Here is a 52,886-nt window from a genome sequence, read left to right as displayed (position 1 = left end):
CTGTCAGCGACGCAAAAAAAGAAGGCCCCGCGATGCGGGGCCCTCTCTTCAAWCTGGCGGGCAGTGCCCGACGAAGATGAGCACTATGAAGTCGTCATAAGCATCTGATTACAGATATGAAAGTTTAGTCTGTGCGGCGATCGGCAGCTATAGGTGCCGATCGCGCGCCTTTGGGTAGCCATGGAGGGGTTTCGGCTATCCTTTGATGTTGCGAGGATCATTTCCATGCGAGTCTGACTGTCCGATCCGGCCATCCCGGTTATGGATTTTCAGTTCCGTCTCGGCATTTCTGCTGATCTGACGACCACGATCCACTGCATCCTGTTTGATGTTGAAATGGCCGCTCGATCGGTCGCTGCCTCCGCGACGGACGTCCCATCCGCCTTTCGGGTTCGGGACCACGTGATGGGTGCCCCCACTGCTCTTACCTTTGGACATTGGCGAATTCCTTTCGTTTTGCCGTGATCCACGCCCGGTTTTGCAACAAGCCTCACTTCATGTGCAACGGATGGCTAGTGTTACGCATCGAGCAAGAAGGCAGATACAACAATTTTGATTGACATGCAACATTTGTCGCATTATATGCACCATACGACATTAAGCATGCATCAAATCACGGATTTAGCGCACATGGAGCACTTCTCAATCATACAGGCCCTTTGCCGGGCAGCCATGGCGGAGCCGTCGCCAGCATTGCGCAAGCAGGTCGAGCGATTGCGTGATGCCTTGAGTAAGGATGGAGAGGATAAGCAGGCGGCGTCGCTTGGCGGCATACTGGCTGCGGCGGAGCGCCTGAAAGAGATGGCTCCCAGCCGTATCGAGCGCTCTCGCGCAACGCTTCCCGGTGAAGTGCTGGGCCGTAATACGCCAGTGCCCGTGGACCGTGAAACTGCGGCACCGCTGGCGGAGATTATCTTTCCCGCAGAGATCAATGCAGATTCGCCATTGTTCAATCCGACCGTTGCTCAAGCGGTCAGCACGATCATTGATGAGTGGACAAACTTTGAAGCACTGTCAGCCGTCGACATTTCGCCGGCGAAAACCTGCTTGGTTTATGGAGCACCAGGCACCGGGAAGACGCGCTTGGCTCTCTGGATCGCGCGCAAGCTGGATTTGCCAGTGATACTTGTTAAGTTGGATGGGCTGGTCTCTTCGTTTCTTGGGACGACAGCCAGGAACATCGGGAATCTGTTTACGTTTGCCAACCGCTATCGCTGTGTTCTTCTGCTCGATGAATTCGACGCAATTGCGAAGGTGCGGGATGATCCGCAAGAGGTCGGCGAAATAAAGCGTGTTGTAAATGCACTTCTTCAAAACTTGGATGTGCGTCAGAATATTGGTCTCACCATTGGTATCACCAATCATCCTAAGCTTCTTGATCCTGCGGTCTGGCGCCGCTTTGAGATCCAGCTAGAGATTCCGAAGCCCGATTTTGCTGTGAGAAAGGCGATAGCGCAGCACTTCATGCCGCCGGTCCAGGCACCGGACAGTCATCTCCGATTAATTGCGTGGTTTACCGAAGGGTCAACTGGCGCGGAAATCGAAGCGCTTGTTCGTACTTACAAGAAAGCCACGACGGTTCGAGAGGAGGATCGTCGCGGCTTGCTAGATACGCTCCGGCAATTCGCAACGCTCAATGCAGCGCGCATTCAAAGCGAGCGGCGAGCACTTTTGTTTGACGATCCGGCCAACCTCTTTCGAGCGATGCATGAGGATCCCGCACTTGCGTTTTCCATGGGCGATATTGGGGATATCGCCGGGAAGGATAAATCCACAATCAGCAGATGGCTTGGTCGTCAGGGCGGAAAATCGGGTGATGGCGAGGTGACGCATGGCTAGTCCTATTCAGATCGTCCTCAACCCGGAGAATTTCGAGGAGGCGCGCGAGGCCGGCGGCGGCGGCGGGCGCAAGGATTTCTTCGCCAACCGGGATCGCGATTTTGGCGCACACAAGGCTGCGCTTATGAGCCAGCTCGACACGATAGCCGATGTCCTTTCTGCGCAATCGCAAGGTCCCATTGGTTATGTGAAGGTAATCCTGAAACGGGAGGCTTGGGCCAAAAGTCATCGTCCCGTCGGGGCGCTGTTCCGAAATGACCGCGCACCAGTCGTTGGAGGTGGCGACCTTGGCGTCATGATTGTCGAGGGGCATCCATCCGCGCTTGCGAAGGTCAAGGCTGAGATCGGGAAAGCCGAAACGCTGACGCGCATGAAGTTCGATGAAAACAAGGGGAAGGACGTTCCCAACCCTTCCGCTCAGAAGAGCGAAACCGGGGCCATCGAGCGGATTGAACTCTATGGGGCATCCGATAAGCGCAGGTTTTCCGTCGAGGAGGCCGTTGCCTGGCTTTCAAACCCCATGACCGGCAGTGGGTATGAGGTTGAGTTGTTTGACGTGGTGCCTCCGCGATCTGAGTGGGATCGTCTTGATGACTCCCATCGTCGTCTCGTCGAATCCTTCGTAAACGGGTTTAACCGTCTTGGTTACAGCATGTCGGTCGAGCGCTTGCCCATTGGGCGAAACAAGTTGCCGATGCTGGCAGTACGCCTTGATCAAGCTGGTGATGGCGCAATTCTGCGCCTCACTGGAACGCCGACCAAAGAGCGACGTGATCTGGCTCCCTTCGATCCAGATATTCAGCGTCACGGTAGACTGCTGGATTTTCTCGACAAGCACCCGCTGGTGAAGCGCATTGAACTGCCTGGTATCGTCGTGCGTTCGGCCCGGCCTCCGGCACCTGCGCGTGTCCGTCCGGATAATGTCACCATGCCCGTTCGCGACAGTCGGCGTTCCCATCCGAAGCTGGGAATCATTGACGGAGGTCTCAGCCCGACATTGGCAGATTGGGTTATCGATCGATGGGATGTTCTTGCTGATGAAGACATGGACCTGTCTCACGGCACGTTTATTGGCGGCCTTGCGGTGGCGGGTTCCAGCCTCAACGGTGCAGCCACATGCCCGGAGGCAGATGGGACGGAGCTTGTCGATCTCGCGATTTTTCCCAACGAAAGGAAAGCGGGCGCTTTCGCATCCTATTATTCGGGCGGACTTCCACATTTCTTCGATGAAATGGATGCTGCTGTGGCGGATGCCCGTGCGCGACATGGTGTGCGCGTATTTAATATGAGTCTGAACATTCTTCAGCCTGCTGCGCCTGACAGATATAGTCCGCACGCCGTCCGTCTGGATCGTCTCGCGGAGGAAAATAACGCTGTGGTGTTCGTGTCGGCAGGCAACATCCAGCCGCAGGATCTCCGAGCGGAGTGGCCGTCTGACGCTGCGGCAGCTTTGGCTAACCTGGCGCTTGCTCGTAACGATGGTCTTCTCACTCCGGCAGAAAGCGCCCGGAACGTCGCTGTGGCGGCTGTTAACCCGCCTGACCATGCGGGTTGCCTGCCATTCGCACCCACCCGCTTCAGCCGCAGGGGGCCGGGGCTTCGTTCTGGCGTCAAGCCTGATCTCGCTCATGTCGGTGGCTCTGGCACGCTGCATCCGACATTGGGACATGGCCTATTCTCCATTTTGCCAGATGGCACGGTCACTGATGGTTGTGGGACCAGTTACGCCTCGCCGTTGGTCGCAAAAACAGCGGCGGCCCTTGATCATGCAATCGAAGGGGAAGTATCGCGAGAAACGTTGATTGGTTTGCTGGTCCACCATGCGGAGATACCTGAGCCGTTACGCGCCAAGGAGTTGGGGGCTGTAGCTCGCCATTTGGTCGGCTTTGGAATGCCACCTTCTGCAGAGCGAATTTTGGAGACTGGCGATCACTCCATCACTCTGGTGTTCGCATCTCGTATTCAGCACGGCCAGCAGATTAGTTTCCGATTTCCGTGGCCGGCGTCACTTGTTGGTCCAGGAGGAAAGTGCCGGGGGCGTGCGAAGCTCACTCTTGTAACTACACCTCCGCTGGACGCGAGATTCGGCTCGGAGTTCGTTAGGATCAACATCGATGCCGCCCTTCAACAGGAGCAAGCCAAAGGTTGGAAGGGGCGATTGGACCCATTGTACCTCCCTTCTTCTCGTGGTGCCCATGCGGTAGAAGCTGAACGTATCGAGCATGATCTCAAGTGGAGCCCGGTCAAGGTCTTTGGAAAGACATTCCCACAGGGGGGACTGTCAGGATTTCCGTGTGCGGCCGGGCGGTTGATCATCAGGCCGCCATGGCTCTGATGAAACGTTCGCCGAAGATCACGGCAAATTGCGCCTTCGCCATGGTCCACTCACGTGGTGGCATCTTCCACTCTTTCTCCGACCGATTCAAGATCAGGTAGAGCAGCTTGGTGGCGGCCTCGTCGCTGGGGAAGTGTCCCCTGGCCCTGACAGCCCGCCTGAGCTTCGAGTTCAAAGCTTCGATGGCGTTCGTAGTGTAGATGATCCGGCGGACCTCGTCGGGGAACGCAAAAAACGGGATCACCTCGCCCCAGGCGCGCCGCCAGCTCTGGCCGATGGCGGGATAGCGCTGCCCCCAAGGGCCAGCCTCAAATGCTGTCAGCGCCTTTTCGGCGGCATCTGCGTCGGTGGCACGGTAAATCTCCTTGAGCGCGCTGGCGAGGTTCTTTCGGTCCTTCCAGGAGACGAAGTCCATCGAGTTGCGCAGCAGGTGAACGATGCAGGTCTGGACGATCGCATCGGGGAACACTGCGGTGATCGCATCGGGAAAGCCCTTCAGGCCGTCAACGACGGCCAGCAGGATGTCTTCAACGCCACGGTTGCGAAGCTCGTTCATCACCCGAAGCCAGAACTTGGCACCCTCATTCTGCTCGAGCCACAAGCCGAGCACCTCCTTTGCGCCGTCGGCGCGGACGCCCAGCGCAATGTGGATCGCCTTGTTGCGCACCATGCCCTCGTCGCGGATCTTGACCCGGATCGCGTCGAAGAAGACCAGCGGGTAAACCGGATCGAGCGGCCGCTGCTGCCAAGTGGCGACCTCATCGAGCACGGCGTCGGTCACCGTGCTAATCAAATCGGGTGAGACGTCGATGCCGTATAGATCGTGCAGGTGCCTGGTGATCTCGCGGGTGCTCATGCCGCGCGCGTACATCGACACGATCTTGTCGTCGAAGCCGGGAAAGCGGCGTTGATACTTGGCGATCAACTGCGGGTCGAAGCTCGACTGGCGATCGCGCGGCACGTCGATCGCCAACTTGCCGGTGTCGGTCATTACCGTCTTCCGACCGTAGCCGTTGCGCATGTTGCCGGCGCCGTCTTCGCCAGCGAGGTGGTGATCCATCTCCGCATTCAGGGCACGCTCTGTCAGCGCCTTCTTCAGCGAATCGAGCAGACCGCCCTGCTCGAAGGCGGCACTGGCAGCGCCGCCCGCCAAAAGCTGATCGAGAAGCTCATTCGGTATGGCAGGTTCTTTGCGTCGTGACATAGTGGGACTCCTTGTTGCCCATTATGCCCGGCCACACACGGAAATCCTGACAGTCCCCCACAGGGCGTTGGACCATCATCGAACTGGCGTCTGTTCATTGAATACCTGACACGAACCGGCGAAGTTATGCCTGATGAAGGCGTTCCTTTCACAGCGATCCTGACGATCAGCGACCCTGATGCGGAAAAGCCGGTCTTTAATGATATGCGCCAAAGCCTTCAGGCTATTGGTACGCAGATCGCGGACATTCGCACCGCAGCCCGTATCACGCCGCGCATCTAGCCGTCTCATATAGGAGAAATTACTTGGCTCGTTCGAAAGAGAAGCGAATTGGTTATCTCAGAGGAAAGGGGCCTGATGGAACTGAGGTCGTGGTCAGCGTTTCCAAGATTGGTCGCGACTACAGGATAGGATGTGGATTCAAAGATCACCTCTGCCACCCATCTGTTCGAGATATTGAAGGCGTAAGGCGTGAGGCATTGCTCGTCTTCGACGTGCGCGATGCGACTTACCAGTCAATTTAGATGGGCCGCAAAGCGCAAAAATATGATCCGCGAGTTGGCGGAATGACGAAGGAGAGGAAAAGACATGGCTAGATGCACTGCACCATCGAGGGGGCACCGTTCAGCAGCCGCCGCAGCCGACTGTCCTGCATGCGGGAGCCGGTACGGTCGTTACAGCGGTTACGGTGGCTACGGCAGCGGATATGGCAGCTCTGGATCATACTCAGCACCTTCATATTCGCCCTCAAGGAGCACTGGCGGGTCGGGGCGGCGCACCTCAAAGCCGCGTTGGTCAGGAACTGGCTCGGCTGTGTGGTACACGCCCGAACAAGTGCAGGCGCTTACGCCCGTTCGAGAGAACGTTGAGAATCTGGCAGCCTCGCAGCCTGACCTTCGAGACGTATTTCTTTGCCACGCATGGGATGACAGGCAGGGCTCCGCCAAAGAGCTGCATGATCTGCTCGAAGCGCGCGGTGTCCGCGTGTGGTTCAGTGAGAAGGATCTTGGCCTCGGGGTGCCGATGATGCGGGCGATCGACAAGGGCTTAGTGAATTCGCGCGTCGGTATCGTTTTAGTGACCCCGGCTATGTTGCGACGCCTTCCGGCGGAAGGCATCGCCGACAAGGAACTTTCGGCGCTCCTTCGGCGTGAGCGGCTGGTCCCGGTCGTTCACGGAACGACCTATGACGAGCTTGAGCAGGTCAGTCTTCTGCTAGCCTCCCGAGCCGGGCTGAGCACTGCCGAAGAGTCGATGGCAGATGTCGCGACTAAGATAGCCGAGCTGGTCGCCATTTAGTCGCGCCGGGGTTAAACCGGGGGCCGCGCGGTGTCTTCGCCGAATACGGCAAGTTTGACGTTTCATCGTCCAAGCCCTCCGACTACGCGCGGACGCATGAAGTCTCGACGATCCGCCCGCCAGGAATCGAATGAGCGGGAGTTCGGTGCCTCAAACATCATGATACCGCTTGGCCCCGCGACTACCGGCCTTACCACTTTGAGCCGGCCCTCACCGTCAAGTTCGACATAAGGGTAGAGGCCCAGAAATTCTCGTCCACGATAGTAGCGCTCGTGTTCCTCCAGCACTGGAAGAACGCCGACTGTGCCCTTTGCCGCATCGAACCATCCTAGCTCCCAGCACATCCAGAGTGATTGGACCGCGCCTTCGGTATCGAGAAACAAGAGGGAATCGCTCACGCCCATCGTCGCTCGCACAAACGCAGCGTTTGCTGGTGTGACCTGGCTGCGATCGGCTGCCGGAGCTTCAATCCAGTCGCAAAAGACCTTATAACCCGCGGAGGTGAGGAGGTCATAAACTCCAAGCACGATCTCGGCGTCGCGTATCGTTTGGGATAAGAAGATGTCGTAATGCCCAGACCGCTGCCGAGCCGCACGACCGAGTGCCTCTTCAACCGTCGCCCCCTGCGCTGCGGCGCGACGCTGGGCACGTGCGCGCATCTCGCGTTCCCTTAGAAAAGCCATTGCTCGCGTTTACTCCTTGGCACGAGGTCTCCAGAAACGTTCATCCTCGGCGGCTGGCTGCTCGGCGGGACTTCTGAAACGCTCCTCCTTAACCGATACGCCAAGATGGCGATGAAGGAGTGCCACATAGTCTAGTTCATTGGTGAGATCGGCGGGCAACGCGCCGATTCGTTGCGCCACCTCCAAGGTCGCCCCTCCCGTTGATATGATTGGAATCACGGAGGCTTGCGGCTGCAAGCGACGGAACAGTTCATACTCTTGAATGATTCCACCCATGCCGCCGATAAACACGGCAGCCTTGAACACATGTTCTGAGAACATGCGCTCTCGCATAGCCAACAGGCTTTTCTCACGGTCGCCCTCAATGTCGTCCGTGTAGGTGACGTTCCGGAAGCGTTCGTTGTCTTCAGGGAACTCGTCCTTGAAGTGTCTCGACTGATAGAGTTGAACCCAGCTCCCATAATCGACACCAATGTCATGGGCGACCACCCAAATCATTGGCGTGATGGCTGGCTGACCGCCCCAGACCAGAAGGCGACGTCCTAGCGTAATATGGACCAGAGCAGACACGGCGGCCCCGATCGCCACACTATCGGCTGTGGCAGCATATTCCGGCCCCCGCTTCGGGTCGGGAACGCCGGCAGAAAGGAAGATAGCATCGGCCATGCTCAGTCCTCCCATGCCGCGAGCGCCCAGCCTGCTTCAGACACCTTTATCGCGCGGACGGATAAGATCTGTTCATCCAACCATCGTAGGTGAGCGCTCCAAGCGTCGCGAATGCCGAGATGATCGTACACGAGAACCGGCACTTCGCCTTGCTCGGCGCGTCGCGCCTTCTCCGCAACATCGTTCAATATCTCGGCGGTCGGCACGCCAACAATCGGATAGGCCCAAACCTTGCGATCCCCGATCAACCGCACAGCGATTGCACGATGTGCGCCCACACCTTCGACCGAAGCGCCAATCTTCTCGACATCAGCGCGAAGCTTGCCGGTGATCGACATATAGCGGGCCGCGATGCTCCGGCTCCGCAACCGCTCCACCCGAAGCACTATCGATTCGGCCGTATCATTGATTATCGGACCGTCAGATGCTGTAAGCTCAGCAGGGTCGAGATAAACTGTCTCGGCCATATCGGTCAGCTTGCTTGGCACATGTTCAGGCCAGATCACACGAAGAACTTGGATGTCCTTCGCTCGCGCCCGACCGATCTCTTGTCGGGTCCAGCGGCTATCAAAATAGCCAGGGGTATCGAGCATGACCATCACGTCAGAGTCGACTAGACGGTGCCATAGCACGTCCTGAAAGGGATCGCCCGGACGTATATCATGTGTGTCGAGAAAGACGTCAAAGCCGCGAGCGTTGAGCAAGTCATGAAGCTGAAGCGCCGCGGCGCGAGATTCAACCCGCCGATAACTGACGAATACGCGGCGCTGCCTGCGTAGCAAACCAACGCACTCAAGCATCGCCGCCGCGAGTTCGGTCATTGCTGGATCGTCGGCACGACGTTTCAGACCGTTAGCTGACTGTAGAAACTCTGGCACATGCAGGGCGAAGTCGCCATTGGCAGCGATAGTTGGGATGATCGGCGCGCTCGCAAGCACCAGTTCGTGCGCGGCCTCTATGTCGGTGGGTGCCGCCGCACCGAAAAACACGGCGGCAAAGGCGGCGCGCTTGTCGCGACCCGACACCGTCCCTCCGTCATAAACGAGCACGTCGGTGCCTAACACGAGACCAAAATCCTCGACCATTCCGTGCAAGGTCGCGGTTAGGGCATCACGCTCCTCGGTGGCTGGGCTTCCTAGGATTGCAAGCTCGTAAAGGCTCATGCCTCGCCTCAGCGCCCCGCTGCCACGGCCGCAGCCTCAATCCAGGTCGACATATTATTATAACCATCATCATTGACCCAGTCATAGGTCCTGTAGAGACTGCTGAACGGAACCTTTTTGCCATTCTGCTCGACATGCCAGTAATCGAGAGGGTTCTTTCCTTGAACGTCAGCTCCGAGTTGCGGATCTTTGATACGGTGGATGTCGATGGCGAGGATGCCTTTCTTGAGTTCGTAGCTCCGCTTGATTTCGTGTCGCACCCATTCGCGGTCGTAGGTTTCGGCACCGAACAGCACCACCGTGACCGACGTACCCTTGAGCTGTTCCTCAATCCACTTCTCTATGCCACCGGCGCGCTTCTTGGCCTCCTCAAACTCGGCGGCATCATAGAAGGGCTGCGCCTCACCTTTTGCGCGAACGACCCAGGAATTGCGCACCTGAACGATGCGGCGAACGTCACGCGCATAGTGAAAACTGAAAAAAACTTTCCGGGCCATGCATTACCTCCTTATTTTCTTAGACTATGTTGGTGCGCTTGGGCCGCGCCAGCTGTCGGAATGTGCGTTCCTCATCTGAAAACTGCCATCCCGAAAAAAGAGACAGAATCGCCGTAGTCTATCCTAGCAGAAAATGCGGCGATCAGGATGCACGACTTCCAGCTTCCGAGGCTTTGCCATCCTGATCCGGTTCTCGTGCCCGGCGCCCGCTGGCGCTCATGCCGGGCGGGTGGCTTGTGGGCTCCGCCCCCCGGCGCGGCGCAAGGGATCGCTGACGCTCGGCCGGGACGGTTTCCCCGGCCTTCCGCGCGAATGCGTGTTTCACACTCTCAGTTATGACTTCGATCCGCTTGTGCAGGCCGGGTGATCCCCCTCCGTCCCGGCCGCCCTTGCCCCTTGCACCCCCCGGTCTCGGCGACGGCCAGGGTTTCAGCGCGGCGCTTCGCTGCGCGAAACCCAAGCCAAAGGATCAAGACCATGACCAATACTGTCGAAACGACCGCCACGGTTTCCGAAGCCCCCGCCAATGAGAACGGCGCGGTGCTGTTCGTGCCGCTGAACAAGTTGAAGAAGTCGCCCCGCAACGCCCGCAAGACCCCGCACAGCGAAGCCCATATCGAAGCACTGGCGGCCAGCATCGCCGCCAAGGGGATGCTGCAAAATCTGGTGGTGGAGCCGGAGACGAACGCGGAAGGCGAAGCGACCGGCTTCTATCTCGTCACCATCGGCGAAGGCCGCAGGCTGGCGCAATTGCTGCGCGTCAAGCGCAAGCAGATCAAGAAGTCGGAAGCCATCCGTTGCGTTCTGGATACCGAGAACGACGCAGCGGAAATCTCCCTCGACGAGAATATCACCCGCGAGGCGATGCACCCCGCCGATCAGTATGAGCGCTTCCGTGAACTTGCGGACAATCGTGGTTGGGGCGCGGAGGAAATTGCCGCCCGGTTCGGCGTGACCCCGCATGTCGTCAGGCAGCGGATGCGTCTCGGCGCGGTCAGCCCGAAGTTGATGCAGGTCTATCGCGATGGCGGCTTGTCGCTGGACCAGTTGATGGCCTTCGCCATCACCGAGGATCACGACCGGCAGGAACAGGTGTTCGACAACCTGTCCTATAACCGTGAGCCGTGGATTATCCGCCGCGACCTGACCAAGATGAACGTGGAAGCCAGTGACCGGCGCGCGCGTTTCGTCGGCGCGGACGCATACGCCGAGGCGGGCGGCACGATCATCCGCGACCTCTTCACCGAGGATCGGGGCGGCTATTTCGAGGATGCCGCGTTGCTGGACCGGCTTGTCATCGACAAGCTGGAAAGCATTGCTGCCGAGGTTCAGGCGTCGGAGGGGTGGAAGTGGACTTCGGTTCACATCGATTTCCCCCATGCGCACGGGATGCGCCGCACCTATCCGCATCCGGTGGAATTGTCGGCGGACGATGCCGCCGCCTACACCGCCGCGCAGGAGGAATACGACCGCCTGTCGTCGGAATACGAAGGCTACGACGAACTCCCGGACGAAGCGGATCAGCGGTTCGGGGAGTTGGAAGCGGAGATCAAGCGGATCGACGGCAAGCGTCATGCCTATGATGCCGACGAGATCGCGCGTGGCGGTGTGTTCGTCATCCTGAACCATGACGGCACGGCCCGCATCGAACGCGGCTTCATCCGCGCCGAGGACGAGGCTCCCGAACCGGAAGCGGGCGAAGACGGCGAAACCGTCATCGACGGTGTGCGCGTTAACGGTGATGGCGAAATCATCGAAGATGAGGACGGCGGCGAGGATGAGGAACCCGAACCTCACCCGGAGGACGAGGATGCCGGGGATGCGGGAAAGCCGCTGTCGGACGCGCTCGTCCGCGACCTGACCGCGCATCGCACCCTTGGCCTGCGTCTCGCCCTTGGCGAGCAGCCGGACATGGCGCTTGTCGCCGTGGTTCATGCACTGGCGGCGCAGACCTTCTATCGCGGCGGGGAAGCGTCCTGCCTCGAAATCCGCCTGACCAGCGCGTATCTGGCTTCTCACGCGGACGGGATCGAGGACACGCCCGCCGCGCAGGCGCTGGCGGATCGTCATGCCGGATGGGCATCGGATATGCCCCGCGAGGTGGCGGACCTCTGGGCCTTCGTCGCCGGTCTGGATCAGGCGAGCCTTATGGCCTTGCTCGCCCATTGCGTATCGCTGACCGTCAATGCGGTCAGGACACCGTGGGAGCAGAAGCCGAACGCCCGCGCGACGGCGGAGAAGCTGGCGAGCGCGGTGGCGCTGGACATGACGGCGCACTGGACGCCGACGACGCCGACCTATCTCGACCGCGTCACCAAGGCGCATATCCTCGCCGCCGTTCGTGAAGGTGTCAGCGATGAAGCCGCCGAGCGGATCGCGGGCTTGAAGAAGCCGGAGATGGCGCAGGCCGCCGAACAGCTTCTCGCTGGAACGGGCTGGCTACCGACCGTGCTGCGCACCACGCGACCCGCATGGTTGGAGGCCGAGCCGGAAGCCGACGCCTACCTCCAAGCCGCCGAGTGAGGACCGGGCCGGGATCGCGCAAGCGGTCCCGGCCTTCCTGTTTCCTACCCTTCCCAAAAATCGCGGTCGCGCGGGGATCGACCCCGCGCGACCGATCCGATGCCCGTCAGGGTCATCGGCACAGGAGGATTCTGCAAATGATCGTGCTCATGTTGATGGCCGTCGCGCTGGTCGCCGGTCTCTCTGTCCTGGCCTATACGCTGGCCGTTTATGCACTGCCCTTCATGATCGGCGTGGAGGCGGCGCGTTTGGCCTATGCCTCCGGTTCCGGCCTGATCGGCGCAGGACTGGTCGGGTTGGCGGCGGGCGCCGCCGCCTATGGTCTGCTGGTGGTTCTGTTCATGATGGTGAGGACACCAATCCTGCGCCTCGCCGTGGTGCTTGTTTTCGCCGCGCCTGCCGCCGTTGCGGGCTATGCACTGGTTCACGGCATCACGCGCGAGGTCGTGCCGTCCGAGGTCTGGCGCACAATCTTCTGCCTGATCGGCGGCGGCGTGACAGGCGCGTCGGCGCTCGTGCGGCTGGTAGCGAATATCAGCCCGCCCGCCAAATAGCGGAACCACATCCATTCGGCTGCCGCATCTTGATAAATGATAGCAAAGATTCTATAGTGATGGCGTCGCCATCAATTAGCCGGAGACGCCATCAGATGCCCGCCGTCACCATTCGCAACCTGTCAGACGAGGCGCACCGCGCCCTCAAGGTGCGCGCGGCCCATCATGGTCGCAGCACCGAGGCCGAAATCCGCGATATTCTGGAAGAGGCGGTGCGTCCCGCCAACCGCCTGCGCATCGGTTCCGCCATGGCGGCGTTGAGCCGGGAGGCAGGCTTGACCAATGCCGATTTCGAGGCGCTGGAACAGAGCCGCGACCGGACGCCCGCCGTGCCTATGAGCTTTGAATGATCGTTCTGGACACCAATGTCGTTTCCGAGGCGATGAAGCCGGAACCGGCGCCCGCCGTGCGCGACTGGCTGGATGAGCAGGCCGCCGAAACCCTCTATCTCTCCAGCGTCACCGTCGCGGAACTCCTGTTCGGCATCGGCGCGCTGCCGGACGGGCAGCGCAAGCGGAAGCTCGCCGCAACCCTCGACGGGCTTCTCGGCCTGTTCGACGGCAGAATCCTTCCCTTCGATACGGATGCCGCTCGCCGCTATGCCGACCTCGCCGTTGCGGCGCGCAACGCGGGCAAGGGTTTTCCGACGCCGGACGGTTACATCGCGGCCATCGCGACTGCCCATGGCTTTGCAGTCGCCACGCGCGATGCCAGCGCCTTCAAGGCGGCGGGTGTCCCGATCATCGACCCTTGGACGGCCGGGCACTGAACACGAGGGCATCGCCCGATTGCGAAAGGAAGCGTCACCTTATGCTCAAGGTCATCGCCGAGGATTTCATCAAGCCGGAAGCCGTTGAGACCGTCCTGCCGCTCTACCGCGAGCTGGTCGATAAAACCCGACAGGAAGACCTCTGCATTTCCTATGACCTCTTCATCGACCAGAAAGACCCCGGCCATTTCATCTTCATAGAGGAATGGCCGGATCGGGCGGCACTGGACGCCCATTGCAGGACCGAGCATTTCACGCGGCTGGTCCCGCTCATCAATGCGCACCAGCGACAGAAGGCGACGTTCATCCTCATGGATGCGTTTCCGGCCTGACTCGATCAGGAAGATGTTTCCCACTGAACGGGTTTGGGCGTTGCCCTTCGGGCCGCGCTCTCGGCTGCGCCGGAACCACGTCCAGGAGCGCGTTTCCGCCATTCGGCTTCGATCACTAACGCAAGAAGCAGCGGCGGATCGCGTGAAGCCCCGCAACAACGGGGAACGGTGTCTTGCCGCGGTGTCCAGGGCGGCGGACTCAGGATTTGCGGGCGTTGCCCGGTTCCATCACCCGCAATAGCGGATCACGCTTGGAGCGACGGTCCATCTCGCATTGCCGTGCGATAGTGAAGCCGGACGGGAACGCCCAATTCAGCAGTTCCAAACTTGGCGGCCTCCGCAATCCTTGAGGCATGGCCGCAACCTTCGCCTGCGCCGGTAGCACACAAACAGCCTTGTTCAGGAACAGCGCAGGCCATACCGGGGATGCCATCGCTAGGTTCACCGCGTGACAGGGGCCTAGGTCGGATCGACATTCAGGATTGAACGAACCCGCTGACGCGGGAGGGGTGAGCGTATTGGCTGGAATGGCCTCCTGATGGGAAGGTTTGGTTGCTGAAGACCAACCCCTGATCAGGAGACCATCCCATGGCTGATACCACCACGACAGCGGTGAGCCCGCTGCGCCGCCGTATGATCGACGACATGATGCTGCGCAACCTGTCGCCGGCGACGCAACGATCGTACTTGCACGCCGTCACGAAGTTCAGCCGCTATTTCAGACGTTCGCCGGATCGGCTCGGGCTCGAGGATGTCCGGGCATTTCAGGTCTATCTCGTGTCACAGGGGATATCCTGGCCGGCGCTCAACCAGACCGTGTGCGCTCTGCGTTTTTTCTACGGCGTGACGCTGAACCGGGGCGAGATACCCGAGCGGATTGCCTATGCGAGGATGCCCCGCAAGCTGCCGGCGATCTTGAGCGCTGACGAAGTGGTGCGCTTTCTCGAAGCGGTGCCGTCGTTGAAGGCGCGGGCGGCGTTGACCACAGCCTATGCCGCCGGACTTCGCGTATCGGAGGTCGTGAGCCTCAAGGTCGGCGATATCGACAGCGACCGGATGCTTCTCCAGGTGCGGCATGGCAAGGGCGCCAAGGATCGCACGGTGATGCTGTCGGCCCAACTGCTCGATATCCTGCGCACCTATTGGCGCCTGACGCGGCCAACGGACTGGCTTTTCCCGGGACGGGAAGACGGGCCGATCAACGTTACCGTTCTGCATTCGGCGTGCCGATCCGCCGCCAAGGCGGCAGGCTTGACCAAGAAGGTCAGCGTGCACACGTTGCGGCACAGCTTTGCCACCCATCTTCTTGAGAGCGGCGTCGATATTCGCATCATCCAGGTTTTGCTGGGGCATAACAGCCTGTCGACGACAGCGCGCTACACGCAGGTTGCCACGACCACGATCGCTGCGGCGCAGAGCCCGCTTGATCGCTTGACCCTCGAGGTGGTGCCGCCCGCCTGACGCGCCGCCGTGCGCTCGACATTGGAGGTGGCGGATATCTTCCGCCGCCACGGCACTGCCTATGCTCAGGCTCACGACGGCCACCTCGGTCGGGTGGAACGCCGCGTCATGTCCGCGATCCAGTTGTGCCGGACGGCGGCGCTCGGTGGGCACGTCGAGACCTGCGATGACTGCGCACATAGCCGGGTCGCCTACAACTCCTGCCGCAACCGGCATTGTCCCAAGTGCCAAGGCGCCGCCCGCGACCAGTGGCTTGCCGATCGCGAAGCCGACCTTCTGCCCGTTCCCTATTTCCATGTCGTATTCACCGTGCCCGGCGAGGTCGCTGCGATCGCCTACCAGAACAAGCGGCTGCTCTATGGCATCCTGTTTGAAGCCGTCGCCGCGACGCTCAAGACCATCGCCGCCGATCCTCGGCATCGTCTGGGCGGCGAGCTTGGCTTTATCGGTATCCTGCACACTTGGGGGCAGACGCTGACCCATCACCCCCATATTCATTGCCTTGTCCCCGGCGGCGTGCTTGCCGACGGTAGCTCTCGCTGGAGATCGTGCCGGCGCAGCTTCTTCCTGCCCGTCCATGTTCTCTCCAAGCTGTTCCGCAGGGTGTTCATCGAACGGCTGCTGACCGCCCATGCTGCCGGGCAGTTGCAGTTCTTCGGCAACCTGGCGTCACTCCACGATGCCGGATGCTTTGCCGAGACGATCCGCGCGCTGCGCAGGAAGCGCTGGATCACCTATGCCAAGCCGCCATTCGGCTCGCCCGCGCACGTGCTGGCCTATCTTGGCCGCTACACCCACCGCGTCGCCATCGCCAACAGCCGACTGGTGCGCGCCGACGACACCAGCGTGACCTTCCGCTGGAAGGATTATCGCCACGGCAACGCATCGCGCGACATGACCCTTGAGGCCCACGAGTTCATTCGCCGCTTCCTGCTCCACTGCTTGCCCGACGGATTTCACCGCATCCGGCATTACGGTTTCCTCGCCAACGGCATCCGCCGTGCCAGGCTCGCGCAGATCCGGCATCTACTCGCCGACACGCCAGGCGAACCCGCGGTACCTGCCAAGCCTCGAACGCAGCGGCATCCCTTCGATCCCAGCGTCTGCCCATGCTGTGGTGGCAGCTTGCAAATCACCGCGACCTTCGCCCGAGCGCGGCGATGGCCCAACACATCATGAGCATGCTTCGCGGCTCTGATCGACCACTCCGGCATCGCGGCGACATTGCTGATCGATGCGACGATGACGCGCGCCCACGCCAATCTTGGGCGCGGCGTCGGCCCCCACCAAGCGCGCCGCAACCACGCAAATCGACGCTTCCGGGCCGATACACAGGCCGGATTATTCCCCGCGGTGAACATGTCGGCGAACACGTGCAGAGCCTCGAGGTCATGCCCGGACCCACCCGCGAACAACAATATCCATAGCACAGCGCGCGCGTCAGCGGGTTCGTTCAATCCGGCTTCAATGAGGTCGCGCACACAGCGCCAGGACGCCCGCGTTGCGCCCCGCGACCTCACAGAACCCTCCAGATTCCCGCGGCGCGGATTGCGTGATTCATGGGTGGTCGGCTTTCTGGAGGGCCGGCCATGGACGAGCGCTGGAAGTCTGATCTCGAGGGCTGGCTTACGCCCTTTCTCGATGCTCTGCGGCACAAGGTGCGAGCGCGGATGTGTCCGGCCTATGTGGCGGGGCTGATTGGTGCCGGTGATCGCAAGAGCGTCCAGCCGATGGCGGCGCGCGATGGTGGCGTCGGCTACGACCAGCTTCATCACTTCATCGCCGGCGGTGTTTGGGACGCGGCACCGTTGGAGAAGGCTCTTCTCACCGAGGCGGATCGGATGGTCGGCGGCAGCGAGGCCTGGCTGATCGTCGATGACACGGCTTTGCCGAACAAGGGCGAGCGCTCGGTCGGCGTCGCGCCGCAATACGCCTCGGCCCTGGGCAAGAACGCCAACTGCCAGACCTTGGTGTCGCTGACGCTGGCTTCCGGCGAAGTTCCGGTCATGGTGGGCTTGCGGCTGTTTCTGCCCGAGAGCTGGACGAGCGATCCCGCGCGACTGGCCCGAGCCGGCGTGCCGAACGATCACGCAGGCTATCGGACCAAGCCCGAGATCGCGCTCGCCGAGATCGATCGGGCGCGCACGGCCGGCCTGCGCTTCGGCTGCGTGCTGGCTGATGCCGGTTATGGCCTCTCCGCGCCATTCCGGCAGGGTTTGAGCGAGCGTGGCCTCACCTGGGCCGTCGGCATAGGAGCACGCCAGAAAGTCTATCCGGTCGACGTGGCTCTCGTCTTCCCCGTTTCCGGGCGTGGCCGCCCGCGGAAGAACCATGTGCCCGATGCGAAGTCGATATCGGCGGAGAAGATGCTGGCGACGGCGCCCTGGCGCACGCTGAGCTGGCGGCGTGGCACCAAGGGACCGCTGAAGGCTCGCTTCGCCGCCATGCGGATCAGGGTGGCAGACGGGCCGCCCCAGAGGATCGGTGACATGGGACAGCAGCATCTGCCGGGAGAAGAGGCCTGGCTGATCGGCGAACACCGCTCGAATGGAGAGCACAAATATTACCTCTCGAACCTGCCCGCCGACACGTCGCTCAAGCGCTTGGCCGGCGCCATCAAGGCACGCTGGATCTGCGAGCAGGCGCATCAGCAACTGAAGGAGGAACTCGGCCTCGATCACTTCGAGGGACGATCATGGACGGGGCTGCACCGGCACGCACTCATGACCATGATCGCCTATGCCTTCCTTCAATCCCGGCGCCTCAAGCAGGCGAAGCGGGAAAAAAAGAATCCAGGGCCCGCCGCCTCAGCCGACCTTGCCAGCGGTCCGCGCGACCATCATCACGGCCTTCGAAGAGCAACCATCAACACGATGTCCGCACTGCCGCCGCTGGTTCAGCTCTAAAATTCTGCCAAAGTAGTGCTAGATCGTATCATCGTTTCTCTGCCGTCCTGAAGGGGCGCACCTACGGCGTCCTCGAAAGGCATGGGTCTGACCGAAGACCGGCTCCGCCTCGACCATCCTCCCGCAACGTCCGTCACCGGCTTTTTTCCGCCGCGTGCGAGCACGCTTTGCATCGCGAAGCAAAAAAGCCGTCGTCGACTGCCCTCCATTTCATTCCGGCCCTGTGGGTGCGGGCTGATCGCCTCCGGTCTCACGACCGCCATCGAGGACGCGATAGGCGCGGCCCGAGCAACGGAGACACGACAATGGCGACCATCGGCACCTTCACCAAGACAGCGAACGGCGACATCACCGGCACGGTCAAGACCCTGACCCTCAACGTCAAGGCCAAGTTCGCCCCGGCGGCAGGCGAAAGCGAGCGCGGTCCCGACTATCGCATCTTCGCTGGCACCACCGAGTTCGGCGCGGCCTGGAAGAAGACCGCCCGCGAAACCGGCCGCGACTATCTCTCGGTCAAGCTGGACGATTCGAGCTTTCCAGCCCCGATCTACGCCAGCCTGGTCGAGGACGAAGGCGGCGAGGTTCACAACCTCATCTGGTCCCGCCGCAGCGCAGACTGAGCCCGGACACCTCCGAAGCCCCGCCTGAGTAGCGGGGCTTCGTCATACTTGTCTGCGCCTTCAAGAGAATACGGCAATCAGGATATGCGGATTTTAGATTCGGCGGCTTTGCACATCCTGATCCGATCTTCATGCCCGGCGCCCGCTGGCGCTCATGCCGGACGGGTGGCTTGGGGGCGCTGCCCCCTGGCGCGGCGCAAGGGATCGCTGACGCTCGGCCGGGACGGTATCCCCAGCCTTCCTCCACGTCGTTCCTCGTTCCGTGCAGGCCGGGTGATCCCCCTCCGACCCGGCCGCCCTTGCGCCTTACACCCCCCGGTCTCGCCGACGGGCAAGGGTTCAGGAGCCGCGCTTCGCTGCTCTGAACCCCAAGCCCAAGAGGATCAAGACCATGAGCTATCATACCCTTGCCACCCGGTTCGGCCGCAATTCGCATCAGATCAGCGGGCGTGAAGCCCTCGACAATGAAGCCCTGTTTCGCCACGTCCCATCCGTGTTCGCCCGCGAAGCCCATGACAGCCGGTCGGAGCGGTACGTCTATGTCCCTACCATCGAGATTCTGGAGGGGTTGCGCCGGGAAGGATGGTTCCCGTTCTTCGCCGTGCAGGCGGTTCCGCGTGATGGGAACCGTGTCGGCCATGCCAAGCACATGCTGCGCCTGCGCCGCGATGACGGCATCGGCAAGCCGGAGGCGGCGGAAGTCATCATCGTCAATTCGCATGACGGAACGTCCAGCTACCAGATGTTTGCTGGAATGCTCCGCTTCGTTTGCACAAACAGCATGATCGCGGGCGAGCGGTTCGAGGAAGTTCGCGTGCCCCACACGGGCCGCATTCAGGATCAGATTATCGAAGGCGTCTACACGGTCGCGGAGGACTTCCCGCGCCTGATCGACGCCACCGAAGGCATGAAGGAAACCCGTCTCACGCAGGCCGAACAGACCGTGTTGGCCGAGGCGAGCCTTGTCGTCCGCTACGGCGAGGACGAAAGCCCGATTCGCCCGGATCAGATCATCGCCCCACGCCGCCGCGAGGATGTTGGGCAAAGCCTCTGGCAGACCTTCAATGTCATTCAGGAAAACCTCATCCGGGGCGGGATCAGCGGACGCCGCCAGACCGCCGATGGCCGCATCCGCCGCAGCCAGACCCGCGCCATCAACGGCATCGACCAGAATGTCGGCCTCAATCGCGCGCTGTGGACGCTGGCGGAAGGAATGCAGCGCCTCAAGACCGCCTGAAACCCGCAAAGCCGTAGAGCCGCCAATCCGGTTCTACGGCTTTACATCTTTCTGCAATGTCGGATTTCAGATTTTGCGCCGATCCGCTTGTGCGGATCGGCGGAACGGCCGCGCCCAAAAATGCGGCCGCCGCTCGCCGGGCACGCCCGGCTCGCGTAGACTTGAAGAAATACTTCGGATCAGGTATAAATCATTAACCAATATTGATCGACTTGCACGATCATCGTATTATATTGCGAATACTTCAAAGCATACCCCAAGTTGTGGACACTCTATCTTTCCAGCGGCGATCATCGCCGGGGAAGAAAGGGTGACGCCATGCCGAGTTCTGATTGGCGCTCACCGGCAGCCTATGGACATGCCGAACGCATTGCCGCTGCCGGTTTTGCTTGGGAATATCTTCGCCGCCACGACGCGTATCGTCGCGATTTTCGCCGGATGAAAGCCCAGCCGCGTGGCGAGACGCCGACACGGACGGCTTTCGCCGAGCGCTGGGGGTTGCGATTTCCCGGCTGACCCGGACTTGCCTTCCACCGAGGCGCCGGTGTTCTGGTTGCCTGCCTTATCACCGCACGCTTTCGAGCTACGGACTTCACCGGCGTCCGGTGACGATCCCGCCGAAATGCTGGTGGACCTGTCGGGGTTGTCCGGCCTCGACGTTTGCATGGCGTCAGACGGCGCATCGCATGGCCTATGGCGATCTGACGACGCCGCGCACCAATTCTGGCTGGCGGAGCCGTTGCCGATCGATGCCGGCACCTTCATCGTCATCCTGCCGTTCGATCGACTGCTGGAATTGCGCGTCGCCGCCATGCTGCACTTCTGGCGCGCGTTACAGGGCCGTCCGCCCGGAGACTGGCGTTCCGAGTTGCCACAGCAGACGCGGGACCGCCATATCCTGACCTTGCGGGCGCTCGACGGTCGGTTATCCGGCGCGAGCTATCGCCAGATCGCCGAAGTCCTGCTCGGCTTTCGTGGCGCCAAGGCCGATTGGGAAACCGATCCCCGCAAGAACCGGGCGCGCCGCCTGGTTGCCGACGGCGAACGCCTCATGCGAGGCGGCTATCGCGAACTGCTGCACTATCCCGTTCACCTGCCGCGTCGGCGCTGACTACATCGCAAATCGTCTATCGAGATGTTCGTGGCGCCGGAGCTTATCGTGACGCCACGACCGCTACGCCCGCGCCGACCATGACACCGCCAGCCGTCCTGTTGACGCGACGCACAATGGTCGGCGTCCGCAGCAGCCTGCGCGCACGGCCGGCGAGCATCACATGCCCCCCGACCACGACCACCTCGACGGCCAGAATGACGGCCGCCAGAGCCGCGATGTGGCCGGGCGTGAGCGACGATCCGACCACGTTTGGCAGCAGCGCAATGTAGAATAGCGGCATCTTCGGATTGCCGAGGTTGAGGGCTACGCCCGTCGCAAAGACCGCCAGCAGGCCGCGCCGCTCGGATACAGGTCGCAGGTCAGGCACGACGGGCTCGGCCGTCCAGAGCTTGATACCCATCCAGATCAGATAGGCAGCGCCAGCGTAGCGCAGGATCGTCATCACGATCCCCATTTCGGCGGCGATGATCGACAGGCCGAACGCCGCGAGCGTCAGAAAGATGAGGATTCCGGCGACCGTTCCCGCACCATAGGCGATGCCCGAGGCTGCACCGTGCGAGATCGTGCGCGCCACGATGGTCATGTTGTCCGGGCCAGGGCTGGCGGCGAACACGAAAAAGGCCGCCGCGAAGGCGAGTAAGGTCGAAATATCCATGCCGTTCTCCCGATTGTTGTGACCTACCGAATTACAAGGTGAAGCAGCGAGCCGAGCGCATAAAGGCCGAAACCGATCAGGATCAGCCCGGACAGTCTGGACACCCAAACCGCAAAGCCTTCCGGCAAGCGCCGCCGTGCCATCGCCACCCCGCCGCTCAGGACAAACCACCAGAGCAGCGAACCAAGGAATACGCCAGCAACGACGATAACAGCATTGATCGCTCCGGGCGCATCGGCCAACCCGAGGCCAGCGAACATCGCGGCGAAGGCAAGAATGGTCATCGGGTTGGTGATCGTCAGAAGGAACGTCGCCGCGACCGTGCCGAGAAGGTCTCGCGTGCCGACCTGCGCCGCCGGGCGCGGAGGCTTCGGCCTCGTGCTCTTCCAGCCGAGCCACAGCATGAACAGACCGCCGACGAGCTTCAACGGCGCGTCGATCATTGCCAGTGTCGCCGCAAACGCCGAAAAGCCGATCGCCGCAAGGCTCGCGTAGATCGCATCCGCCAGCGCCGTTCCCAGACCTCCGGCCACACCCGCCCAAAAGCCGCGTTCGAGCGTGCGGTTGATGCACAAGGCGCCGATCGGCCCGAGCGGGGCGGCGACCGCCAGGCCGAGAAGCAGGCTTTTGCCGAACAACAGAATGTCCATCAGGCCATCCCCTCTTTCAGAATGAAAGGACCGTCCACGACCGAAGACAGGGCGATGATCGTTTCGGAGCGGGCGAGGAACCCGTGCCCCTTCATATCGGCCAAAAACGCCTCGATCCCGGCGAGTGAGCCAGTGTGGATTTTCATCAGATAGGACCATGGGCCGGTGACGTGATGGCACTCGGCGATGGACGGTTGCGCCGCCGCATAGTTGCGGAACGCGGCCTCGTCGGTGCCCGGCGCGAGCGCGATCCAGACAAAAGCGAGGATCGGCAGGTCCAATGTCTGCGGATCGGCGTCGACGGTCGTGCGGCGGATCGCGCCGCTTGCCGTCAGGCGGCGGATACGTTCGTTGACGGCCGACGCAGACATTTCGACTGCGCTGCCGATATCAGACAGCGAGCGACGGGCGTCCTGGGCCAGAAGGCCGATGATTTTGCGGTCAATGTTGTCCATGGCCGCAATTTATGCCGAATAAAGCCCATAATCAACAAATATTATTGAGCGAGTTGCCCTTCGCCAGTGATTTTGCGGCTACATCGCGGCTTTGCCGCAATCTCTATGGGGGTGCCGAAATCGCACCCCCCTGATTCCGGCACGCTGCAAGCCGCCGTTTCTTCGCCAGGGTTCGCCATAGCCCGCTGCCGCCCTCGGTAGTCCGCTCGAACCCGACCGGAGATCCAATCATGCTTGATCCCAAAACGGGGCTACCGCCCCGATACCTGCGCACGCCCGATGCGGCGCGCTTCCTCGGCATTTCCATCCGCACGCTGGAAAAGCACCGCACCTACGGCACCGGCCCGACCTATCGCAAGATCGGCGGACGCATCGTCTATTCGGTTGATGACCTTCAGGCGTGGACTGACGACGGCATCCGCAAATCCGCCTCGGAGCAGACTGCCACCCGTGTCTTTCCCGCCCGGCCGCTGACCGCAGCCGAAAAGGCGTCCCGCTGAATGCCGGGCGCCGATCATCATGCCCGCAGACGCCTTGGAGAGGGCAGCGAACGCGAACGGCTCGATCCCTTCGTGGTCGCCACCGGCGACGCCAGCCCCCGCGATCAGCGCGATCTCATGGAGCGGCCGTTCTTCTCGCTTGCCAAGGCCAGGCGCATCGCGCCGATCCTCTACGAGGCCGGCGGGCAGCGCGTCGAAGTCTTCGGGATGCCCGAACACGGCATGGCGACGATCTGGGACGCCGACGTGCTGATCTGGGCCGCCAGCCAGATCGTCGAGGCCGAGAACCACGGCCTGCGCACCTCGCGCTTCCTGCGCTTCACACCCTACCAGCTCTTGCAGGCGGTCGGCCGCGCCACCGGCGCGCGCGAATACCGCCTGCTGAAGGGCGCGCTCGCCCGTCTGCAATCGACTGTGATCCGCACCACCATCCGTCACGGCGAGCATTGGCGGCGGCATCAGTTCTCCTGGATCAACGAATGGGAGGAATTGACCACCCGCGACGGCCACGTCGAGGGCATGGAGTTCGTCCTGCCCGACTGGTTCTATCGCGGCGTCATCGACCGTTCGCTGGTCCTGACCATCGACCCAGCCTATTTCCGGCTGACCGGCGGCATCGAACGCTGGCTCTACCGCGTCGCCCGCAAGCACGCCGGCCACCAGCAACATGGCTGGCTGTTCGAGGTCGCCCACCTGCACGAGAAATCGGGCAGTCTCGCGCGCCTCTCCGACTTCGCGCTCGATCTGCGCCGCATTGCCGCCCGCCAGCCGCTGCCCGGCTATCGCCTCGACATCTGGCGCGAAGGGCGGCGCGAGATGATGCAAATCCGCCCCTCCGGTTTATCCACAGTGCCTGTGTATAACCGTGTGGAAACGCTCGTGACTTCGGGCGCAAACGGTATCGGGACTTCGGGCGCAGCACTATCGGGATTTCGGGCGCACGAACCGCAGTTAAGTCTCTGGCCTGAAACGCGGAATCCGGCTGCTAACTTAGAGTCTAACAAAGAATCTAACTCTTCTTTGTTGGCGCGCGCCTGCGCGACCCGTGGTGCCGGTGCCGCCGGCAGGCGGTCGTCATGATCGTCGCGCTCCTCAACCAGAAGGGCGGCGTCGGCAAGACGACGCTGGCGCTGAACCTCGCCGGAGAATGGGCGCGACGGGGCAAGCGCGTCACCCTGATCGACGCCGACCCGCAGGGTTCGGCGCTGGACTGGTCGCAGCAGCGCGCCCGAGAGGGGCTGGGCCGCACGTTCGGCGTCATCGGCCTGGCCCGCGATACATTGCACCGGGAAGCGCCTGAGTTGGCGCGAGACGCCGATGTGATCGTCATCGACGGCCCGCCGCGTGTCGCCGCCCTGATGCGCTCGGCTCTGCTGGCGGCCGACCTGGTGCTGATCCCGGTGCAGCCATCGCCGCTTGACGGCTGGGCCTCGGCGGAAATGCTGGCGCTCATCACCGAGGCGCGCATCTACCGGCCCGAACTGGTCGCGCGCTTCGTGCTCAACCGATGCGGTGCGCGTACCGTGCTCGCCCGTGAGACGGCCGAGACGCTGGCCGATCACGATCCGCCGGTGCTTGCCGCCACCATCGGGCAACGCATCGCCTTCGCCGTCGCTGCACAGTCGGGACGGCTGGTGTCCGAACTGGACGACGACACGCCCGCCGCACGCGAGATCGCGGCGCAGGCAGATGAGATCGACCATCTGCGCATCGGGAGGGTAGCGCCATGAGCGAGCGCCCGACCCGCCGGGGCTTCGCCGCCCGTCCGGCCGATCCCGAACACTGGATCAAGGCGGCGAACGCTTCGCCGCGCGACGGCGATGCCGGCGGCTTCACCGCGCGGCTGACCATCGACGTGACGCCCGAGCTGCGCGGCCGGATCAAGATCGCCGCGTTCCGGCGCGGCGTCACCGTCGCCGACATGCTGCGCGATCTGCTCGCGCGCGAATTTCCACCAACCACCGAAGGAGACCCATCATGACCACCGCCGCGGTTCCCCGCGCGCGGGGCGGCCCCGTGCCGTCCGCGCTACCGGCCGACAGCCTCACCCATGTCGAGCTGACGCATATCGAGAAGCGGATCGAGAACTGGATCAGGTTCGGCCGAGAGGTTCACGAACAGGTGCAGGACCGCCGCCGCCGTCTCTTCTCCTATCGCGCTGGCAGCATCTTCGCCTTCGTCCGCTGGGCGGCCAACGACTTCGGCACCATCATCTCGCGCATCGACATCGTGCGGGCGGTGGAGGCCGGCGAACCCTATCAGACTCTGCCTTTCGTGCGTCCTGGCGGCGACATCCTTCTGAAGATCGAAGGCTGGCCCAAGGTCGAACAGGTGCTCCGCCATATCGACGCGGTGGAAGCGGCCGACATCGACGCTTGCGAGGTCGCGCCGGACCACTGGCGACACGTCGGCAACCGCATCGGCGCGGGCCACCAACCGCGCCCCTACACGGCGGATCGCCATCAGGCGTGGCTCAAGCGGCGGGAGATCGAACAATGACCCGCTTCGGCTATGTCATGGTGACGTACTTTTCCGTGATGGGTATCGCCATCGCGTCCTTCATCCCGACGCCGCTGCGTCTGGTCTGGAACGCTTCCGCCAGCGTGCCGATCGGCCTCTACGATCTCGATCCGCCGCGCAATCTTCGTGTCGGCGATCTGGTCGCCGTCATGCCCTACAAGCCGCTCGCCGATTTCATGGTGGAGCGCGGCTATATCGGTCGCGACGTACCGCTGATGAAGCATGTGGCGGCGCTTTCCGGGCAAGAGGTCTGCCGCACCGGTCGCACGATCACGGTCGATGGCGTGCCATTCGGCGATGCACTCGACCGCGACCGGCGCGACCGCGAACTGCCCGTCTGGCAAGGCTGCCGCCGCATCGCGGACGGCGACATCTTCCTGATGAATCCGTCCGTGCCGGACAGTCTCGACGGCCGCTATTTCGGGCCGATCCCGGCACGCACCGTCATCGGCAAGGCGACGCCGCTCTACACCGACGAAGCCGGTGACGACCATTTCGTCTGGCGTGCCGCCACCCACTGACCCGCTTTCGATCGGCGGGAGCGGTGCTCGCCGATCGCTATCCCAACGCCACCGCCGGAGATTTCCCATGCCGCAAATCGGCCAGTTCACCCGCGAACCATCCGGCTTTGCCGGTCGCATCGAAACACTGACGCTGCTGAGACACATCCATGTCGTTCCGGCCGAGCCGTCCGACGCCGAGAACGCGCCGGACTACCGCGTCCATCTCGGCGACGCGGACGGGCCGGAGATCGGCGCCGGCTGGAAACGCACCGGCGAGAAAGCCGGCGACTATATCGCGCTCACTCTCGACGATCCCGCCTTCCTCGCACCCGTCCGGGCCAACCTCTTCCGTGACGACGACACCGGCAACGCATGGTCGCTGCACTGGAGCCGCCTGCCAAAACGCGACGGGAAGGACTGACATCATGCGATCCGTCAGTCTGTTCGCGCGCGCGATTGCGTTGACCAAGATCATTCCTTTGTTCGCGGGAAAGCCGTCTCATTCCTTCGTCCCGCTCGACCACAAGTCGGCCGGCGCGCGCATCGAAGGTCAAGGGCGGCGTTTCGCCGGCGCTTTGCGCGCACCCTTGACCGTAGCGAGCACGCTGGCAGGCTGGCATCACAGCGGAGACAGTGTGCCTGTCCGATGCGCGCGCCTGCTGCTGGCGGGATTGTTCGCCTGCGCTTTGCCCGTCGCTGCCGTGGCGCAGCCCCAACCGGCGGAACGCAGCGCACCCGCCGATCCCTATGCCGCGCCGATCGCGGAAGCCTCGCAACGGTTCGGCGTTCCGGTCGCATGGATCAGGGCGGTGCTGCGCGCCGAGAGCGCCGGCGATCCGCGCGCGGTGTCGTCGGCCGGTGCGATCGGACTGATGCAGATCATGCCCGACACCTGGGCCGGTCTGCGCGCCCGGCATCGGCTCGGCAGCGATCCCTACGACCCGCGCGACAACATCCTCGCGGGCACGGCTTACCTGCGCGAACTGCACGACCGCTACGGCAGCGTCACCGCCATGCTGGCCGCCTACAACGCCGGCCCCGGCCGCTACGAGGCGTCGCTGTCTGGTCGGCCGCTGCCCGCCGAAACCCGCGCCTATGTTGCCGCCATCGCGCCGGTCATCGACAGCGGCGTGACCGTCCCGCCTGTCATGGTCGCGGTGGCCGATCAGTCGGCATGGACTCGTGCGCCGCTCTTCGTCGCGCAGCCGGATCGCGGTCCCGTTGTCGATCGCGTGCAGGCCGAGAGTCGGTCGAACGATGTTGGACCGGCTCTGCCCGTGCGCGATGTCTCCGCCATCGTGCCGCAGTCGGGCGGCCTGTTCGTCGCGCGGGCGAGCACCGGATCACGACCATGAGGATCGTAGTCGGCGGGATCGCGTGGCAGGTTTCAGTGTGCAGCGGATGGGGCTGGCGACAGTCTCATCCGTCAGCAGAAGGGGCAGAACAGGTAGGAAGGCGGGAGGGCAAGATAAAACCGGGCGGCACCCTATGGGGCCGATCCGGGGGGCAAGCCCTTGTCTGCACACTGTTCCGGACGGCACCGTCTCCGGGCCGTCATGGTGCCGCGAGGCGCGGCAAAGCCAGCATCCGCCGCGTTTTTCGCGGCACTCTGCGCCCAAATCGACGGTTTCGGGCGGATCGGCCATGAGTGGCGACGACGACAACCGCTTCCGGCCAAGGCCCGGCCGCGTCCGCTCCGACGCGCCGAAGGCGGGGCAGACGAAGAGCTTCTTCAGCCAGGTCAAGAAGATCGCCCGCCAGCAGAGCACGGCGGCATCCTCGCGCCACTCGGCATCGGCGAAGTCGGCCTCGTCCGGCAAGGCAGGTCCGAAGCACAATACCTTCGCGGGACCGGGCGTCCGGCGCGGCCGGGGCGCCAGCTTCGTCCAGTCCCGCCACATCGCCGGCGGCTGGCGGCACAGCGCGCCGGGAATGCGCCGCGTCGTCATCAAGACCCGCTTCGTCAAGGGCGCGGGCAAGAGCGGCAAGGCGGCCGCCCATCTGCGCTATATCCAGCGCGACGGCACGTCACGCGATGGCGAGCGCGGGCAGCTCTATTCGGCGGGCGAGGATCGTGCCGATGGTGATGCCTTCCTTGATCGCGGCAAGGATGATCGCCACCAGTTCCGTTTCATCGTCTCGCCCGAGGACGCCGCCGATCTCGCCGACCTGACGGGCTATACCCGCGAGCTGATGGCGCAGGTCGAGACCGACCTTGGCACCAAGCTCGATTGGGTCGCGGTCAATCACCACAACACCGGCCATCCGCATGTCCACGTCATCGTCAACGGCCGCGATGCGCTGGGCGAGGATCTCGTCATCAATGGCGACTATCTCGCCAATGGCATCCGCGAGCGGGCGAGCGAACTGGCGGCGCTGGAACTCGGCCCCGTCACCGAGATCGAACAGGGCCGCAAACTCGCGGCCGAGATCGACCAGGATCGGCTTACGCGGATCGACCGGGCGATGATCGCCGAGGCCGATGACCGTTTTATCGATCTGCGCCATGAACCGGGCGATCTGCGCGGCCAGTCCGACCGAACCCTGCGCCTGCGCCGTCTCGGCAAGCTCGGCGACATGGGCCTAGCCACCGAGCACGCGCCGAGCGTCTGGGAATTGAGCGAAAGGCTGGAGCCGACCCTGCGCGAGATGGGCGAGCGTGGCGACATCGTTCGCACCATGCAGAAGGCGCTCCGGGCCGAGGGCGCCGAGCGCGATCCGATGAGCTTCGAGATTCACGATGCCGCGCCGGCGACGCCGATCATCGGGCGCGTCATCGACAAGCATCTTTCCGACGAGTTGGGCGAGAACCTGACGCTGGTGGTCGATGGGATCGACGGGCGCACGCACCATGTCTCCGGCATCGATCCGGCCCGCGTTGAAGACGCCCGCATCGGCAGCGTCGTCGAGATCGGCCCGGCGGACGGCGCAGCTCGCCCGTCCGATCGTGCCATCATCGGCATGGCCGAGGACGGCATCTATCGGCCGAGCCGCCATCTGGAGCAGGCCCGGTTCGAGGGCCGCGTGCCGGGCGGGGAATATGAGGGTTTCGTCGATGCCCATGTTCGCCGGCTGGAGGCGTTACGACGGGCCGGGATCGCCGAGCGGATCGACGCCGATCAATGGCGTATCCCGGATGATTTCGAGGCGCGCGTCGCCGCCCATGACGCGGGGCGTAACGCCCGCGCCAATATCCGCGTCCTCTCGACCTTCGACCTCGATCGCCAGATCGGATCGGACGGCGCAACCTGGCTCGACCGCTGGCTGGTCGGCGCGGGTACATCGGACCTGTCGGTGTCGGGGTTCGGAGAGCAGGTTCGCGAGGCGATGGATCGCCGCCGCGAGACCCTGATCGACCGTGGCGATGCGATCCGTCAGGTCGATGGCCGCACCGCCTATCGCCGTAACCTGATCGCCACGCTTCAGGAGCGTGAAGTCGCCCGTGCCGGTGACGAATTGGCGGCGAAGAAGACGCTGCCATTCCGCGCCGCCGCCGATGGCGAGACCGTCACGGGGAAGTTCACCGGGACCGTGCAGCTATCGAGCGGCAAGTTCGCCATCGTCGAGAAGTCCCACGAGTTCACCCTTGTCCCGTGGCGGCCCGTCATCGACCGGCAGCTCGATCGCGAGGTGTCAGGCATCGTCCAGAGCGGATCGGTGTCCTGGCAGTTGGGGCGGCAGCGGGGATTGGGGATTTGATGCTCTTCAATTCCTCGCGGGACTATACCGCGCCATCATCATCGCAACGGCTTCCTCGACGACGCGCTTGCGCTCGGTGGCGGATGGCGCCTCTCCGACACCGACGACGCGCAGCCACAGAAGGGGTTCGTTGAGCAGGCCGAGGAACTGCCGCGCGGCCAGTTCGGCATCGGGGATGGCGAGCGTTCCGTTCTCATTGATCTGCTTCAGATAGCCGATCAAGGCGCGCATGGCCGGCGCCTTGCCGGCCTCGAAGAAGTTGCGCGGCAGGTCGGGAAACCGCGTACCCTCGCTGATGACCATGCGCAGGAAGGCGACGGCGATCGGCGGTTCCCAGAAATCGACGATCGCCTTGCCGAGACGGCCGAGTCCCACGGTCGGGTCATTCAGGGCTTGCCTGTCTGCCGTGATCTCCACCACCGGAAAATCCCACCAGACCCGCTGGACGGCCGCCGCGAACAGCGCCTCCTTGCTCTCGAATTGATTATAGACCGTGCACCGCGCCGCGCCGGATTCCTTCGCCACGAGGTCCATGCTCGCGCCCTCGTAACCGTGTGCCAGAAACACGCGCGTCGCCGCGTCCAGAATGGCGTCCCGCTTCGGCGTCTCCGCGCGAACGGTGTCCTTCTGCGGCAAAACGGTTTTCCCGGCATGGGAACGCGGACCTGACAAGGCATTCTTCTCCTGTTGACTGCACTGCACAGTGCAGTGTAATTAATCCAGCACTGCACTGTGCAGTGCATAGGAGATACACGATGTCAGACTCCATTTCCACCACATCCCCATCCAATGATCGATTCAGAGAGGGCAGCGAGCGGTTCGCCGCCGTCACCGGATTTCCGGCTCAGGCTTTTCTCGACAACTTTAAGAACAGCTCGCCCGATATCGGGCGCTATGTCGTCGAATGGGTGTTCGGCGATGTCTACGGCCGCGACGATCTTGATCTGAAGACGCGCGAACTCGTCATCATCGCTGCCGGAGCCGCGCTCGGGACGACCGGCATTGATGTCCTGAAGTTCCACATCCCAACCGCGATCCGCGCCGGTGCGACCCGCGAGGAAGTCTTCGGCACCCTGATCCAGGTCGCCATCGTCGCCGGCGTCCCGGGCGCACTGGCCGCGATCACGGCGGCGGGGCAGGTTCTTTCCGGCATGGATGGAGCCGCCGCATGACCGAGGCGCCCTCCGTCCGCGAACTGGGAGCGCCCGCGATCGTCATCATGGCGATCGCGTCCGCACTCACCGTGGCCAATGTCTATTTCAATCAGGCGCTGCTTCCGGCCATCGCGGCGGATTTCGGCGTCAGCCCGCGCGATGCCGGCCTGATCGCCACGCTGTCGCAGCTCGGCTATGCCCTCGGCATCCTGCTCGTCGTGCCGCTGGGCGACCGGAACGAGCCGCGTTCTCTCGTCCGCATTTTGCTCATCGGCGTGGCGGCGGCGCTGGCTGCCGCTGGCCGCCGGACTGACCCGCCCTGAACGGCGCGGCCGTGTCATCGCGGCGGTGCAGACGGGCCTCGTGCTCGGCATCCTCATGTCCCGCACCCTGGCGGGGGTGGGGGCAAACAGTTTCGGATGGCGGCCCGTCTATCTGGTTGCGGCCGGGCTGATGGCGGCGTCGGCCGTCATTCTGCCGGCCGTGCTGCCACGGCGCGGCATCGTCCCGGCAGCGACGCCCTATCTCGCCCTGCTGGGGTCTCTCTGGGGATTGCTCCGCCGCGAAAGGGCGCTGCGTCTGTCGTGCCTTCTTGGTGCGGCGATCTTCGCGGCCTTCTCTGCCTTCTGGACCACCATCCCGTTCCGCCTGGGACAGCCTCCGTTCGATCTCGACCTTGCCGGCGTCGGCTATTTCGCGCTGTGGGGCGGGATCGGCGGGCTGGCTTCGCTGTTCGCCGGCGGATTGATCGATCGGTTCGGACAGGACCGGGTGAGCAACGGTGCGATCGTTCTAGCGGCGATCAGTCTGGCGCTCGTCATCTTCCGATCGGACGACTATCTCGCGCTGGTCATCGGCGCAAACCTCCTGAGCTTCGCCCTATCGGCCGGGCAGATTGCCAATCAGGCTCGTATCTTCGCCCTTGGCGCGGACATCCGCAGCCGTCTCAACACGATCTACATGGCCTTCACCTTCGCGGGCGGCGCTATCGGCAGTGCCGGGGCCGGGATCGTTTGGGCATCCCATGGCTGGGTCGGCGTCTGTGGCTTCGCACTGGTCTGTGTGGCCGTAGCGGGCGCGAGCATCGCTTTTACCCTCATAGGTCGGGCGACCCGAGCAGGTGCGCCCTGACGATTCAGCAAGGCACAAATAAGATGCGTAGGACGTGCCGCGTTTCTGATATTCCGGGCGTCGCCAGCGGTCGGATACCGATGGTCTCTCTTCTGCACGTTCTTGCAGTCGCGGAGCATCTGAACTTTCACCATGCGGCGAATGTGCTGGGCACGACGCAATCGAGCGTCAGCGCCCGGATCAAGGCGCTGGAGGAAACACTGGGCATCTTGTTGTTCGAGCGGCGTCATCGCGGCGTTCGGCTGACGGAAGCCGGACGCCGTTTCGTCGCCGAGGTCGCGACCGGGATCGACCATCTCGACCATGCCATCCGAACCGCCGGAGCAATTTCCTCCGGTGCGACCGGGCAACTCGCCATCGGTCTCATTTCGTCTATTGCGGGCGGCTTCCTCGCTGATCTGCGCGCAAGTTTCCGTGCTGAACATCCCGATGTCGAGCAAATCGTCACGGAAGGCCCTTCCGCGCAGACGGTAGCTCTGGTGCGCGACGGCAAGCTTGACGTGGCGTTGGTGCTCGATCCGGTCGACGCGCCGGACTGCCATTCCCGACTGCTCTGGAGCGAGCCTTATCTAATCGCTTTGCCCGCGGCTCATCCCTTGGCGATGAGCGATAGCATCACATGGTCTGACCTCGCGCCGGAGACATTCTTGGTGCGAACCGCCGGAGGCGGGCCGCAGCTCTTCGAGCATATTGTCCGGCGCATCGCCGAGCGCGGGCGATCTCCGCATGTTCAGCGTCGCGATGTCGGCCGCGATACGCTGATGCACATGGTCGCAAGCGGCGAAGGCGTGACCCTCGTCAGCGAGACCGCACGGCACATGAACGTCCCCGGCATCGTGCTGCGCGCGATCGCCGACGAGACTGAACAGGCCCGGTTCAGCGCCATCTGGTCGCCGCACAACCGCAGCCCGGCGCTCATGAACCTGCTAGACCTCGCCGCGCAGATGGGGCGGTCAGCCCGAGCGGGGTGACGCTTTCAACAATTCGCCGGGTTCGACCGCGAGCGCCTCGGCGATCTGCCCCAATACCGTGACGCTGGCCGACACGTCGGCCCGTTCGATCGCGCCGATATAGCGTGCGCTTAGTGCTGCACGGTCGGCCAGCTCTTCCTGCGTCATGTCTCTGTCATGACGCATCCGACGCAGATTGACCGCCATGACCTCTTTCAGGTCCATGGCTGCACAGGAACCTGCGTCGGAACGATCGTTCTAGGAATGATCGTTCCGATTCGTCGATTCTTGTGGTAACTGAAGGAGGATTATTGTCCGCAGACGACACCTTGCTTGCCGCGGTAAAGGAAACATCCGGTCGGTCGCTCGTATTCGAGAGCGATTTGCGGTAAAGCGTGAAACGCCGTCGCGGTGCCGAAAGGAGAACCGCAGGATGCGCGTGCGCCCCGAACTCGATCCCGATGTCGATGATCTGGCCCCAACCGGGCCGGATATCACGATCTATGACGAGAAGCATTTCGTGACCTATCTACGCCTGCTCGACGCCGAGGCGGACGGCGCCGATTGGCAGGAGGTGGCGCGGATCGTTCTGCATCGTGATCCGGTCACGGAAACCGAGCGGACCCGGACATGCTGGCAGAGCCATCTCGCCCGCGCGCAATGGATGACCGGCGTCGGCTATCGCAAGATACTGGAACAGGCGGCGGCCGAGGCGCGATCGACACGGCACTGACCGTCCTTTTTCTTCGCCATGGTATCCGAAACCCGCACGCTTCGGAATTGCTGTTGCTTGTGGTCGGAACGGCTATTCTCTGATCGGCTCCGTCTCTTTTGCCGATCGGAGCCTGTATGCGCGGAGGCCAGATTCTCTGGGGGCAGATCGCCCTCGTGTTCACCATTGTCCTGCTAACGACCTGGGCGGCGACGCAATGGGTTGCTTATAGGTTGGGGTTTCAGGCGCAGCTTGGGCCGCCCTGGTTCGAGGCGGCGGGTTGGCCGGTCTATTATCCTCCAATCTTCTTCTGGTGGTGGTATTGCTACGATGCCTATGCGCCTTCGATCTTTGTCGAGGGTGCGTTCGTCGCGGCATCGGGCGGTTTCATCGCCATCGCCGTTGCGATCGGCATGTCCGTTATCCGCGCCCGGCAGGCGAAGACCGTCGCAACATACGGATCGGCGCGATGGGCGGAACCGGAAGAGATCAAGGCGGCCGGGCTGCTCGACCCCGATGGCGTCCTGCTCGGCCGCCTCGACCACGACTATCTGCGCCATGACGGCCCCGAGCATGTGCTGTGCTTCGCCCCGACCCGATCGGGCAAGGGCGTCGGCCTTGTGGTGCCGACGCTGTTGACCTGGCCCGGTTCGGTCATCGTCCACGACATCAAGGGCGAGAATTGGGGGCTGACCGCCGGCTTCCGGTCGAAGCATGGCCGCGTGCTGCTGTTCGATCCGACCGATCCGGCTTCGTCGGCCTATAATCCGCTGCTGGAGGTGCGGCGCGGCGACAAGGAAGTCCGCGATGTGCAGAACATCGCCGACATCCTCGTCGATCCCGAAGGCGCGCTCGACAAGCGCAACCATTGGGAAAAGACCAGCCATTCGTTGCTGGTCGGTGCGATCCTCCACGTTCTCTACGCCGAGAAGGAGAAGACTCTCGCTGGCGTCGCCAATTTTCTCTCCGACCCCAAGCGCCCCGTCGAGGCGACGTTGCGCGCGATGATGAACACACCGCATCTGGGCGAAGCCGGCGTTCATCCGGTGATCGCGTCATCGGCGCGCGAACTTCTGAACAAGAGCGACAACGAACGGTCGGGCGTGCTTTCGACCGCCATGTCGTTCCTCGGTCTCTATCGCGATCCCGTGGTGGCGAAGGTGACGGCGCGGTGCGACTGGCGCATCGCCGATCTGGTCGCGGGCGAAAAGCCCGTCAGCCTCTATCTCGTTGTGCCACCCTCCGACATCAACCGCACCAAGCCGCTGATCCGCCTGCTGCTCAATCAGGTCGGGCGGCGGCTGACCGAAGACCTGAAGACATCGTCCAACCGCCATCGTCTCTTGTTGATGCTCGACGAGTTTCCCGCACTCGGCCGCCTCGACTTCTTCGAAAGCGCGCTCGCTTTCATGGCGGGCTATGGCATTAAATCCTTCCTGATCGCGCAGAGCCTCAACCAGATCGAGAAGGCGTATGGCGCGAACAACAGTGTGCTCGACAATTGCCATGTGCGAGTCGCCTTCGCCACCAATGACGAGCGCACCGCTAAGCGCGTCTCGGATGCGCTGGGCACCGCGACGGAAATGCGCGATTCCACCAACTATGCCGGCCACCGGCTGTCGCCCTGGCTTGGGCATCTCATGGTGTCGCGGCAGGAGACGGCCCGGCCGCTGCTGACCCCCGGCGAGGTCATGCAGCTTCTGCCCGCCGATGAACTGTTGCTGGTCGCGGGCGTGCCGCCGGTGCGGGCGAAGAAGGCGCGCTATTACGAGGACGCCCGGTTCATGGAGCGCATCCTGCCTCCGCCGAAGCTGGCTGAGGCAAAAGGTCCGGCGAAGCAGCCCGCTGATGACTGGTCGGCGCTGGCGATCCCGTCCACGTCGGCAGGCGCCGCACCGGGTGACGGGAGCGGCGGCGTCGTCGATCCAGCCAATGCGGGTATCCGCCGTGAGCCGGAATTGCCCGAGCACGAGGAAATCGCGCCGCCCGAGCCTTCGACCTTCAACGAGTTCGACGTGCTCGACGACGATCCCGACATCGACGCCGCGAAAGCCCGCCGCCTCCGCCTTCAGGTCACGTCGGTCGCCCGGCAGGCGACGATGGACCCGGCTGACGGCATCGACCTGTGAGGATGGCGGTCATGCAGACCAAGACCCGCATGAACGTCTATTTCGATCCCGATCTTCTGAAGAAGGTCGAGGCGCTGGCGCTCCGCCGCAACATCTCCAAGTCCGCTGTCATCGAAGCCGCCGTCGCATCCTTCCTGTCCGCCGACGCCTCCGAACGGCTGGAGGCGGTGTTCGCCCGTCGCATGGACCGGATCGGTCGCCAGATCGACGGGCTGGACGAAGACCTCGCCATCCTCGGTGAGACGCTCTCGCTGTTCGTCGAATACTGGATGACCATCACACCACCGCTTCCCGAGAGTGCCCACGCATCGGCCAAGGCGAAGGGCGGGGAACGGTTCACGAAATTCCTCAACACGCTCGGCCGGAAACTCGCGACCGGCGATCGGTTCCTCAAAGACCTGTCGCGTGACATTGATGCACGGCGAAATGGCAGTGGTGATTCACAATCATGAAGGGCTGATGGCGGTAGTCGGCAAATATTCAATCCCGCCGATTGCCGCCTTTTCTCGCCGATCCCCGCACGACATTCGATAGTTGTTGAACCGACCTGATTTCCGGCTCTTTTAATCATCCCCGTCCGGGGACCGTGTGTTTCTCCCCGGCGAGATCGGGGATCGAATGGCGGTTTCGCATCACAATTCGGAAGGTCTGGCACGCGGCGCGCGGATGCTGCGCACGGCGCTCGGTCCGGCCATCGCCCGGTTTCTGGAAGACGTTGCCGTCGTCGAGGTTATGCTGAACCCGGATGGCCGCATCTGGATCGACAGACTTTCCGAAGGGCTGTCCGATACGGGCGAACGCCTGTCGCCTGCCGATGGCGAACGCATCGTGCGCCTGGTCGCCCACCATGTCGGCGCCGAGGTTCATGCGGGTAACCCGCGCGTCTCGGCCGAACTGCCGGAGACGGGAGAGCGGTTCGAGGGGCTGTTGCCGCCGGTTGTCGCGGCCCCGGCTTTTGCCATTCGCAAGCCCGCCGTCGCGGTGTTCACCCTCGACGATTACGTCGCGGCCGGGATCATGTCGGCGGCCCAGGCCGAGGCGCTGCGTGAGGGCGTAGCATCGCGCGCCAACATTCTCGTCGCCGGCGGCACCTCGACCGGCAAGACCACGCTGACCAATGCGCTACTCGCCGAGGTGGCGAAAACCGCCGACCGCGTCGTCATCATCGAGGACACGCGCGAACTGCAATGCGCAGCGCCCAACCTCGTCGCCATGCGGACCAAGGATGGCGTGGCGTCGCTCTCCGATTTGGTGCGCTCATCGCTGCGACTGCGTCCCGATCGTATCCCGATCGGCGAAGTGCGCGGCGCGGAAGCGCTCGATCTCCTGAAGGCATGGGGCACCGGTCATCCGGGCGGGGTCGGCACGATCCACGCCGGCAGCGCCATCGGTGCGCTGCGCCGCATGGAACAGCTCATTCAGGAAGCCGTCGTCACCGTCCCGCGCGCGCTGATCGCCGAGACGATCGATCTCGTCGCTGTCCTTTCCGGCCGTGGCTCGGCCCGCCGCCTGTCCGAACTCGCCCGCGTTGAGGGTCTTGGCCCTGACGGCGACTACCGCGTCGTGCCCGCCGTCAGCACTCCGGTTTCCGGGGACGACGGCGACCCGATTTCCACCTCCCAAGCCCCCAACCTCAACCCCGAAGGAGATCGTCCATGATCCAGCGCCTGCGCGTGATGCGCCACCATCTCACCCTGTCGGCCTCGGTCGCCGTCGTCAGCATCCTGACGGCCGTGCCCGCCCACGCCTCCGGCTCGTCGATGCCGTGGGAACAGCCGCTCCAGCAAATCCTCCAGTCGATCGAAGGCCCGGTCGCTAAGATCATTGCCGTGATCGTCATCATCTCGACGGGTCTGGCGCTGGCCTTCGGCGATACGTCGGGCGGGTTCCGCCGTCTGATCCAGATCGTGTTCGGCCTGTCGATCGCCTTCGCGGCAAGCTCGTTCTTCCTGTCGTTCTTCTCCTTCGGCGGCGGGGCGCTGGTCTGATGGCGGGCGTCGTCGATCAGGGGAGCGAGGTTCCGGGCTTCACAGTGCAGGTCCACCGGGCACTGACCGAGCCGATCCTGCTCGGCGGCGCGCCGCGCGCCATCGCCATCATGAATGGAACGCTGGCAGGCGCGGTCGGCCTCGGCCTGCGCCTGTGGCTGGTCGGCCTCGCCATCTGGGTGATCGGCCATTTCGCGGCGGTTTGGGCGGCGAAGCGCGATCCGCTCTTCGTCGAGGTCGGCCGCCGCCATCTGCGCATCCCCGCGCACCTCACGGTCTGACAGGGAGCCGCGCGATGATGAACCTTGCCGAATACCGTAACAAAAACGCACGGCTCGCCGACTTCCTCCCCTGGGTGGCGCTGGTCGGCGCCGGCATCGTCTTGAACAAGGACGGCAGTTTTCAGCGGACAGCTCGCTTCCGTGGGCCGGACCTCGACAGCGCCGTGCCGGCCGAACTGGTCGCCGTCGCCGGGCGCTTGAACAACGCCTTCCGCCGTCTCGGTTCTGGCTGGGCGATCTTCGTCGAAGCGCAGCGCCATGCCGCCGCGACCTATCCGAACAGCTTGTTCCAGGATTCCGCCTCCGCTTTGATCGATGCCGAGCGCAAGGCGGATTTCGAGGAAGCGGGCGCGCATTTCGAGTCCAGCTATTTCCTGACCTTCACCTATCTGCCGCCCGCCGAGGACGCCGCGCGCGCAGAAACCTGGCTCTATGAGGGCCGCGAGAAGACCGGCATCGATCCCAACGAGGTGATGTCGGGTTTCGCCGACCGCACCGACCGGCTCCTGCGCCTGATCGAAGCCTTCATGCCGGAATGCCGCTGGCTTGATGACAGCGAGACGCTGACCTATCTGCATGGCTGCGTGTCCACGCACCGGCACCGTGTACGCGTCCCCGAAACCCCGATCTATCTCGACGCGCTGCTCGCCAATCAGCCGCTGACCGGCGGGCTGGAGCCGCGCCTGGGCGATCAGCATCTGCGCGTGCTGACCATCACCGGATTTCCGACCGCGACGACACCGGGCCTGCTCGACGAACTGAACCGGCTGGCTTTCCCCTATCGCTGGTCCACTCGCGCCATCCTGCTCGACAAGACCGACGCCACGAAGCTGCTGACCAAGATCAGGCGGCAATGGTTCGCCAAGCGCAAGTCCATCGCCGCGATCCTCAAGGAGGTGATGACCAACGAGCAATCCGTGCTGGTGGACACGGATGCGTCGAACAAGGCGGCGGATGCCGATCTCGCGCTTCAGGAACTCGGTGCCGACTATGCCGGCATCGCCTATGTCACGGCGACGGTAACGGTCTGGGACAATGATCCCCGCATCGCCGACGAGAAACTACGCCTCGTAGAGAAGGTCATTCAGGGCCGCGACTTCACGGCGATGGCAGAGACCATCAACGCCGTGGATGCCTGGCTCGGATCGTTGCCCGGCCACGTCTACGCCAATGTCCGGCAGCCGCCGATTTCCACGCTCAATCTCGCCCACATGATCCCGCTTTCAGCGGTGTGGGCGGGGCCGGAACGGGATGAGCACTTCAGTGCACCGCCCCTGCTGTTCGGCAAGACCGAAGGCTCGACCCCGTTCCGGTTTTCCCTTCACGTCGGAGATGTCGGGCATACGCTCGTTGTCGGCCCGACCGGCGCGGGCAAGTCGGTGCTGCTGGCGCTGATGGCGCTTCAGTTCCGTCGTTACCGAAACGCGCAGGTCTTTGCCTTCGATTTCGGGGGCAGCATTCGGGCCGCAGCCCTCGCCATGCGCGGCGACTGGCACGATCTCGGCGGCGGGCTGACGGACGGATCGGAAACCTCCGTCTCGCTGCAACCGCTTGCCCGCATCGAACAGACCGCCGAACGCGCCTGGGCGGCCGACTGGATCGTCGCCATCCTGATCCGCGAGAGCGTCGCCATCACCCCGGAGGTGAAAGAGCATCTCTGGACGGCGCTGACTTCGCTCGCCTCCGCGCCGGTCGAGGAACGCACCATCACCGGCCTCTGCGTCCTGCTCCAGTCGAACGACCTCAAGCAGGCGCTGCGTCCCTACTGTGTCGGGGGTGCCTGGGGCCGCTTGCTCGATGCGGAGGCCGAACATCTCGGCACCGCGACCGTTCAGGCGTTCGAGACAGAAGGGCTGATCGGCACGGACGCCGCACCCGCCGTGCTCCCCTATCTGTTCCACCGCATCGAAGATCGGCTCGACGGGTCGCCGACCCTCATCATCGTCGATGAAGGCTGGCTCGCGCTGGACGACGAGGGCTTCGCCGGCCAGCTCCGCGAATGGCTGAAGACGCTGCGCAAGAAGAACGCCAGCGTGATCTTCGCCACGCAGTCGCTATCCGACATCGACGGCAGCGCGATCGCGCCTGCCATCATCGAGAGCTGCCAGACCCGGCTTCTGCTTCCCAACGAACGGGCGATCGAGCCGCAGATCACCGCCATCTACCGCCGTTTCGGTCTCAACGACCGGCAGATCGAGATCCTCGCGCGGGCCATGCCGAAGCGCGACTATTACTGCCAGTCGCGGCGCGGCAACCGGCTGTTCGAGCTGGGCCTGTCGGAGGTGGCGCTGGCGCTCTGCGCCGCATCCTCCAAGACCGATCAGGCTGCCATCGCAGCCGTCATGGCCGAACACGGCTCGGAAGGCTTCCTCGCCGCCTGGTTGCGCCATCGTGGCGTCGAATGGGCTGCCGATCTCATCCCCAACCTCACCAATCTGGAGACACTGCCATGACTTTCCGCCGCACCCGCGCGGCGCGGCTCGCTGCCGCGCTCTTGACCACTCCCATCATCGCCGCGCCAGTGTTGACGACACTGGTGGCGACACCGGCCCACGCCATCGTCGTGTTCGACCCATCGAACTATGCGCAAAACGTCATACAGGCGGCCCGCGCGCTCCAGCAGATCACCAACCAGATCACCTCGCTTCAGAACGAAGCGCAGATGCTCATCAACCAGGCGAAGAATCTGGCGAGCCTGCCGATCTCGTCGCTTCAGCAGATTCAGCAGTCGGTGCAGAAGACCCAACAGCTTCTGCAACAGGCGCAGAACATCGCCTATGACGTGAAGCAGATCGATCAGGTCTTTTCCCAGAAATACGCCAATGTCTCGATGTCGGCGTCGGACAAGCAGCTTGTCGCCGACGCCCGCTCGCGCTGGCAGAACACGGTCGGCGGTCTTCAGGACGCGATGAAGGTGCAGGCCACCGTCGTCGGCAATATCGACACCAACCGCACGGAGATGTCACGGCTGGTCGGGGCCAGCCAGGGCGCCACCGGCGCGTTGCAGGCGGCCCAGGCCGGCAACCAGCTTCTCGCCCTTCAGGCCCAGCAGCTCGCCGATCTCACCGCCGTCGTCGCCGCCAACGGTCGGGCGCAGGCGCTGACCGATGCCGAACGTGCCGCTGCCGCGGAACAGGGCCGCGAGCAGCGCCGCCGCTTCCTGACACCGGGCGCGGGCTATCAGCCGGGCAATGCCCGGATGTTCCCGAACAGCGGCAATTGAGGGGAGCGACGCCATGGACGGCAAGATGCTCGCCCGGATCGGCGCCGTCGTCTTCGTCGGCGTCGCCATCACTGCCACCGCGATCGAGATGACGCGCAAGCCTGATGAACCGGAGGTGCGTATCCTCCGGCCCGACCTCGATGCGCAGACCGCACCGTCGCGGCCGATATTGCGCCGCTGCCGCGACATGGGCGAGGCCGCCACCCGTGATCCGGCCTGTCTGAAGGCATGGGCACAGAACCGCGACCGCTTCCTGAAACAGGGCAGCGAGATCAGCACATCGGCACCCGATGCGCCGGGCGCGCCGACGACATTGTTCCCATCCGCGCCGGACCCAGCCGCTGATCCGATCCGCAAGGAGTCCATGCCGGCCGATGCGCCCATCGACCTGGAGGCGCGCTGACATGCAGGGCACCGGCGTCATCGACCATTTCCTCGAAGTCTTCACCCGCTACATCGACGGCGGCTTCGGCCTGCTCAAACCCGAGGTGGCCTTCATCGCCACCACGCTGATCGTCATCGACGTGGTGCTGGCGGCGCTGTTCTGGTCGTGGGGCGCCGACGAGGACATCATCGCCCGGCTGGTGAAGAAGACGCTGTTCGTCGGCGTCTTCGCCTACATCATCGGCAACTGGAACAACCTTGCCCGCATCGTCTTCGAGAGTTTTGCCGGCCTCGGCCTGAAGGCCAGCGGCACAGGGTTCTCGGTCTCCGACCTGATGCGTCCCGGCAAGGTGGCGCAGACCGGCCTCGATGCGGGTCGCCCGCTACTCGATTCCATCTCCGACCTGATGGGCTGGGTGTCGTTCTTCGAGAACTTCATCCAGATCGCCTGCCTGCTGTTCGCCTGGGCGCTGATCCTGCTCGCCTTCTTCATATTGGCCGTGCAGCTCTTCGTCACCCTGATCGAGTTCAAGCTGACGACGCTCGCCGGCTTCGTGCTGATCCCCTTCGGCCTGTTCGGCAAATCCGCCTTCATGGCCGAACGCGTGCTCGGCAACGTCATCTCGTCCGGCATCAAGGTGCTGGTGCTCGCCGTCATCATCGGCATCGGCTCGACGTTGTTTTCCGAGTTCACCAAGGGCTTCAGCGGTGCGACGCCGACCATCGACGATGCGATGGCGATCGTGCTCGCGGCTCTTTCCCTTCTCGGCCTCGGCATCTTCGGTCCCGGCATTGCCAACGGTCTCGTTTCCGGCGGCCCGCAGCTTGGCGCCGGCGCGGCGATCGGCACGGGCCTCGCCGCCGGCGGCATGGTCGCGGCAGGCGGTGCGGCCATCGGCGCCGTCGCATCCGGTGGAGCGGCCTTGGCGGGAGGCGCCGCTGCCGCCGCCCGTGGCGGGGCTGCGCTCGCGGGTGGCGCTTCCGCCGCCTACAGCCTCGGCGCGGCCGGTCAGTCCGGCGCATCCGTCGTCGCATCCGGCCTCGGCAATGTCGCTTCGACTGGCGCGCAAGCCGCCGTCTCGCCGCTGAAGAAGGCCGCTGGTCGCGCCGCCGACAGCCTCAAGCAGAGCTACCAGTCCGGTGCGCGCGGCGCGTTCGAGGTGACAGGCGGCTCTTCGACTGCTGGCACGATCGGCGGAGAGGCCGACGCCGCCTCAGCCCCTGACGCACCGTCCGCATCCGCCGCCGGCAGCCCGCCCGCCTGGGCGAAGCGGATGCAGCGCTCCCAGAAATTCTCCCACGGCGTCCAGGCCGCCGCCCACGCCGTCAAGTCCGGCGACGCCCATGGCGGCGGCTCTTCCGTCAATCTCTCCGAAAGCGACTGATCCATGTCCATCTTCAAGCGACCCGCCACCCATTACGGCAAATCACCCCAGCCCGAGACGCCCTATCAACGCGCGAGCCAGGTCTGGGACGACCGCATCGGTTCCGCCCGCGTGCAGGCGAAGAACTGGCGGCTCATGGCCTTCGGTTCGCTGGCGCTCTCGGCGGGCTTGTCCGCCGCGCTGGTCTGGCAATCGACCAGCGGCTCGATCGTGCCGTGGGTGGTGCAGGTCGACAAGCTCGGACAGGCGCAGGCGGTTGCCCCCGCCATCGCTGACTACCGGCCGACCGATCCGCAGATCGCCTTCCACCTCGCGCGCTTCATCGAGCAGGTCCGCTCGATCCCCGCCGACGCCATCATCGTCCGCCAAAACTGGCTGCGCGCCTACGACTTTACCACGCAGGCTGGCGCGCTGGCGCTGAACGATTACGCCCGCGCCAACGACCCCTTCACCAAGGTCGGCAAGCAGCAGGTGGCCGTCGAAGTCTCCAGCGTGATCCGGGCGTCGCCCGACAGTTTCCGCGTCGCCTGGATTGAGCGCCGCTATCAGGACGGCGCACTCGCCAGCACCGAACGCTGGTCCGCCATCCTGACGATCGCGCTCCAGACCCCGCGCGATGCGGAAAAACTCCGGGCCAATCCGCTCGGCATCTACGTCAACGCCATCAACTGGTCGAAGGAGCTTGGACAATGATCCGGCCGTCTCATCCGACCGCCGGACGTCCGGCGGCACGCACTCCCGTATTCCCGTCTCTCCGTAAATCCGCCTATGCGGTCGTGCTGCTCTCCGCCACGGCGCTCGCCGGCTGTGCGACCACGACCCCGCCGCCCGACATCGCCTATGACGACGCGGCGCCCGCCGTGCAGACGGTCGATCCGCCAGCGCCCGTCACCGTGGTCGAACTGCCCAAGCCTCTGCCGCTGCCCGGCCAGATGAAGCCGGTGGGAGCCTCGCGCCAAACACCCGAGCCGGTCGATCCTGCCGCCCGCGTCAATCAGGCCAATGCCGCCGCGCGCATCCAGCCTGTCCGCGACGGCTTCATCAACTCCATGCAGGTCTATCCCTTCACGCAAGGGGCGCTTTATCAGGTCTACACCGCTGTCGGGCAGATCACCGACATCGCGCTTCAACCGGGCGAAACGCTGGTCGGTTCCGGCCCGGTCGCCGCCGGCGACACGGTGCGCTGGATCATCGGCGATACCGAGAGCGGCGCTGGCGCGGGCAAGCAGGTCCATATCCTCGTCAAGCCGACCCGGCCCGAACTAATGACCAATCTCGTCATCAACACGAACCTGCGCACCTATCATATGGAACTGCGCTCGACCGAGCGGACCTATATGGCCTCGGTGTCCTGGCAGTACCCGCAGGACCAACTCATCGCGCTGCGACGCCAGAATGCACAGGCAGAAGCCCAGCAGCCGATCTCGACCGGGGTCGATCTGTCCCGCGTCAATTTCCGCTACGAAGTGTCGGGCGACCGTGCCCCGTGGAAACCGCTGCGCGCCTTCGATGACGGCCGGCAGGTCTTCATCGAATTCCCGCGCGGTATCGGCCAGGGCGAGATGCCGCCGCTGTTCGTCGTCGGGCCGGAAGGCGCGACCTCCGAACTGGTGAACTACCGCGTGCGCGGCAACTACATGATCATCGATCGGCTGTTCGCCGCCGCCGAACTGCGTTTCGGCGCCGACCGCAGCCAGAAGCGCGTCCGTATCTCCCGCACCGACGGAAGGCCGGCATCATGAGCGCCGCCGATCCCTATAAGGAAGAAGGCCGCGAGCCGGATGCTCCGCGTCCGACCGATGCGGGGGGCGACGACGCCCAGCCGCTGACCGGCGAGCCGGTCGCGCCGATGCGACTGAGGTCCGAGCCGCCGCGCGTCACCCGCCTGTCGCGCAAGGTGCTAGCCGGTCTGGGTGTCGTCGCCAGCATGGGCGTCGGCGGAGCGTTGATCTATGCGCTTCAGGTCGGCCATGGCGGCGGCAAGAGCGAGGAACTCTATTCCACCGATAACCGGACGACGCCGGACGGGCTGAACGGTCTGCCGAAGGACTATACCGGCCCGGTGCTCGGCCCGCCGCTGCCCGGCGATCTCGGCCGCCCCATGCTCGACGCGCAGAACCGCGGCCAGCCCGTCACGCCGCCGGCGATGACGACGCCGATGCCCGCCGGTCCCAGCCCGGAGGAGCAGCGCCGCTTGCAGGAGCTGGAGGCCGCACGGCTGGCGAAGCTGTTCGCCCCGACCGAGACACACAAGGCGACACCGGGGGCTTCCACGCCTTCCGCAGCGCCCATGCCGGACCTCGCCAGCCTCGGCCTGGCACCGCAGCCGGCGACACCCTCGGCGCAGGACCGTCAGCTCGCCTTCCTCAACCAAACGCCCGACAAGCGCACGGTCTCGCCCGATCGCGTCGCGGCCCCCGCATCGCCGAACGTGCTTCAGGCCGGGGCGGTGATCGCCGCCGCCCTCATCACCGGCATCCGCTCTGATCTGCCCGGCCAGATCACTGCGCAGGTGACGGAGAACATCTATGATAGCCCGACCGGCCGCATCCTGCTGATCCCGCAGGGCACCCGTGTCATCGGCCAGTACGACAATGGCGTCGGCTTCGGACAGCGCCGCATCCTGCTCGTCTGGAATCGGCTGATCTTCCCGAACGGCCGCTCGATCGTGCTGGAGCGCCAGCCCGGCACGGACCCGCAAGGTTATGCCGGTCTTGAGGATGGCGTCGATTATCATTGGAGCGAGCTGTTCAAGGCCGCAGCACTTTCGACCCTGCTCAGCATCGGCAGCCAGGCGGGATCGTCCGGTGACGAGAGCGAGATCGCCCGCGCGTTGCGTCAGGGCGCATCCGACAGCGTGAGCCAGGTCGGACGGCAGGTGGTCGGCCGCCAGCTCGACATCGCCCCGACGCTCACCATCCGCCCCGGCTTCCCGGTCCGCGTGATCGTCACCCGCGATCTCGTGCTCGAACCTTACGGGAGCGCGCCATGAGCAAGCTCAAGCTCGGCCCGATCGCCGATGACAAGCCGGTCAAGGTCACGGTCGAACTGCCCGCCGCCTTGCACCGCGATCTGACCGATTACGGGCGTTTGCTGGCCGACGGCGGTTCTCCGATCGAGCCGACAAAACTCATCGTCCCCATGCTGGAGCGGTTCATCGCCACCGATCGCGGCTTCGCGAAAGCCCGCCGTGCGACCGATCCGTCCTCGTCCCGAAAGTCTGACCAATGACCCCATCCCATTCTACGGGAGGCCGCCATCGCCTTGCCGCCGTCCTGATTGCTTCCACCATGCTCGCCGCACCGGCGCACGCCAACAATTACGGCGAAAGCTATGGCTGGCAGTTCCGCACCTCCGCCGACCGTGCCAATCAAGCGATCGTCCTCGACCTGATGGAGAAGCGGCGCGGCGGCTTCTATCAGGCGCCCAGCTACACCACGAATATCGACCGCCAGTATAATTGCGGCGTCACCGCCACCTCGGTCGGCAACGAGGGATCGCAGAGCGCGATCGCCAATTCGCCCTCGGTCAGTGGTCCGACCGCGCTCGCCACCGGCAACAATTCCGACACGGTGCTGAATGGTCGGGGTACGGGCCGCGCCGGAAGCTGGCAGAGCAACAGCGGCGCCGTCTCTGCCGGCGTTACCGGATCGGCCTCCGCTTCGGTGAGCGGCAGCCCGACCCAGGCGCTCAATTCAACCCAGACCAACAGCGGATCGCAGCACTCCAGCGTTTCCGGTTCGAGCGCTTGCAGCTTCGGCGGTGCGAGATGATCGGTGCCGCCCGTTTCACCGCCGTCGCCATGGTGGCCGTCTCACTGACGGCCTGCGCCTCGATCCACACCGAACAACTGGCGGCCGGCGAAGCCGCCCAGCCGGTCGGGCCGCCGGTGCGTGACAATCGCACACCGATGGACCCGGTGTTCGCCTGCTTTTCCACGCAGCTTCCCACAAAGGCGAAGGCGCTGGTCATCGGCGTCGGCGAGGTCCGAGACTATACCGGCAAATTCTCCAATCTGGAGGGCAATGCGGTCACGCAGGGCGGCGCACTGATGGTCACATCGGCGCTCGGCAAGCTCGGCGACCGTATCCGTCTTGCCGAACGCTTCGATCCGTCTGTCGCCGAACGCGAGCTGCTGTGGATGGACAAGCGCCAGCTCGGCGACGGTGAACAACATAGCGTTCCCGGCCAGCCTGGCGGGCCGGTGAAGTGGCTGCCGTATTTCGGCGGCTCGCTGATCGGCTCTGATTATTTCATCGTCGGCGGCATCACCGAAGTCAATTACGACCTCCATTCCGGCGGCGCCGAGATCGGCGTCAACGGCGTCGGGCCGAAGGCGCGGGTGTTCACGCAATCGGTCGCGGTCGATCTGCGCATCGTCGACACCCGCTCACTGATCGTCGTGAAGACCGTCAGTCTGACCAAGCAATATACCGGCTACGAGATCGGCGCCGGCACCTTCCGCTTCTTCGGCTCCAACCTCTTCGACATCAACATCGGCGCCAAGGGTCAGGAACCCCTTCAACTCGGCATCCGCACGACGCTCGAAGAAGTGACCCTGCGCCTCGTCGGGACCGTCCTCAAATCCGATCCCGAAACCTGCCTCGCCTCGCGTCCGCCCGAGCAGCGTCCACGCCTGACCGGCGATCGGATTGCTGCTGTCACGACCCATCGCCGCGATCCCGGCCAGTCACTGCCCTGACTGGCGGCCTCAGCACACCTTCCGTTCCCCCACGGCCCAATTCCGGGCCACAACCCAAGGAGACCATGATGACCAGTATCCATTCCCACCGTGCGCGCGGGCTTCTCGCCGGCACCGCCGTCGCGATGCTCGCCACGCTGATCGGCAGCGCCGCCGGCGCTTCCGAGCTTCAGGGCCAATATACCGCCGCCAATCACCAGAAACTCGAACAGGCATGGAGCAGCGAAGGTCAGCCGATCCCGACGACCGCCACCGCCGATGGCCGCTATGGCGTTTCCACTGGCTGGGCGTCGGCGAGTGATTCCGCGCTCACCATCTCCGGCAACCGCCAGTCGGCGGAAGTTGCGGGTAATGCCGCTACGACCACGCTGACCGCGAAGACCGTGCGGGCCGAGGGCGGTGGCACCTATGAGCCGACGCCGTTCGCCGTCCTGTCCAATCGCCAGACTGGTAACGGCGCGGTGAAGGCTACGTCCCGCATGACCGTTGCGGTTCCCGGCGAGATCGGCGGATCGAGCGTTACCCTGTCGGACAACGCCAACACCGCGCTCGCCCGCATGAACGATGCCTCGAATGGTCTGACGGTCGAAACGGTCGGCCTGTCCGGCGATGTGCAGCTCGGCAGCCGCCAGCGTGCAGCCGGCCAGGTCACGACCAGCGCATCCAGCCGGATCGGCGTCGGCAACGCCGGATCGCCCATTGCCTCGTCGCGCGCGACCGTTGAGAGCAACAGCACCGCCTCCGAGGCGACCGCCAACCGGGCGCTCAACAGCCTGACGGCGACGGCAGCGAGTGTTTCCGGCGGGCGCACCGTGCTCGATAACCGCCAGAGCAACGATGCCGAGGTCCGTTCGACGACCAAGGCGGCGTTCGGCGTCGCCGGCAGCGGAGCCTATGGGTCGGCTATCGGCATCGAGGGTAACAGCGCCGCATCGCTGGCGCGCGGCAATGTCGCGGAGAATCGCATGACCGTCTCCGGTGGTGTCGGTAATGGCGACTATCCGGGCGGCGGCGAGGTGCCGATGCTGGCGCGGGCGTCCGTCTCCCTGCCGATCGCCGGTTCAGTGCTCTCCAACCGACAGGTGAACACTGGCGCGGTCACGGCGAAGACTGTTGCCGGCGCAGGCGTCGCGCTCAACTGCGGCTGCACCAACGACAGCCGGATCGGCGCCACCGACAATACCGGCTCTGCGTCCGCCTATGGCAATGCCGCGCTGAACGGCGCGACCGTCAATGGAAATGGTCAGCCGGTCGCCCTGGTCAGCAATGTGCAGGTCAATCGTGGTCCGGTCTCGGCCACCGTCGTCGGTCACTTCGGCGCGTCCATGACCGGCGGCGTCAATGCCGGCCTGGTCACGATCGCCGGCAACAGCCTCACCGCCACCGCCATCGGCAACCAGGCCGTCAACACGCTCACCGCCAGCCGCTGAGCCACCGCTACCGATGACGCCGGAGCCGCCCCGGTGTCATCGGGAAGGCCGCCATGCCGCTCCCCCTCGGCATGGCGGCCTTTTTGATGAGAGCGGCATCATTGCGATCGTGAACCACGAACGAGGTATCGGAACATGCTGACTTCAAACCCACGCCACCATCGGCAGGATCATCGGGCGGCGCTTTGCCGCGCCTTCCGATCGGGGGAACCGACGCCTGCCTATCGAACCGGATGGTGAGTTCATGTCTCGGCGCCAAGATCATAAGACCCGGCGTCAGGCGCGTGCCGCCCCCGGCATTCTGCCCGACGACCTCTACGACTATATAGACGAAGCCGAAGGAGAGGCCGCGCCTCCCGCATCAGTCAAAAGCCGGCCGGTCGATCCGTCGCTCACCCACTGGACGGTCTCCGACGACTGGCCCGAGCGCGTGCCGGTGACGGAGGCCGAAATCGACCTGTTCGAGGCGTGGTTCGGTGACATCTTGGATGAACTGTTCGGCAAGTCCGCCTGATCCGTCTCCCCTCAACGGCAGGCGATTTTCCTTGATTAAATTATGTTACTATGATAACTGAAATGGCGAATATCCGCTTCGCCATCTGGCGCCTTCGTCCGGTCGGCAAGCGCCACGACGGAGGCTTCTACGCCATGACCACGCTGAAGGTCGGCATCGCCGATACCGGGGAGATGAAGGCCCGCACGCTGCGCATCGCGCGCGGCGAGGAAAAGCCGTCGCCCGATGATCCGAAGATCTGGTTCATCTCGACGGAATCCTTTTCCAAGGTGCTGTCCGCGCCCAATCGCGAGATGCTGCGCCTCATCGCCGAAGAGGAGCCGGAGTCGCTCGACGCCCTGGCCGAGCTGACGGGCCGCGCCAAATCCAATCTCTCCCGCACGCTGAAAGCAATGGTCGGCTATGGCCTGATCCGCATGGAGCGCAGCGGCAAGAAACTCGCCCCCAAACTCGTCCATGATCGCGTCATGCTGGAACTGGCGCTCGCCAGCCCACGCCGCAAATCCTCACGTCCGAAGGAGACCATCCATGAATAAAGAAGCTCCCTTGGTCGCCACCCGCGCCGCCCTCTATCTGCGCGTCTCGACGGCGCGGCAGGCCGAACATGACGTGTCGATCCCGGACCAGAAGCGGCAGGGCGAAGCCTATTGCGTATCACGCGGCTACCAGCTCGTCGAAACCTTCGTCGAGCCGGGTGCGACCGCGACCAACGACCGCCGACCGGCCTTCCAGCAGATGATCGAAGCGGGCACGTCGAAGCCCGCGCCGTTCGATGTCGTCGTGGTTCACAGCTTCTCGCGTTTCTTCCGCGATCATTTCGAGCTGGAGTTCTACGTCCGCAAGCTGGCGAAGAACGGCGTCAAGCTGGTCTCGATCACGCAGGAGATCGGCGACGATCCGATGCACGTCATGATGCGGCAGATCATGGCGCTGTTCGACGAATATCAGTCGAAGGAGAACGCCAAGCACGTCATGCGCGCCCTGAAGGAGAATGCCCGTCAGGGCTTCTGGAACGGCGCGCTGCCGCCGATCGGCTATCGCATCATCGCCGCCGAGCAGCGTGGCGCCAAGACCAAGAAAAAGCTGGAGATCGACCCGCTGCACGCCGACACCGTGCGACTGATCTATCGGCTGGCGCTCCAGGGCGAAGGCGGCTCCGGGCCGATGGGCGTCAAGGCCATCGTCAACTATCTCAACCGCAACCGCATTTTCACGCGCGACGGCGGGCGCTGGGGCATCGGCCAGCTTCACCGCATACTGACCCGGCGCACCTATATCGGCGAGCACGAGTTCAACAAGCGCTCCAAGTCCAAGGAGTTGAAGCCGGTCAGCGAGATCGTCGTGGTGCCGGTGCCGCGCCTGATCGATCAGGAGACGTTCGACGCGGTGCAGGAGCATCTGCGCATCCGCAATCCGAAGGTCACGCCGCCGCGGGTGGTCAGCGGGCCGACCCTGCTGACGGGCATCTGCTTTTGCGAGAAGTGCGGTGGGGCCATGACCATCCGCACCGGCAAGGGCGGACGCTATCGCTACTACACCTGCTCGATCAAGGCGCGGCAGGGCGAGACCGGCTGCTCCGGCCGCTCGATCCCGATGCCACAGCTCGACGCCATCGTCTGCGACCATATCGAGAACCGGCTGCTCCAGCCCGAGCGGCTGGAGGACATCCTGGCCTCGATCCTCGACCGGCGCGAAGAGCGGGCCGATCGCCGCCGCGAGCATATCGCCGAGTTGAACCGCCGTGCGGCCGAGACCGAGCTTCGGCTGAAGCGGCTCTATGAGGCGATCGAATCAGGCGTGGCCGATCTGAACGATCCGGCGCTGAAGGAGCGCGTCGTGGCACTCCGGGCGCTGCGCGATCAGGCGCAGGCCGATTCCGAGCGCGCTCAGGCCCAGCTCGAAAGCTCCGGCAGCATGGCCGTCACCCCGGCGGCGCTCCGCAAGTTCGCGACCGCCGCTCGCAAGCGTCTACGTCAGGACGGTGGCGGCTATCGGCGGGATCATCTGCGCGCCTTCGCCCAGCGCGTCGAGGTCGGGGAGAGCCATGTCCGCATCATGGGATCGAAGGGCGAACTGCTCCGCACCCTCACTTCGGTCTCTAGCGGGAAATCGGCGGGAATCGGCGTGCCCACTATGGGACTGAAATGGCGGAGNATGGGATCGAAGGGCGAACTGCTCCGCACCCTCACTTCGGTCTCTAGCGGGAAATCGGCGGGAATCGGCGTGCCCACTATGGGACTGAAATGGCGGAGTGAGAGGGATTCGAACCCTCGATAAGGCTTTTGACCCTATACTCCCTTAGCAGGGGAGCCCCTTCGGCCACTCGGGCATCACTCCGGGTTTTGTCGCACGCTGCAGCCGTGCTGCAGCGGCCGCATAGAATAGCGGCTCGCCGCGCAGGCGGCAAACATATTCACTCCGAAGTGACGTTCTCGGACGCCGATGGCGAACCGATCTCTTCGCCACGCTGGATGCGCTGATAGATTTCTTCGCGATGCACAGCCACGTCCTTGGGCGCGGTGATGCCGATACGCACTTGGTTGCCTTTCACGCCAAGCACGGTCACCGTGACCGAATCGCCGATCATCAGGGTTTCGCCGACACGGCGGGTCAAGATCAACATGTTTCTTCTCCGTAATCCGGCAAAGGATAGTGCCGGGGGCGCGCCTGCCCCGTGAAAAGGGGTCGGCGGCTTCCTGGTACATTCATGAACCTAAAG

Annotated in this window: 56 protein-coding genes, 1 tRNA gene and 3 pseudogenes; 47 read left to right on the top strand and 13 right to left on the bottom strand. The window is 64.0% G+C overall.

Features of this window, described 5'->3' with window-relative positions; translation table 11 throughout:
* Nucleotides 1-195: 195 nt before the first annotated feature.
* Nucleotides 196-438, bottom strand: coding sequence for a DUF2188 domain-containing protein (locus ASD72_RS20390; RefSeq protein ID WP_081420087.1), 243 nt, complete (start codon nt 436-438; stop codon nt 196-198).
* Between the two features lie 123 nt (nt 439-561).
* Here ASD72_RS20390 and ASD72_RS02955 point away from each other — a divergent pair, with 123 nt between their 5' ends.
* Complete coding sequence (locus ASD72_RS02955; protein ID WP_235577910.1) at nt 562-1,839, top strand: AAA family ATPase; 1,278 nt, start codon at nt 562-564, stop codon at nt 1,837-1,839.
* Entirely contained in the window at nt 1,832-4,174 is a 2,343-nt protein-coding gene (locus tag ASD72_RS20385; protein ID WP_081420086.1) for a S8 family peptidase, read from the top strand. Before ASD72_RS02955 ends, ASD72_RS20385 begins: the two co-directional genes overlap by 8 nt.
* Here ASD72_RS20385 and ASD72_RS02945 read toward each other — a convergent pair.
* The gene (locus ASD72_RS02945) at nt 4,155-5,378 is read right to left on the bottom strand and encodes an IS256-like element ISSpwi2 family transposase (RefSeq protein WP_014082638.1); all 1,224 of its coding nucleotides are present in this window, start codon (nt 5,376-5,378) and stop codon (nt 4,155-4,157) included. The genes ASD72_RS20385 and ASD72_RS02945 overlap by 20 nt on opposite strands.
* A 126-nt stretch (nt 5,379-5,504) precedes the next feature.
* Between ASD72_RS02945 and ASD72_RS20790 the strand changes: the two genes are divergently transcribed.
* Complete coding sequence (locus ASD72_RS20790) at nt 5,505-5,660, top strand: hypothetical protein (RefSeq protein ID WP_200948807.1); 156 nt, start codon at nt 5,505-5,507, stop codon at nt 5,658-5,660.
* Between the two features lie 531 nt (nt 5,661-6,191).
* Nucleotides 6,192-6,677: a toll/interleukin-1 receptor domain-containing protein gene (locus ASD72_RS02940; protein WP_235577909.1), complete on the top strand. Its 486-nt coding sequence runs from the start codon at nt 6,192-6,194 to the stop codon at nt 6,675-6,677.
* A gap of 62 nt (nt 6,678-6,739) precedes the next feature.
* Here ASD72_RS02940 and ASD72_RS20785 read toward each other — a convergent pair whose 3' ends face one another.
* Genes ASD72_RS20785 through ASD72_RS02925 form a run of 4 tightly spaced genes read right to left on the bottom strand, consistent with a single transcriptional unit; the run spans nt 6,740 to nt 9,686 of the window.
* A complete protein-coding gene (locus tag ASD72_RS20785; protein WP_152569578.1) occupies nt 6,740-7,336 on the bottom strand; it encodes a toll-Interleukin receptor in 597 nt (198 codons plus the stop codon).
* A gap of 33 nt (nt 7,337-7,369) precedes the next feature.
* Nucleotides 7,370-8,026 (bottom strand): hypothetical protein, encoded by a 657-nt coding sequence (locus tag ASD72_RS02935; protein WP_056878445.1) that lies wholly within the window; start codon nt 8,024-8,026, stop codon nt 7,370-7,372.
* Nucleotides 8,027-8,028: 2 nt separating this feature from the next.
* On the bottom strand, nt 8,029-9,189 hold the full coding sequence (locus ASD72_RS02930) for a toll/interleukin-1 receptor domain-containing protein (protein ID WP_056878444.1): 1,161 nt from the start codon (nt 9,187-9,189) through the stop codon (nt 8,029-8,031).
* 8 nt (nt 9,190-9,197) lie between these two features.
* Entirely contained in the window at nt 9,198-9,686 is a 489-nt protein-coding gene (locus tag ASD72_RS02925) for a TIR domain-containing protein (protein ID WP_056878443.1), read from the bottom strand.
* A gap of 477 nt (nt 9,687-10,163) precedes the next feature.
* On the opposite strand from ASD72_RS02925, the gene ASD72_RS02920 reads away from it, so the two are divergent.
* From ASD72_RS02920 to ASD72_RS02870, 12 genes and pseudogenes are all read left to right on the top strand, one after another.
* On the top strand, nt 10,164-12,209 hold the full coding sequence (locus ASD72_RS02920; protein WP_056878442.1) for a ParB/RepB/Spo0J family partition protein: 2,046 nt from the start codon (nt 10,164-10,166) through the stop codon (nt 12,207-12,209).
* A 137-nt stretch (nt 12,210-12,346) separates the two neighbouring features.
* A complete protein-coding gene (locus ASD72_RS02915) occupies nt 12,347-12,763 on the top strand; it encodes a hypothetical protein (protein WP_056878441.1) in 417 nt (138 codons plus the stop codon).
* Between the two features lie 95 nt (nt 12,764-12,858).
* Entirely contained in the window at nt 12,859-13,113 is a 255-nt protein-coding gene (locus tag ASD72_RS02910; RefSeq protein ID WP_056878440.1) for a hypothetical protein, read from the top strand.
* Nucleotides 13,110-13,532, top strand: coding sequence for a type II toxin-antitoxin system VapC family toxin (locus tag ASD72_RS02905; protein WP_056878439.1), 423 nt, complete (start codon nt 13,110-13,112; stop codon nt 13,530-13,532). Before ASD72_RS02910 ends, ASD72_RS02905 begins: the two co-directional genes overlap by 4 nt.
* A 41-nt stretch (nt 13,533-13,573) precedes the next feature.
* Nucleotides 13,574-13,864, top strand: coding sequence for a putative quinol monooxygenase (locus ASD72_RS02900; RefSeq protein ID WP_056878438.1), 291 nt, complete (start codon nt 13,574-13,576; stop codon nt 13,862-13,864).
* A gap of 588 nt (nt 13,865-14,452) precedes the next feature.
* On the top strand, nt 14,453-15,325 hold the full coding sequence (locus ASD72_RS02895) for a tyrosine-type recombinase/integrase (RefSeq protein ID WP_056878437.1): 873 nt from the start codon (nt 14,453-14,455) through the stop codon (nt 15,323-15,325).
* A 9-nt stretch (nt 15,326-15,334) separates the two neighbouring features.
* The gene (locus ASD72_RS02890; RefSeq protein ID WP_056878436.1) at nt 15,335-16,504 is read left to right on the top strand and encodes an IS91 family transposase; all 1,170 of its coding nucleotides are present in this window, start codon (nt 15,335-15,337) and stop codon (nt 16,502-16,504) included.
* 373 nt (nt 16,505-16,877) lie between these two features.
* A pseudogene (locus tag ASD72_RS02885) lies at nt 16,878-18,117 on the top strand (IS701 family transposase); the annotation flags it as partial.
* Nucleotides 18,118-18,536: 419 nt separating this feature from the next.
* Complete coding sequence (locus ASD72_RS02880) at nt 18,537-18,851, top strand: DUF736 domain-containing protein (RefSeq protein ID WP_056878434.1); 315 nt, start codon at nt 18,537-18,539, stop codon at nt 18,849-18,851.
* 391 nt (nt 18,852-19,242) lie between these two features.
* A complete protein-coding gene (locus ASD72_RS02875; RefSeq protein WP_056878433.1) occupies nt 19,243-20,088 on the top strand; it encodes a DUF932 domain-containing protein in 846 nt (281 codons plus the stop codon).
* 261 nt (nt 20,089-20,349) lie between these two features.
* Complete coding sequence (locus ASD72_RS20380) at nt 20,350-20,604, top strand: DUF6499 domain-containing protein (RefSeq protein ID WP_200948804.1); 255 nt, start codon at nt 20,350-20,352, stop codon at nt 20,602-20,604.
* Nucleotides 20,605-20,710: 106 nt separating this feature from the next.
* A complete protein-coding gene (locus ASD72_RS02870; protein WP_056878432.1) occupies nt 20,711-21,199 on the top strand; it encodes a DUF2285 domain-containing protein in 489 nt (162 codons plus the stop codon).
* Nucleotides 21,200-21,242: 43 nt separating this feature from the next.
* Here ASD72_RS02870 and ASD72_RS02865 read toward each other — a convergent pair whose 3' ends face one another.
* Genes ASD72_RS02865 through ASD72_RS02855 form a run of 3 tightly spaced genes read right to left on the bottom strand, consistent with a single transcriptional unit; the run spans nt 21,243 to nt 22,962 of the window.
* Nucleotides 21,243-21,857, bottom strand: coding sequence for a LysE family translocator (locus tag ASD72_RS02865; protein ID WP_056878431.1), 615 nt, complete (start codon nt 21,855-21,857; stop codon nt 21,243-21,245).
* A 23-nt stretch (nt 21,858-21,880) separates the two neighbouring features.
* Complete coding sequence (locus ASD72_RS02860) at nt 21,881-22,507, bottom strand: LysE family translocator (RefSeq protein WP_056878430.1); 627 nt, start codon at nt 22,505-22,507, stop codon at nt 21,881-21,883.
* On the bottom strand, nt 22,507-22,962 hold the full coding sequence (locus ASD72_RS02855; protein WP_056878429.1) for an Lrp/AsnC family transcriptional regulator: 456 nt from the start codon (nt 22,960-22,962) through the stop codon (nt 22,507-22,509). Before ASD72_RS02855 ends, ASD72_RS02860 begins: the two co-directional genes overlap by 1 nt.
* A 230-nt stretch (nt 22,963-23,192) precedes the next feature.
* Here ASD72_RS02855 and ASD72_RS02850 point away from each other — a divergent pair, with 230 nt between their 5' ends.
* From ASD72_RS02850 to ASD72_RS02810, 9 genes and pseudogenes are all read left to right on the top strand, one after another.
* Nucleotides 23,193-23,462 (top strand): helix-turn-helix domain-containing protein, encoded by a 270-nt coding sequence (locus ASD72_RS02850; RefSeq protein WP_056878428.1) that lies wholly within the window; start codon nt 23,193-23,195, stop codon nt 23,460-23,462.
* Nucleotides 23,463-24,263 (top strand): annotated as a pseudogene (locus tag ASD72_RS02845) (replication initiator protein A); the annotation flags it as partial.
* A 275-nt stretch (nt 24,264-24,538) separates the two neighbouring features.
* Nucleotides 24,539-25,192, top strand: a complete 654-nt coding sequence (gene parA / locus ASD72_RS02840; RefSeq protein ID WP_056878426.1) for a ParA family partition ATPase — start codon at nt 24,539-24,541, stop codon at nt 25,190-25,192.
* Complete coding sequence (locus tag ASD72_RS02835; RefSeq protein WP_056878425.1) at nt 25,189-25,443, top strand: hypothetical protein; 255 nt, start codon at nt 25,189-25,191, stop codon at nt 25,441-25,443. The genes parA and ASD72_RS02835 overlap by 4 nt, the downstream gene beginning before the upstream one ends.
* Nucleotides 25,440-25,961 (top strand): DUF2840 domain-containing protein, encoded by a 522-nt coding sequence (locus ASD72_RS02830; protein WP_056878424.1) that lies wholly within the window; start codon nt 25,440-25,442, stop codon nt 25,959-25,961. The genes ASD72_RS02835 and ASD72_RS02830 overlap by 4 nt, the downstream gene beginning before the upstream one ends.
* Nucleotides 25,958-26,503 (top strand): S26 family signal peptidase, encoded by a 546-nt coding sequence (locus tag ASD72_RS02825; protein WP_056878423.1) that lies wholly within the window; start codon nt 25,958-25,960, stop codon nt 26,501-26,503. Before ASD72_RS02830 ends, ASD72_RS02825 begins: the two co-directional genes overlap by 4 nt.
* A gap of 67 nt (nt 26,504-26,570) precedes the next feature.
* Nucleotides 26,571-26,906 carry a DUF736 domain-containing protein gene (locus ASD72_RS02820; RefSeq protein ID WP_056878422.1) on the top strand — a complete coding sequence of 112 codons (336 nt, stop codon included), beginning with the start codon at nt 26,571-26,573 and terminating at the stop codon, nt 26,904-26,906.
* 40 nt (nt 26,907-26,946) lie between these two features.
* Complete coding sequence (locus ASD72_RS02815; protein ID WP_235577908.1) at nt 26,947-27,840, top strand: lytic transglycosylase domain-containing protein; 894 nt, start codon at nt 26,947-26,949, stop codon at nt 27,838-27,840.
* A 289-nt stretch (nt 27,841-28,129) separates the two neighbouring features.
* Nucleotides 28,130-30,184, top strand: a complete 2,055-nt coding sequence (locus tag ASD72_RS02810; protein ID WP_056878421.1) for a DUF3363 domain-containing protein — start codon at nt 28,130-28,132, stop codon at nt 30,182-30,184.
* Between the two features lie 6 nt (nt 30,185-30,190).
* Here the strand turns inward: ASD72_RS02810 and ASD72_RS02805 are convergent, their stop codons facing one another.
* Nucleotides 30,191-30,856, bottom strand: coding sequence for a TetR/AcrR family transcriptional regulator (locus ASD72_RS02805; RefSeq protein ID WP_200948802.1), 666 nt, complete (start codon nt 30,854-30,856; stop codon nt 30,191-30,193).
* A gap of 83 nt (nt 30,857-30,939) precedes the next feature.
* Here ASD72_RS02805 and ASD72_RS02800 point away from each other — a divergent pair, with 83 nt between their 5' ends.
* The 3 genes and pseudogenes from ASD72_RS02800 to ASD72_RS02785 all read left to right on the top strand — a co-directional run bounded on the left by ASD72_RS02800 (nt 30,940) and on the right by ASD72_RS02785 (nt 33,440).
* Nucleotides 30,940-31,356 carry a carboxymuconolactone decarboxylase family protein gene (locus tag ASD72_RS02800; protein ID WP_056878419.1) on the top strand — a complete coding sequence of 139 codons (417 nt, stop codon included), beginning with the start codon at nt 30,940-30,942 and terminating at the stop codon, nt 31,354-31,356.
* Nucleotides 31,353-32,469: pseudogene (locus tag ASD72_RS02790) on the top strand (MFS transporter). Before ASD72_RS02800 ends, ASD72_RS02790 begins: the two are co-directional and overlap by 4 nt.
* A gap of 80 nt (nt 32,470-32,549) precedes the next feature.
* Nucleotides 32,550-33,440 carry a LysR substrate-binding domain-containing protein gene (locus tag ASD72_RS02785; RefSeq protein ID WP_056878416.1) on the top strand — a complete coding sequence of 297 codons (891 nt, stop codon included), beginning with the start codon at nt 32,550-32,552 and terminating at the stop codon, nt 33,438-33,440.
* Here the strand turns inward: ASD72_RS02785 and ASD72_RS02780 are convergent.
* On the bottom strand, nt 33,423-33,644 hold the full coding sequence (locus ASD72_RS02780; RefSeq protein ID WP_056878415.1) for a helix-turn-helix transcriptional regulator: 222 nt from the start codon (nt 33,642-33,644) through the stop codon (nt 33,423-33,425). The two genes, ASD72_RS02785 and ASD72_RS02780, sit on opposite strands and share 18 nt — an antisense overlap.
* 208 nt (nt 33,645-33,852) lie before the next feature.
* Between ASD72_RS02780 and ASD72_RS02775 the strand changes: the two genes are divergently transcribed.
* The 19 genes from ASD72_RS02775 (at nt 33,853) to ASD72_RS02685 (ending at nt 50,703) form a co-directional block, all read left to right on the top strand.
* Nucleotides 33,853-34,152 carry a DUF2285 domain-containing protein gene (locus ASD72_RS02775; protein ID WP_056878414.1) on the top strand — a complete coding sequence of 100 codons (300 nt, stop codon included), beginning with the start codon at nt 33,853-33,855 and terminating at the stop codon, nt 34,150-34,152.
* Nucleotides 34,153-34,268: 116 nt separating this feature from the next.
* The gene (locus tag ASD72_RS02770; protein ID WP_056878413.1) at nt 34,269-36,260 is read left to right on the top strand and encodes a conjugal transfer protein TraG; all 1,992 of its coding nucleotides are present in this window, start codon (nt 34,269-34,271) and stop codon (nt 36,258-36,260) included.
* 11 nt (nt 36,261-36,271) lie between these two features.
* Nucleotides 36,272-36,712: a CopG family transcriptional regulator gene (locus tag ASD72_RS02765; RefSeq protein WP_056878499.1), complete on the top strand. Its 441-nt coding sequence runs from the start codon at nt 36,272-36,274 to the stop codon at nt 36,710-36,712.
* A 166-nt stretch (nt 36,713-36,878) separates the two neighbouring features.
* Entirely contained in the window at nt 36,879-37,919 is a 1,041-nt protein-coding gene (trbB, locus tag ASD72_RS02760) for a P-type conjugative transfer ATPase TrbB (protein ID WP_056878412.1), read from the top strand.
* Nucleotides 37,916-38,248: a TrbC/VirB2 family protein gene (locus ASD72_RS02755; RefSeq protein ID WP_056878411.1), complete on the top strand. Its 333-nt coding sequence runs from the start codon at nt 37,916-37,918 to the stop codon at nt 38,246-38,248. The genes trbB and ASD72_RS02755 overlap by 4 nt, the downstream gene beginning before the upstream one ends.
* Complete coding sequence (locus tag ASD72_RS02750; protein WP_056878410.1) at nt 38,248-38,529, top strand: VirB3 family type IV secretion system protein; 282 nt, start codon at nt 38,248-38,250, stop codon at nt 38,527-38,529. The genes ASD72_RS02755 and ASD72_RS02750 overlap by 1 nt, the downstream gene beginning before the upstream one ends.
* 14 nt (nt 38,530-38,543) lie before the next feature.
* Nucleotides 38,544-40,982, top strand: coding sequence for a conjugal transfer protein TrbE (trbE, locus tag ASD72_RS02745; protein WP_056878409.1), 2,439 nt, complete (start codon nt 38,544-38,546; stop codon nt 40,980-40,982).
* Entirely contained in the window at nt 40,979-41,752 is a 774-nt protein-coding gene (gene trbJ, locus ASD72_RS02740; RefSeq protein WP_056878408.1) for a P-type conjugative transfer protein TrbJ, read from the top strand. Before trbE ends, trbJ begins: the two co-directional genes overlap by 4 nt.
* 13 nt (nt 41,753-41,765) lie before the next feature.
* On the top strand, nt 41,766-42,155 hold the full coding sequence (trbK-alt, locus tag ASD72_RS02735; RefSeq protein ID WP_056878407.1) for a putative entry exclusion protein TrbK-alt: 390 nt from the start codon (nt 41,766-41,768) through the stop codon (nt 42,153-42,155).
* A 1-nt stretch (nt 42,156) separates the two neighbouring features.
* On the top strand, nt 42,157-43,521 hold the full coding sequence (trbL, locus tag ASD72_RS02730; protein WP_056878406.1) for a P-type conjugative transfer protein TrbL: 1,365 nt from the start codon (nt 42,157-42,159) through the stop codon (nt 43,519-43,521).
* 3 nt (nt 43,522-43,524) lie between these two features.
* Nucleotides 43,525-44,214: a conjugal transfer protein TrbF gene (gene trbF / locus ASD72_RS02725; RefSeq protein WP_056878405.1), complete on the top strand. Its 690-nt coding sequence runs from the start codon at nt 43,525-43,527 to the stop codon at nt 44,212-44,214.
* Nucleotides 44,211-45,263 carry a P-type conjugative transfer protein TrbG gene (gene trbG / locus ASD72_RS02720; protein ID WP_056878404.1) on the top strand — a complete coding sequence of 351 codons (1,053 nt, stop codon included), beginning with the start codon at nt 44,211-44,213 and terminating at the stop codon, nt 45,261-45,263. The genes trbF and trbG overlap by 4 nt, the downstream gene beginning before the upstream one ends.
* A gap of 107 nt (nt 45,264-45,370) precedes the next feature.
* Entirely contained in the window at nt 45,371-46,513 is a 1,143-nt protein-coding gene (locus ASD72_RS02715) for a TrbI/VirB10 family protein (RefSeq protein WP_240309589.1), read from the top strand.
* Nucleotides 46,510-46,752: a DUF2274 domain-containing protein gene (locus tag ASD72_RS02710; RefSeq protein WP_056878402.1), complete on the top strand. Its 243-nt coding sequence runs from the start codon at nt 46,510-46,512 to the stop codon at nt 46,750-46,752. Before ASD72_RS02715 ends, ASD72_RS02710 begins: the two co-directional genes overlap by 4 nt.
* A gap of 59 nt (nt 46,753-46,811) precedes the next feature.
* Entirely contained in the window at nt 46,812-47,294 is a 483-nt protein-coding gene (locus ASD72_RS02705; protein ID WP_114229173.1) for a hypothetical protein, read from the top strand.
* Nucleotides 47,291-48,223: a CsgG/HfaB family protein gene (locus tag ASD72_RS02700; protein WP_056878400.1), complete on the top strand. Its 933-nt coding sequence runs from the start codon at nt 47,291-47,293 to the stop codon at nt 48,221-48,223. The genes ASD72_RS02705 and ASD72_RS02700 overlap by 4 nt, the downstream gene beginning before the upstream one ends.
* Nucleotides 48,224-48,288: 65 nt before the next feature.
* A complete protein-coding gene (locus ASD72_RS02695) occupies nt 48,289-49,653 on the top strand; it encodes a hypothetical protein (RefSeq protein WP_056878399.1) in 1,365 nt (454 codons plus the stop codon).
* A gap of 244 nt (nt 49,654-49,897) precedes the next feature.
* Complete coding sequence (locus tag ASD72_RS02690) at nt 49,898-50,167, top strand: hypothetical protein (RefSeq protein WP_114229172.1); 270 nt, start codon at nt 49,898-49,900, stop codon at nt 50,165-50,167.
* Between the two features lie 62 nt (nt 50,168-50,229).
* On the top strand, nt 50,230-50,703 hold the full coding sequence (locus ASD72_RS02685) for a helix-turn-helix domain-containing protein (protein WP_235577907.1): 474 nt from the start codon (nt 50,230-50,232) through the stop codon (nt 50,701-50,703).
* Between the two features lie 1,708 nt (nt 50,704-52,411).
* Here the strand turns inward: ASD72_RS02685 and ASD72_RS02675 are convergent.
* A tRNA-Ser gene (locus tag ASD72_RS02675) sits at nt 52,412-52,504 on the bottom strand.
* Nucleotides 52,505-52,580: 76 nt separating this feature from the next.
* Complete coding sequence (csrA, locus tag ASD72_RS02670; RefSeq protein ID WP_056878398.1) at nt 52,581-52,790, bottom strand: carbon storage regulator CsrA; 210 nt, start codon at nt 52,788-52,790, stop codon at nt 52,581-52,583.
* Nucleotides 52,791-52,886 lie beyond the last annotated feature (96 nt).

The organism is Pseudoxanthomonas sp. Root630, from assembly GCF_001427585.1.
Classification (GTDB): Bacteria; Pseudomonadota; Gammaproteobacteria; order Xanthomonadales; family Xanthomonadaceae; genus Pseudoxanthomonas_A.
The sequence above is the reverse complement of the archived record's forward strand: the minus strand, read 5'-3'. Positions and strand labels throughout refer to the sequence as shown.

Bases quoted from the DNA above. Each gene is read 5' to 3' on its own strand.
- ASD72_RS20390 (WP_081420087.1), bottom strand. From the start codon at position 438: ATGTCCAAAGGTAAGAGCAGTGGGGGCACCCATCACGTGGTCCCGAAC.
- ASD72_RS02955 (WP_235577910.1), top strand. From the start codon at position 562: ATGCAACATTTGTCGCATTATATGCACCATACGACATTAAGCATGCAT.
- ASD72_RS20385 (WP_081420086.1), top strand. From the start codon at position 1,832: ATGGCTAGTCCTATTCAGATCGTCCTCAACCCGGAGAATTTCGAGGAG.
- ASD72_RS02945 (WP_014082638.1), bottom strand. From the start codon at position 5,378: ATGTCACGACGCAAAGAACCTGCCATACCGAATGAGCTTCTCGATCAG.
- ASD72_RS20790 (WP_200948807.1), top strand. From the start codon at position 5,505: ATGCCTGATGAAGGCGTTCCTTTCACAGCGATCCTGACGATCAGCGAC.
- ASD72_RS20785 (WP_152569578.1), bottom strand. From the start codon at position 7,336: ATGCGCGCACGTGCCCAGCGTCGCGCCGCAGCGCAGGGGGCGACGGTT.
- ASD72_RS02935 (WP_056878445.1), bottom strand. From the start codon at position 8,026: ATGGCCGATGCTATCTTCCTTTCTGCCGGCGTTCCCGACCCGAAGCGG.
- ASD72_RS02930 (WP_056878444.1), bottom strand. From the start codon at position 9,189: ATGAGCCTTTACGAGCTTGCAATCCTAGGAAGCCCAGCCACCGAGGAG.
- ASD72_RS02925 (WP_056878443.1), bottom strand. From the start codon at position 9,686: ATGGCCCGGAAAGTTTTTTTCAGTTTTCACTATGCGCGTGACGTTCGC.
- ASD72_RS02920 (WP_056878442.1), top strand. From the start codon at position 10,164: ATGACCAATACTGTCGAAACGACCGCCACGGTTTCCGAAGCCCCCGCC.
- ASD72_RS02915 (WP_056878441.1), top strand. From the start codon at position 12,347: ATGATCGTGCTCATGTTGATGGCCGTCGCGCTGGTCGCCGGTCTCTCT.
- ASD72_RS02910 (WP_056878440.1), top strand. From the start codon at position 12,859: ATGCCCGCCGTCACCATTCGCAACCTGTCAGACGAGGCGCACCGCGCC.
- ASD72_RS02905 (WP_056878439.1), top strand. From the start codon at position 13,110: ATGATCGTTCTGGACACCAATGTCGTTTCCGAGGCGATGAAGCCGGAA.
- ASD72_RS02900 (WP_056878438.1), top strand. From the start codon at position 13,574: ATGCTCAAGGTCATCGCCGAGGATTTCATCAAGCCGGAAGCCGTTGAG.
- ASD72_RS02895 (WP_056878437.1), top strand. From the start codon at position 14,453: ATGGCTGATACCACCACGACAGCGGTGAGCCCGCTGCGCCGCCGTATG.
- ASD72_RS02880 (WP_056878434.1), top strand. From the start codon at position 18,537: ATGGCGACCATCGGCACCTTCACCAAGACAGCGAACGGCGACATCACC.
- ASD72_RS02875 (WP_056878433.1), top strand. From the start codon at position 19,243: ATGAGCTATCATACCCTTGCCACCCGGTTCGGCCGCAATTCGCATCAG.
- ASD72_RS02870 (WP_056878432.1), top strand. From the start codon at position 20,711: ATGCTGGTGGACCTGTCGGGGTTGTCCGGCCTCGACGTTTGCATGGCG.
- ASD72_RS02865 (WP_056878431.1), bottom strand. From the start codon at position 21,857: ATGGATATTTCGACCTTACTCGCCTTCGCGGCGGCCTTTTTCGTGTTC.
- ASD72_RS02860 (WP_056878430.1), bottom strand. From the start codon at position 22,507: ATGGACATTCTGTTGTTCGGCAAAAGCCTGCTTCTCGGCCTGGCGGTC.
- ASD72_RS02855 (WP_056878429.1), bottom strand. From the start codon at position 22,962: ATGGACAACATTGACCGCAAAATCATCGGCCTTCTGGCCCAGGACGCC.
- ASD72_RS02850 (WP_056878428.1), top strand. From the start codon at position 23,193: ATGCTTGATCCCAAAACGGGGCTACCGCCCCGATACCTGCGCACGCCC.
- parA (WP_056878426.1), top strand. From the start codon at position 24,539: ATGATCGTCGCGCTCCTCAACCAGAAGGGCGGCGTCGGCAAGACGACG.
- ASD72_RS02835 (WP_056878425.1), top strand. From the start codon at position 25,189: ATGAGCGAGCGCCCGACCCGCCGGGGCTTCGCCGCCCGTCCGGCCGAT.
- ASD72_RS02830 (WP_056878424.1), top strand. From the start codon at position 25,440: ATGACCACCGCCGCGGTTCCCCGCGCGCGGGGCGGCCCCGTGCCGTCC.
- ASD72_RS02825 (WP_056878423.1), top strand. From the start codon at position 25,958: ATGACCCGCTTCGGCTATGTCATGGTGACGTACTTTTCCGTGATGGGT.
- ASD72_RS02820 (WP_056878422.1), top strand. From the start codon at position 26,571: ATGCCGCAAATCGGCCAGTTCACCCGCGAACCATCCGGCTTTGCCGGT.
- ASD72_RS02810 (WP_056878421.1), top strand. From the start codon at position 28,130: ATGAGTGGCGACGACGACAACCGCTTCCGGCCAAGGCCCGGCCGCGTC.
- ASD72_RS02800 (WP_056878419.1), top strand. From the start codon at position 30,940: ATGTCAGACTCCATTTCCACCACATCCCCATCCAATGATCGATTCAGA.
- ASD72_RS02785 (WP_056878416.1), top strand. From the start codon at position 32,550: ATGGTCTCTCTTCTGCACGTTCTTGCAGTCGCGGAGCATCTGAACTTT.
- ASD72_RS02780 (WP_056878415.1), bottom strand. From the start codon at position 33,644: ATGGACCTGAAAGAGGTCATGGCGGTCAATCTGCGTCGGATGCGTCAT.
- ASD72_RS02775 (WP_056878414.1), top strand. From the start codon at position 33,853: ATGCGCGTGCGCCCCGAACTCGATCCCGATGTCGATGATCTGGCCCCA.
- ASD72_RS02770 (WP_056878413.1), top strand. From the start codon at position 34,269: ATGCGCGGAGGCCAGATTCTCTGGGGGCAGATCGCCCTCGTGTTCACC.
- ASD72_RS02765 (WP_056878499.1), top strand. From the start codon at position 36,272: ATGCAGACCAAGACCCGCATGAACGTCTATTTCGATCCCGATCTTCTG.
- trbB (WP_056878412.1), top strand. From the start codon at position 36,879: ATGGCGGTTTCGCATCACAATTCGGAAGGTCTGGCACGCGGCGCGCGG.
- ASD72_RS02755 (WP_056878411.1), top strand. From the start codon at position 37,916: ATGATCCAGCGCCTGCGCGTGATGCGCCACCATCTCACCCTGTCGGCC.
- ASD72_RS02750 (WP_056878410.1), top strand. From the start codon at position 38,248: ATGGCGGGCGTCGTCGATCAGGGGAGCGAGGTTCCGGGCTTCACAGTG.
- trbE (WP_056878409.1), top strand. From the start codon at position 38,544: ATGATGAACCTTGCCGAATACCGTAACAAAAACGCACGGCTCGCCGAC.
- trbJ (WP_056878408.1), top strand. From the start codon at position 40,979: ATGACTTTCCGCCGCACCCGCGCGGCGCGGCTCGCTGCCGCGCTCTTG.
- trbK-alt (WP_056878407.1), top strand. From the start codon at position 41,766: ATGGACGGCAAGATGCTCGCCCGGATCGGCGCCGTCGTCTTCGTCGGC.
- trbL (WP_056878406.1), top strand. From the start codon at position 42,157: ATGCAGGGCACCGGCGTCATCGACCATTTCCTCGAAGTCTTCACCCGC.
- trbF (WP_056878405.1), top strand. From the start codon at position 43,525: ATGTCCATCTTCAAGCGACCCGCCACCCATTACGGCAAATCACCCCAG.
- trbG (WP_056878404.1), top strand. From the start codon at position 44,211: ATGATCCGGCCGTCTCATCCGACCGCCGGACGTCCGGCGGCACGCACT.
- ASD72_RS02715 (WP_240309589.1), top strand. From the start codon at position 45,371: ATGCGACTGAGGTCCGAGCCGCCGCGCGTCACCCGCCTGTCGCGCAAG.
- ASD72_RS02710 (WP_056878402.1), top strand. From the start codon at position 46,510: ATGAGCAAGCTCAAGCTCGGCCCGATCGCCGATGACAAGCCGGTCAAG.
- ASD72_RS02705 (WP_114229173.1), top strand. From the start codon at position 46,812: ATGCTCGCCGCACCGGCGCACGCCAACAATTACGGCGAAAGCTATGGC.
- ASD72_RS02700 (WP_056878400.1), top strand. From the start codon at position 47,291: ATGATCGGTGCCGCCCGTTTCACCGCCGTCGCCATGGTGGCCGTCTCA.
- ASD72_RS02695 (WP_056878399.1), top strand. From the start codon at position 48,289: ATGATGACCAGTATCCATTCCCACCGTGCGCGCGGGCTTCTCGCCGGC.
- ASD72_RS02690 (WP_114229172.1), top strand. From the start codon at position 49,898: ATGTCTCGGCGCCAAGATCATAAGACCCGGCGTCAGGCGCGTGCCGCC.
- ASD72_RS02685 (WP_235577907.1), top strand. From the start codon at position 50,230: ATGGCGAATATCCGCTTCGCCATCTGGCGCCTTCGTCCGGTCGGCAAG.
- csrA (WP_056878398.1), bottom strand. From the start codon at position 52,790: ATGTTGATCTTGACCCGCCGTGTCGGCGAAACCCTGATGATCGGCGAT.